The organism is Collinsella phocaeensis, from assembly GCF_900119895.1.
GTDB classification, from domain to species: Bacteria; Actinomycetota; Coriobacteriia; order Coriobacteriales; family Coriobacteriaceae; genus Collinsella; species Collinsella phocaeensis.
Window position 1 is genome coordinate 288,358 of sequence record NZ_FQLR01000003.1, and the last position, 57,671, is coordinate 346,028.

A 57,671-nucleotide genomic window follows, 5' to 3' on the forward strand; every position below is an offset into this window, starting at 1 on the left:
CGACTCCCGCCCGAAGGCGCCGGAGGGAGAGGGCGCCCCGCACGCCGCGGTCGTGACCGTCGATGTGGGCGGCGGCGCGCCCGTCCCGGTGCTCGTTCCGGAATCCGGCCAGTTCGCCGCGCGCCTGAGGAAGGTCGCCCGGCAGCGCCGCAAGTGGGCCAAGCGCGAAGGCGTCAGCTGCTACCGCATATACGATGCGGACCTCCCCGACTACGCCGCCTCGATCGACCTCTACGAGGGCGCGGGTGACGCGACCGACCACTGGCTCGTCATCTCCGAATACGCGGCGCCCAAGTCCATCGACGCCTCGCTCGCCCAGGCGCGCTTCATGGACATCCTGACCCTCGCCCCGCGCGTGCTCGGCGTCGACGCCGAGCACGTCGCCGCGCGCGCACGGACCCGCTCCCGCGGCGGGTCCCAGTACGCACAGGGTGGCAAGGCCGCAGCGGGCGGCGTTCGCGAAGCAGGAGGCGGCAAGCGGTCGGGCAAGCGGGGCGGCGGCAACCCGTCCCAGCCCTTCCTGATCGAGGAGGGCGGACTCACCTTCGAGGTCAACTTCGACGATTACCTGGACACCGGCATCTTCCTCGACCACCGCGTCACGCGCGGGCTTGTGCGCGAGCACGCCAAGCAGGCGCGCTACTTCCTCAACCTCTTCGCCTACACCGGGACGGCGACCTGCTACGCGGCGGATGCGGGCGTCGAGGAGACCGTGACCGTCGACCTCTCCAACACCTACCTCGACTGGGCTGAGCGCAACATGGAGCGCAACGGCTTCACGGGTCACAACCACTACTTCGTGCGCGACGACGTCCTCGCCTGGATCCGCGATCAGCGCCAGACCCGCAACCGGTGGGATCTCATCTTCTGCGACCCTCCCACCTTCTCCAACTCCTCGAAGATGGGCCGGCGCACCTGGGACGTCCAGCGCGACCACGTCGACCTACTCGTCGGGGTCTCGCGCCTGCTCACGCGCGACGGCGAGGCCATCTTCAGCTGCAACCTGCGCACTTTCCGCCCCGACACCGCCGAGCTCGCGCGGGCGGGCGTGGTGCTGACCGACATCACCGCCGAGACCATCCCCGAGGACTTCGCGCGGAACCCGCGCATCCACAAGTGCTACCTGGTGCGCCGCTACGAGATCGAGGAGGCGATGCGACTCGCCGGCTTCACCGACGCCGAGATCGCCGCGCGCCGCGCGGAGCTCGCGACGCGTCAGCCCCGCGCGCGCGAACCCCGGCGCCAGGAGCGCTCCCGCAGCTGACCGAGCGTTCGGGCGGCCAGCCCGCCAACTCGCCGCAGCCCCATAATAATACCTGTTCAAACGCCATGTCCTTCGCTTCTTCGAAGACATGGCGTTTACCGTGCGCAGCATCTATAATGTCTTGCAATCACGGCGGCGCGCCGCGCCGCCCGCATCGTCAAGGAGCACCAACGACAATGTCACAAGCAATCGAATCGACCAGCGAGGCCCCGTCGTCCAAGACCGGGTCGCACGCCATCCCCGTGAGCATCGGAGCGATGCTCGTCACGCTCGGCGTCGTGTACGGCGACATCGGCACGTCGCCCATGTACGTCACCAAGGCGCTGCTCGCCGGCCAAGGTGGCATCATGACGGTGACCGAGGAGTTCATCCTCGGCGCCCTCTCGCTCGTCATCTGGACGGTGACCCTGCTCACCACCGTGAAGTACGTCCTCATCTCGCTGAAAGCCGACAACCACGGCGAGGGCGGCATCTTCGCCCTCTACAGCATCGTGCGCAAGTACGGCAAATGGCTCATCATCCCGGCGATGCTCGGCGGCGCCGCGCTGCTCGCCGACGGCGTGCTCACCCCCGCGGTCACCATCACGACGGCGATCGAGGGCCTGCGCACCATCCCCGCCGTCCATCACATCATGGGCGACAACCAGATGAACGTGGTCATCATCACGCTCATCATCGTGTGCCTGCTGTTCGCCGTCCAGCGCGCCGGCACCTCCAAGATCGGCCGCGCCTTCGGCCCCGTCATGACCTTCTGGTTCCTGTTCCTCGGCGGCGCCGGCCTCGTCCACATCTTGGACAACCCCATCGTCCTCGCAGCCTTCAACCCGCTGCGCGGCATCGCGTTCCTGCTGAGCCCCAACAACCATGCGGGCATCATGATCTTGGGCAGCTGCTTCCTCGCCACCACCGGCGCCGAGGCCCTCTACTCCGACCTCGGTCATGTGGGACGCGGCAACATCTACGCCACCTGGCCGTTCGTCAAGGTCTGCCTCATCCTGTCCTATCTCGGCCAGGGCGCGTGGCTCCTGGCCAACGCCGGTAACGCCGACCTTCTCGCCATCGAGGACCTCAACCCGTTCTTCCAGATGCTCCCCGAGATGGTCCGCCCGTTCGGCGTCCTGCTCTCCACCTGCGCCGCCATCATCGCCAGCCAGGCGCTCGTCACCGGCGCGTTCTCGCTCGTGTCCGAGGCGAGCCGCCTCGACCTCATGCCGCACATGCAGATCTTCTACCCCGCCGAGACCAAGGGCCAGCTCTACATCCCCATGGTCAACAACGTCATGTGGGTCGGCTGCGTCATCGTCGTCCTGCTGTTCCAGAGCTCCGCGCACATGGAGGCCGCTTACGGCCTCGCCATCACCATCACGATGATCTGCACCTCGCTGCTGCTCTTCTTCTACCTGCACGGCGTGCGCAAGATGAAGGCGTTCCCCTGGGTGTTCGTCATCTTCTTCGTCGCGCTCGAGAGCTTCTTCTTCGTGTCCTCGCTCACCAAGTTCTTCCATGGCGGCTACTTCACGATCCTCATGGCCGCCCTCATCATGGGCATCATGGTCAGCTGGTACAACGGCAGCCGCGTCGAGCGCCGCCAGTACACGATGCTGCCCGTGCGCAACTACCTCGACCAGCTCGACCGCCTGCGCGCCGACACGCACTACGAGACCATCTGCGACAACCTGGTCTACCTCACCAACAGCACGTCGACCGACATGCTCGACCGCGACATCCTGTACTCCATCTTCGACAAGCACCCCAAGCGCGCTAACGCCTACTGGGTCCTCAACGTCGAGGTCACCGATCAGCCGCACACCTTCGAGTACTCCGTCGAGAACTACGGGACCGACTACTTCTTCCGCGTGCACCTGCACCTGGGCTACAAGGTCAACCAGCGCGTGAACGCCTACCTGCGCCAGATCGTCTCCGACCTGTCCGCGTCCGGCGAGCTGCCGCCGCAGGTGCACGATTACTCCGTGTACGACAAGCCCGGCGTGATCGGCTCCTTCCGCTTCTGCCTGATCCGCAAGACGCTTGCGCCCGAGTCCGACGTCGAGCAGCGTGAGCGCCATGCCATCGCCCTCAAGTACGCGATCCGACGCTTCGCCGGCTCGCCGGTGCAGTGGTTCGGCCTCGAAAACTCCAGCGTGTTCTATGAGTACGTGCCCCTGTTCACCAAGTTCAAGCCCGTCAACCGCATCAAACGCGTGGAGGTCGAGCGGTAGCGCGCAACCCCGCCCGCTTCTCCCGTATATACGACCGGCGCCCCCGCCTCCCTCGATGTGGAGACGGGGGCGCCGCCGTGTCGTCACCTCGGGCCATCGCCGTGCCCGAAAGGGCGCTGACGCCCAATAGGCGATCGAAGCGGGTGGGCGGCCCGGCGCGGCCCGCTCACCCGAAGGCGGCGGACGGGTGGCGGAACGCCGATCGCCCGGATTCGTCGCGCGCGACGGCTACCAGTCCTCACCGACCCAGTTCTTGATCCACAGCTCCATCGAGCGGGACATCTCCGCCATGAACGGGCTCGTGTGCTTCCGCGTGTAGATGTCCACCACGCGCTCGCCCGCCTCGCGCGCATGCGGGCGGAACATCGCGTCCATCTCCGCCACCTGGGCATCCAGAGTCGCCGCGTCGGCGCGGCGATAGCGCTCGGGCATCACGAGGTTCTCGCGCGGATGCGGGGTCTGCGGGCGAGCCTTCGCGGGGACGCCGAGGATCAGCATCGAGAGCGGAAAGGTGTGCTCCGGCAAGCCGAGCAGATCGCGGACCTCCTCCGCCTGCTCCACCACGTCGCCGATATAGCAGCTTCCGAGACCCACCGCCTCCGCGGCGATCACCGCGTTCTGAGCCGCGATCACGGCGTCCTGGGAAGCGATGGCGAGATCGCCGAGACCCGGATGCCGCTTCGGCGTGCACCCGTGGCGTTCGCAGAACGCGTCCTCGAAGCATCCCACGTGCTCGAACAGGTCGATCCACTTGCAGTAGTCGACCACGAACACGAGCGCCCACGGCGCATGGGCGATCATGGGCTGGTCGTCGCAGAGCACGGCGAGCCGGTCGAGCGTGGCCTGCTCGCGGATGTCGATGATCGAGTACATCATCATCGCCCCCGCGGACGGGGCACGGCTCGCGGCGTGCAGGACCGCGGCGCGCTGTGCGTCTGTGACCCCTGCCGGCTCATCGAACTTGCGGGTCGACGTTCGACGGTCGATAAGCTCGAGTGCATCGCGCACGGGCGTCGTTTCCCCCATGGCGTCATCAGGTTGCATAAGGCCTCCCCTTTCGTGGATTTATGCATATTTTAAGCTGGTAGAAGGCAGTGCTGACAGAATATCGACAAACGCAAGGTACCATGGTGCGTTGCTTCTGCGGGCAGACAGCCCGCGGCCTCCATACACCTCATCGCGCACACGCCCCAAAGGAGCCTTCATGCCCGTCGCCCTCCTGACCTCCCTCTGCCTGGTCCTCAACATAGCCGGCCTGGCCCTCGTCATTCGCCGCGCCGAAAGCATGCGCGCGATCGGCGGCATCGCCATCGCATGGACCTGCCCCTTCATGGCCCTCCAGCTCTTCATCGCGATCTGGTCCGGCATCGGACTCGTCGAGCAGGATGTCCTGGGCGCCGTCGCCTTCAACGCGGCGGCGATCGCGGCATGCCAGCTCTCCGTGCGTCGAAACGAGATGCGCTCCCGTATCGAAGCCTGGCTCGCCGCGCCCCAGCGTCGCGCCGCGCGCCTCACGTTCCGCCCCGACTGCTCCGCGTGCGACAAGGCGGAGCGCTGCGCGCTCCATCCCGATGCGAACAAGCCCAGGGCCGTCGCGCGCCTCGTCGCAGCCATCGGGACGGCGCTGAGGCGGCCCGCGGTCGCGCGCACGCTCGCCATCATGCTCGCGGGCGTCTTCGCCACCCTTGCGCTCGAGATCCCCTCGAACCACAACCTCGGCTGGATGTACCCGCTCTGCCTTCTGCTCGAATGGTCCCTCGTCAGCGCGCTGCTCGGCGGGCTGTTCTTCCTGTTTCAGCGCCGCGGCGCCGCGCCCGCCGTCCTCTCCTTCACCCTCTTCGGTATCGGCATCGCCGAGTACTTCGTCGTCACCTTCAAGTCCATGCCCATCGCGCCGGGCGACCTCTCCGCGCTCTCCACGGCCGCCGCGGTCGCCGGGACCGGGTACACCTACACGCTCTCGGCCTGGTGCCTCTATGCGATGGGCTTCCTGTGCCTCGGCCTTCTGACCTGCGAGGCTTGCTCCCTCATCCGCGACGATCGCGACGCGACCGGGCGCCGGGCCCTCATCGTCAACCTTTTGGTCGCGCTGTGCTGCCTGGGCGGCGTCGCGGGCCACGTCACGCTCATCGACTACTACCACACCCTGCAGATCCAGGTGTACACGTGGCGCCCGCTCGAGAGCTACTACCGCCAGGGCTTCCTCCCGAGCTTCATCTCCGGAGCCCAGACGATCAAGCCGCCCAAGCCCGAGGACTACTCCGTCGAAGCGGCCGAGAACCTGCTCTCCGAGTACGCCGACGCCTACGACGACAGTGAGCAGGCGACAAGCACCGCGCGCGCGGAAGCCGCCGCCCAGTTTGACGCCGAGAAGCCCACGGTCATCGCCATCATGAACGAGACGTTTGCGGACCTCTCCATCTACCAGCAGCTTCACGCCGGGTATACGGGGCCCGAATACTTCAACGGCCTCGCCGACTGCCTGCAGCGCGGCGCCCTTTACGTCTCCGCGTACGGCGGCGGAACCTGCAACACCGAGTTCGAGTTCCTCACCGGCAACTCCATGGCGAACCTCGGCACCGGCGTGTACCCCTACACGATCTACAACCTCACGGACACCGAGGACCTCGCCGCGCAATTCAAGGAGCTCGGTTACGACACGACGGCCATCCACCCCAACCACGCCACCAACTGGAACCGCGAGAACGTCTACAGCGACTTCGGCTTCGACCGATTCCTGTCCATTGCCGACTACCAGGGGGCGGAGACCCTGCGCGGCATGGTGACGGACGCCGCCACCTACGACTCGATCCTCACCATGCTGGATGAGAACGAGAACCCGCAGTTCATCTTCGATGTGACCATGCAGAACCATTCCGGCTACAACACCGGGCTCATCCCTGCGGACAAGCAGGTCAACCTCTCCATCGACGGCATGAGCGATCCCGAGGTCAACGAATACGTCTCCCTTATCCAGGAGTCCGACCGCGCGCTCAAGGACTTTCTCACGAGCCTCCGCTCCCTCGATCGCAAGGTCGTGGTCGTGTTCTTCGGCGACCATCAGCCGTTCTTCCCCGACACCTTCAACGACCAGTGGTTCGCCGGCGAGGACGAGGCGGCGCATCAGGAGCGCCTGTGGCAGACGAGCTACATCATCTGGGCAAACTACGACGTCGACGGCATGATGCAATCCAGCGAGCGCGACGACCTCTCCGTCAACTACCTCGGCGCCGAGCTCATGCAGCTCATCGGCGCGCCGCTGAGCGACTACCAGAAGTCCCAGCTCACGCTGCGCGAGGCCCTGCCCGCCATCAACACGACCGGCTTCGAGGACTCCGCGATGCGCTGGTACCTCGCGACCACCGAAACCGACGACCAGCAGGACGACGCCGCACTCGCCGCCGCCGAGAAGGCGCGGCAGGATTACGCGATGATGCAATATTACGAGATGTTCGGGGACGGCTCGCAGATCTACACCGAGCACGCGCAGACCGCAGCGAACGAGACCAACCCCAACCTCGACCCGGGCACGACGAAGATCAAGTAATCCGCAGCGCACTGCCGACGCAGCCGCAACGCGAGGCCCGCCGACCGCCCCTCGGCAGTCAGCGGGCCCACTCAATACAGAGGCGCATGCTTGAATAGATGGCGGGGGATGCGGGCGACGGGCTTCCTACATGCCGCGCAGACGTCCTGCCAGGCGATCAAGCACCTGGGGAGAGATGCCTGCATGGCCCTCGAGATACGCCCGCGCCGTTCCGTACCGCTCATGGAGATGCACGAGCGTCAACTCCATCTCGGACGGTACGGCCTCGAACAGGCAGCGCGGGGCGCGGCGGCGCAGGGCGATCGACACGGCGACGCGCTGCGCGCGCAGCCCGCGACCGAGATAGCGCTGGGTGGCAGCGTAGTCCGCCACGATGTCGCCATCGGATACGCCCGCAAGACCGAGGAGCAGCATCGCGATGACGCCCGTGCGGTCCTTGCCCGCCCGGCAGTGGAACAGCGCGCACCCCGATGCCCCATCTGAATCGAGGGCCGTCATGACCTGGGCGATGCTGGCACCGTCGTTATCGAGTAGGCTCTTGTACACCGTGAGCATGCGGTCCGGAAGCGCATCGCGAAACCCGTTTGAATTCAGCTGGTCGAGCATGGGGACGTGCGTGTAGACCACGCCATCGCGACCGCCGGCGTACGGATCCGGCCAATGGGACACCTCGAATCCGCTGCGCAAGTCCACCACGCGCGCCAGGCCGCCGTCTCCATACGAGCGCAGGAACGCGAAGTCGGCCTCGCGGAGACGCCGAAGCGACGGAGCGCGTAGGAAGACGCCTGCGGCCGTGGTGCCGCACCCGCCGTCCTCATCCGTAAACGCCAGGCCGCCGAGATCGCGCACGTTGTGGACGTGCCCGAGAGGGAGCTCGCCGCGATCGGGCGCGGCCGACGGCGCATGCGAGTCGCAGGCACCGGCAGCCCGGATCCCTTCTGACTCCGTTTTCATTCCCGCCTCCTTCGCGACGCGATCGGGGCGCCCCGGCCATCGCCGAAGCGCCTCTTCGTAGCCTACATGGTAGCGCCTCCCTCGACGCGATTTCTTACAGAGTGCTTACGTCTAGCAGAAGGTCGATGCGAACGATGGGCACGGACCGCAACGGCGTAGGTCACCGTTTTCGCTGGAGGGCATGCGGGTGCCAGGCGACACGGATTAGAGGGAATCCTCACCTCGATCGTGCGCGAACTTCTGCCCGAGGACGCCGGCCACGAGCGCGCCGAGGCCCAGAATTCCGACGGCTGTCGAAGGGTTGGCATCGCCCGTCTGAGGCAACCCGCCGTTCGTCTTGCCCGGGGTCCCCGAACCCGAGCCAGTGCTTCCGTTCGAGCCGGAGCCGGACCCCGCTCCGCTGCCGGAGCCGATGCCACCGGCACCGCCCGCCGCCCAGTTGGGGTCGGTGAGCGTCGCGCCCAGCGCGAGCTTGCGATCGGTCGTCGTATTGGAGTCGTGGGTCAAGGTGCAGAGCGCACCGTAGGCCAGCTCGGCGACCGACGGGATGTTGGGGATCATGTTCGCGGGGTTATCGCCCAGAAAGCCCAGGACGGAGCCGACGTTGCTCGCGACCAGGCCGATCAGCATGATGGGGCCCGTCCCCTGATCCTTCACGCACAGGTCGGACAGCTTCAGGCTCACCTTCTTCAGCAGCTTGGTCAGCGCGGCGAGATTGTTCTCCTCGTTCAGCGCGGCGCGCAGGAAGCTGATAAGCGAGCCGTCGGCAGCCGCCGCGCCCGCCTCGTCGGAGCCCGTGAGCTTGATGTTCGCCGTAGCCGCCTCCACCCAGGCGGGGCAGGCCTCATCGCCGAAGAGATGGTCGCCGTATGCGAACTTGACGAGGTCGAACAGGGTCTTCCCCTCGGCATCAACCTGCTGGGCCAGCAGCGTCTCGACCAGCGCGCGCAACAGCGCGAGGGTATCCGACTTGCCGTTCTGCAGGATCCCCGTATCGATCTTGGAATAGATCGTCGCCATGAACTTCGCGAAGGACGCGTCATCGATGTAGCAGGACTAGTACTTCCCGGCAGCGTACGTCATGGGAGTCGCCGCCACCACCGCCTCCAGCTCGGCGACCGCCTCGGGCGTGGGATCGAGCGCGAACGTCTGCACGCCCTGGGCCTGAACATCCATGCGCTCGAGAATGATGCGGGAGGCGGCGGCATCGGCCCAGATGCCCGGCGTGCCGTAGCTCTTGATGAGCATGCTCAGGTCGCCCAGGTCCATCGTGATTGCCGCATCTTTCGACTGAGGCAGCGCCGTGCACAGCAATCCGAATAGCGATGCATCGAGCGTATCGACCGTCACGCCCTCGACACCGAAGCTGCCCATGAGGCCGGCGAGCGCGGGCTTCACGCCGCCGTTCGCGACCATCTCGTCGATCATCGGGGAGACCAGCGTATCGGCGATCATCGTCTTCACCACGTCGACCGTGAGCAGACGCTCGTCGCCGTAGGCGGTGATGTCCTCGATGGCCTGCGGCTCGTTCGTGGCGAAATCCCGATAGTCGACCGCGCCCAGCGCGTGGTTCTCCACGGCGAGCGTCGCGTTCACCGTCGCCGTACCGGCCTCGCGCTCCCACGAAAGCGTAGCGAAGCGGATGCCGCTCGGATAGGTGGCAGTCGCGCAGGTCTCGATGTCGTAGAGCACGTTGCCCGCATCCGTCTTGATGCTCGCGATGTCGTTCGCGTGCATATGGCCGGTGAACACCGCGGAGATGCCCGCATCGGCGTAGCGGCGCTGGCACTCCTCGTAGTTATCCGCCAGGTACTCACCCATGGGCCGGGGCTCCATGTCGAAATGGGGCACGATGCCGTGGTGCTGCATCGCGATAACGATGTCGCCGGCGGCGCGGGCCTGCTTCGCCTGGCTCTCGACCTAGGCGAGCAGCTTCTCTCCCACCACGCCCGAGGTGACGTGCTCGTCGCGATCGAGGCCGTTCTGATCGCTGGAATACTTGCCGGAGTCGACCACGATCAGCGTGATGCCCTTGACGGGGCGCACCGCGTAGGAGAGGCTTCCGCCGCGCGTGCCGCCCTCATCGAACTTCGCGATGGCGGCATCGTAGCCGCAATCGGCCCACAGGTCCTTGAACGCGAGGGGATCGACCAGGTCGGTATGCTCTGCGGCACCGCTGGAGAAGTCGCGGCCGTTGTCGTCGTTGTTGATATCGTGGTTGCCGTTGATGACACAGAAGAGCGTCTGCTTGCCGGCCGCCGCGAGCTCCTTGCGGGCAGCGACGATCTTGTCGTGCACCTCGGTATGGCAGATCAGCTCGCCGTCCTTGGTAAGGTCGCCGGAAACGAGCACCAGATCGGGCTGGTACACCACGATTTCCGCCAGAGCCTTGTCGATGATCGCGCCGGAATCCTTGAACATCTTGCGGTCGGAATTCTCCGCGATCGTGAAGTCCTCGCAATCCGACCACAGGCTCTTCGAGAAGTAATGGAGGTCGGAGATATGGGCGATCTTGATCTGCTAGGGATAGTCGGCACCGGACCCGGCCGTCTCGGCGGCCGCCTCGGCTGGGCTCATCGAGCACGCGGCAGCAGCGACACCCGCGCCCACGACGGAGAAACGAACGAAATTGCGACGGCTTATCGTCTGCTGTGGCATAACACTGGCTCCCATCACGTATGTGCATAGAAAAGACCGCGATGCGGTCCGCACCCAAGTATGGGGAGCGCGTGTTAGCGCAAGAGCGAATCGATGTCAGCCAATCGGCATGATCGTGCAAGAACTATCATGCGCGTACCCGAATAGTAAGCGATTTGCAAAGACCTCAAATTGGGGCCTCAGATTGGGGACAGGCACCAATTTGAGACCTACAGATTGGCGCCTGTCCCCAGGCAGGGCCTCAGGTCGGCGCCCGTCCCCTTAGGCCGGGCCGGGCCTCAGATTGGTGCCTGTCCCCTATTTGAGAGGCGCCAATCCGAGGTTGCGGCTTATAGGTCGCGCGCGGAATAGATGCGCAGGGAGATCGCACAGCTCACCGCGTAGCACACCAGACCGAACGCGCACGCACCCGCGGCGAACGCCGCCAGGCCCTCCGGCGTCTGTGCAAAAGCAAACGCGCGCTGCGCCGCCATCATGGCCTCCCCGCCCATGAAACCGACAATCATGAACGGCGCGACGCCCAAAAACATCATAATGAAGGGTAGCCACTGCGTCGCCTTGGTCTGTCCGAACTTGAAGAACACCGGCATGGACACCGACGCGATGACGAACCCCACGGCGCTGCAGAATGCCAGCGTGAACAGCCCCGCCTGCATCGCGTCCGCATCGAGCCGGACCACGCGCGCGACCACCTCGGGCAGCATGGAGGCCTGGCCGAGCATCGACAGGACGAGCGCCGCGGCGGCGACGAGCAGCGATACGGACAGCGCCCCGGCGAGCACGAACAGATACCGCCCGAGGACGACCTCCCTACGCGAGACGGGCATGGTCAGGCGGAACGCCGCCCAGCCGTTGTGTTCGTCATAGTTGCTCGCGCTGCTGGACAGGCTGAACATCCCCATCATGAAGATGATTCCCGGCAGCGCCGACGTGTTGCCCGTTCCTGCCGCGAAGCACACCGCCATGAACAAGATACTGAAGGACAGCTGCTTGAGGTACTGACCGAACACGACAAGCTCCATCTTGGCCATACGCATCATCGCGCATCGCCTCCTTTCGCAGCCGCTCCGCGCGGATGCAGCACCGAGCCCTTGAGCATGAGCGCCATGTAATCGTCGATGGTCACACGGTCGCACGGAATCCGTGGGAACACGCGGGCGAACTCGAAGCGGTCCGGCACCAGCACGTCCACACCGTAGTCGTGGTGCAGCACGCGCAGCTCGTCCGGCGCGGACGGGCTCGCCAGCACATGCTCGGCCTCCGCCGCGCGACAGCGCGCCACGCCCATGAGGTCGCAGATCTCGTCCTTGGAACAAGCGAACACGATGCGGCCCTCGTCGATGCACACCACCTCGTCGGCGATCTTGTCCAGGTCGCTCGTGATGTGGCTGCTCATGAGGATCGCGTGGCACGGCTCACCCGACGCGTCCTCAACAGCGACGAATTCGCGCAGCATGTCGAGCACCTCGTCGCGCGCCATCGGGTCGAGTCCCGCCGTGGCCTCGTCCAAAATAAGCACCTGGGGGTCGTGCGCCAATGCGCACGCCAGGCTCAGCTTCATCCCCATGCCGCGGGAAAGCTCCTTGATGGCCTTGGCGTCGTCCAGTTTGAGCTGGACGAGGTTGCGCTCGAACGCCGATGCGTCCCAGGTTGCATACACACGGGACATCAGCTTGCCGACCTCGCGCACCCTCATGTGCGGAGGCATCGAGACGGTGTCGAACACCACGCCGATGCGCTCCTTTACCGCGGCCGACGATGCGGACAGCTCGCGCGGCGAGGCACCCAGCACCCGGACCTCTCCCCCGTCGAGTTCGATCAGCCCCAGCAGCGCCTTGATGGTGGTGGACTTTCCGGCGCCGTTCTGGCCGATGAAGCCCACGATCTGACCAGGCTCCACCGCAAAGCTGACCTGCTGCAACGCAAATCCGTCATAGCGTTTGATGACGCCATGCGCCTCGATAAGCGGCGCGCCCGCAAACGATGTCGTCATAGTTAGTCGTCACTCTCCAAAAGGGTGCTTATCATCTCGATGAGCTCGCCATCGCCCAACCCGAGCGCGCGACCCGCCTCGATCGCCTGGCCAAGACGCTCCTCGATCTCGCGAAGGCGCTCCTCGCGAAGCAGATCGGCGTTGCCACCCGCCACGAAGCTGCCTTTGCCCTGCACGGTCTCGATGAACCCTTGGGATTCCAGGTCGGTATAGGCGCGCTTGGTGGTGATCGCGCTCACCCGCAAGCTGTTGGCGAGCGCGCGAATCGAGGGGAGCTGCTCGCCCGCCGCGAGTTCGCCCGCCATGATCTGATCTTTGATCTGGCTGGTTATCTGCTCGTAGATGGGTTTCGAGCTTGAGTTCGAGATGATGATTTCCACGAAATAGATTCCTTCCCTGCCATGCCGACGAGGCGTCCCCCGGCGGCTCGCACGGGGTCCCGACGTCTCGAGAACCCCGCCTGTGAGTATATATGTATATACTCACTAACTACAGTATATACACACCTATACACAGTGCAAGCGTTTTTCTTCCCCAATGCGATCTCTCAAATTGGGGACAGGCACCTTTTTGAGACTGTTGCAGAACGGAGCCGTGTTTTGGTGCACATGAAGGCAGCGATCGGCGCGGGGTGCGCGAGGCACCAAATTGAGAGGAGCCGCGCCCCACGCGCCCCTCAAAAAGGGGACAGGCACCGAATTGAGAGGCAGATGAAGCGGAAGACGCTGACAGAACGCCATGCAGACCGGTCCCGTGGCGACCCCGTCACGAGCCACCCGCAGCACAATTTGGCGCCGCCTGCCCCTTGCACAATTTAGTGCCTGTCCCCTTTTTGAGTGCCTGTCCCCTTTTTGAGGTACCACGGGCCGGACTGGGGAGCCTTACGGACACGGTAGCGAGACGGGACAGGACCTCAGTAGCCGAGCGCCTGCAGGCCGAACATCACGACGGTGAGCACGGTGATCAGCGCGATCGTGCCCCAGGTGAGGACGTTCCATGCGCGACCGTTACGGTACTTGCCCATGATGTGCTTGTCCTGGGCGATGAACACCAGGAACACCAAGAGCACGGGCAGCAGAACGCCGTTGATGACCTGCGCGCTCATCATGATCTGGAACAGGTCGACGCCAGGCATGATGACCAGCAGGGCGGACGCGACGATGACCGCGGTGATGATGCCGCGGTACACGGGCGCCTCATCCCAGCTGCGATCGGCACCGCGCTCCCACCCGAACGCCTCGCAGATGGCACTCGAGGTCACGCCGGGCAGCACGCAGGCGGCCAAGAAGCTCGCAGCGACCAGGCCCGAGGCGAACAGGATCGTAGAGAACTCGCCGGCGATGGGCTCGAGCGCGAGCGCCGCGTCGGCCGCGTCGGCGACCTCGATGCCCGCAGGATGCAGGACGGCGCCGGTGGTCACGATGATGAACCAGGCGATGGCGCAGGCGATGATGGAGCCGGTGGCGGTATCGATGCGCTGCAGCACGATACCGTCCTCGCTGACGTTCTTGTCGACCACGTTGTTCTGCGCGAGGAAGATCATCCACGGCGCGATGGTGGTGCCGATGGTCGCGACGAGCAGCGAGACGTACTGCGGCTCGTTCACCAGACGCGGCGTGACCGTGGCCAAGGCGACCTCGCCCCAATTGGGGCCGACGAGGAACGCCGCCACGATATAGGTGACGAACACGCAGCTCACGAGCAGCAGGATCTTCTCGATGCGGCGGAAGCTCCCGGACATGGTGAGCATCCACACGAGCAGCGCCACCAACGGGACGGACACGGTCTTGGGCACGCCGAACAGCGCCAAGCCGCTCGCGATGCCCGCGAACTCGGAGATGGTCACGGCGGTGTTCGCGATGAGCAGCGCACCCATCGCCAGGGCGCTCTTGCGCACGCCGAACTTCTCGCGAATGAGCGAGGCGAAGCCCTTGCCCGTGACGCAGCCGCAGCGCGCCGCGGTCTCCTGCACCACGATGAGCAGCAGCGCCATCACGGGCAACATCCACAGCGTGCCGTAGCCGTAGCTCGCGCCCGCGCTGGAATACGTGGCGATGCCGCCGGCGTCGTTGCCCGAGAGCGCCGCGAGCAGGCCGGGGCCCATGGCGCCCAGCACGGCGGCTACGGTAAGCTTCTGCTTGTCCTGTGTCTCCACATGCATCCCCGCCCTACAGCAGCGGCACGGCGCCGAGCACCGTGTACGCGAGAGCCGACAGAAGCACCGCGGCGAACGTGAGCGAGGTTCCCGAGGTCCCCCGATCGCGCTCCTCGCCCCGCACCAGGACGGCGAAGTAGGCGACGGCGCTCGCATAGGTCGCCGCGATCACGATGGCCGCGGCGCGGAAGCACGCGAGGTACGTCGAGATCGCCAGAGGATCGCCCCCGGCGAAGATGGTGGTCGCCATGAGCTCGCCGCACAGATAGACCACGGCGGCAAGCACCACGCCGATGAACGTTGACTTGAGGAAGAACCCCAGGTAGGGCTTGGACTCGTCATCGCGCTCATCGTACTCGAGGAAGGTGTTCTTCACGAACGCCGTCATGCGCATGGCGGCGAGCAGCACCACCGGCATGATCGAGATGGGCATGAGCGCGTAGAGGCCCTCGCTGGTGATGACGCGCGAGGCGTCCATGCCGGCACCGATGGCGTCCGGGGACGTGACCGCGATCGCGGCGATGGCGCACGCGGCGATGGCCCAGACGGCGATCCAGTACTGACGCTGCGCGAACCACACGAAGGAGTGCGCGGACTCGCCCGTGGTGGACTCACCGGTGGAGAGGCCGGCGATCTGCAGGTCCTCCTGATGCTCCTCGGCGATGACGTCCATGGCGTCATCGAAGGTGACGATACCCAGGATGTGGCGGCTCTCGTCGCAAACGGGGATGGCGACCAGGTCGTACTTGGTCATCTCCTCGGTCACCTGCTCCTGGTCAAGGTCGGGCTCGACCCATACCACGTCGCGGTAGGCAAGATCGGACAGGCGGTCCTCGCGCTCCGCCACGATCAGGGTGCGCAGGGACAGAACGCCGGTGAGGACGCCCGCGGGATCGGTGGTATAGACGTAGTAGACGCTCTCGAAATCCTCATCGAGCTTGCGGATGGCGTCGATCGCGTCCTGCACGGTCGCGGTGGAGGGCAGCGCGACGAACTCGCTCGTCATGATGCGACCCGCGGTGTCCTCCTCGTACCCGAGCAGGTTGCGGATGGCCTTCTCCTCCTTCACGCCCATGAGGCGCAAGAGCTTCTCGGCCTTCTCGTTGCCGAGCTCCTCGATGAGCTCGACGGCGTCGTCGGGATCCATGAGGGCGAGCATCGAGGACGCGTCGCGGTCGGTCATGCCCTCGATCATCTCGGCCACGAGCTCGTCGTCGTCGAGCTCGGCGATGGCCTCGGCGGCCTGGGCGGTGTCGAGCTGGGCAAACACCTGGCTGCGCAGGCGCGGATCGAGCTGCTCGATGATGTCGGCGATATCGGCCGGGTGCAGTTCGTCGAGCGTCTTATGGGAGACGGAGAGCTTGATGTCCTGCGTGGAGCGCTCGAGCAGGTCCATATAGGACCAGGCGATGATGTCTTCGCCGAGCGGCTTGCCGATCGCCTTCGCGACGCGTTCGACGCCGTGCTCGAGCGCGGGGTGAATCGCGCGCAGCAGGCCGCGGGCGCCCACCTCGGCACCGAGCAGGCGGAGCTGCAGCCGGTTCTCCCCCGAGACGGAGAACTTGATGTCGTTCACGCGCACGACCTTCATGCCCTGCGTGTCCACGATCTGCTTGTTCAGGATGTCGCGCGCCAGCAGCACCTCGTCGGGCTGCAGGTAGGAGAAGCGAATATCGGTATCCGGGCAGTTGAGGTAGACGCCGGAGTCGTCGACATGGTCGACGTACTTGCGCCAGCTGATCATGAAGGGCGTCTTGCCCGGCCCCTGGAATGCCAAAGACGTCACATGCGGGAAGACCTCGCCCGTAGCGATGCCGAAATCGTTCACGATACCGAGCTTCTCGCCGTTCACATCCAGAACGGGCAGCCTGAGCATCTCGGAAAGATAGTTCATGGTGCTCCTTCGCCTTTCGATGGAGGTTATGGACACGCTCGACCGCGCGCCCCGGCAAAGGAGGCTCGCAGGTCAGCAGCTACTGTGTGGTCGGGGTTTGGATTTCACCTGTCGCCCTTCTCGTGACCCTGCGTAAAACAAAGAACGTCTGCCGCCCTAAAGCCGCAGACGCTCTTTACTATAGCATCCCCTGTGCGCCCTGCACGCACGGTCGCGTAATCCCTGCGCAAAGACACGGTCAAGCCGGACGGACCGAGCCCGTCAGACCTCTTGCGAAAGCATGGCCTGCGCGACCGCACGATGACGGCGCCCGCAGGAAGACATCCCCCCATGCCGCACGGGCGCGCTCCGCTACGCCGCGGGCAGGACGGCGCCTTCGGGCATCTTCACCGCTCCCTCGACGACCTCGCGCGGAAACCTGCTGTCCGTGGCCATAAGCTCGGACACCGTGACCAGCTCGTAGCCCTGGGCGCGCAAGCCGTCGATGATCGCCGGAAGCGCCTCGATATCCTGGTCGCGATTGCCGCCGCCGTCGTGCATGAGCGCGATGGCCCCGTTGTAGGCGCCGGACAGGACGCCGTCGACGATGGCCTGCGCCCCGGGGCGCTTCCAGTCCAGCGTGTCGATGTTCCACAGCACGTTGCACGAGATGAGGTCCCCGGCGCGCGCCCACTCCACGTCCGTGAACGCACCGTACGGCGCGCGGATCATCTGCGGACGGGACCCGACAGCCGCCTCGATCGCGTCGAAGGAAGTCGAGATCTCGGAGCGCAGCGTATCGCGATCGCAGTCGGGCAGATTCATGTGCTGATTGGTATGGCTTGCCAGCTCGTTGCCGCCGTCGAGCACCGCCTTGGCAAGGGCCGGCCGGCCGACGACCTGGGACCCCAGGTTGAAGAAGGTCGCCTTGGCGCCCTTCTCCGCCAAGATGTCGAGGATGCGCTGCGTATAGCCGCTCGGCCCGTCGTCGAAGGTCAGGGCGATGTACTTGCCCTCACCCTCCGGGTGCACGTTGAGCGATGACACGACCATGTTCTGCGCCGGCTCGAGCACCTCGCGGTCGACCTGCTCGCCCGAGACCTCACCGGTCCACACCGTCTTCTTGCCGGCGCGCCCCCACTGCGAGACGAACTGGATCGCCCCGCCCGCCTGCTTCTCGATCTGCGGGGCGACCTCGACGGTCTCCTCCGTATGGCCCTCTTCAACATCGGCGCCGGGGCCGACCTCGATGCTCGACCCGTCGCCGAGATGCTCGGACGTCCAGGCATCCGCCGCCACGGACCGGCCGTCGAAGGTCACCGTCGCGCGCGTTCCGCCGTCCTCGGTGATGACGTTGCCGCCGATCGAAAGCAGGTGCCCCGGGGCGACGCCGAAGTAGCCGTTGTCCTCCAAGAAGCTGTCGAGCGGCGTGCCGATGCGGACGCTCGTGCTCGCTCCATTCACCGTGACCTGGACATCTCGCCAGAAGAACGCGTACCCCGCGCCAAGGCCGAAAACGAGCAGGAAGCCGAAAGCGATCAGCGCTGCGCGCAGGCCCGAAGCCGAGGTACGGTGACGGGGAGCCGACTGCCCGACCGCAGCCGGGCGTGCAACCCGAACGCGGACGGGCTGCTTGGCGGGATGCGCGCCCGAAGGCCCGCCCTGCACCGCCCGTGCGTGCGGTTTCGCGCCCGGACGCGCACCGGACGCGCCGTTCGGGCGAGCCGCCGTCTTCCGGGGCACGCTCCGCTGCCGCCGATCGGAAGGCTCCGTCTTGTGCGTCCCCGCAGAGTCCGAAGGCCGAGAGCCGCTCGCGCGCCGCTCCGGACGCGCGCCCGAGGGCGCCGTCCCCCCATCGTTCGATTCATCCACCATTCGCTGCACCAACCCGTTCTTCCAACGCGCATGCGGCGCGCATCGCGTCGAGCTGAATCTACCAACTTCGCCCGGCCTCGAATCCGACGGTCGGCACTATGACTGAACCGTCATGTGATGCCGGGTGCCACCGGCTATTCCCCGGCATCGTCCCCGTCGCTCGCGAGCTCCGGAAGCACGGCCCCATCGGGCATCTTGACCTTCGAAAGGCTGACCTCTTCCGCAAGGTCGGGATCGCTTGCGACCAGCTCTCCCACCGAGACCACGCGGTACCCCTCTTCCCTCAACCGACTCAAAAGCTCGGGCAATGCGGAAAGCGCCTGCTCGCCCACCGCGTCGCTGTCGGTCAGAAGGATGACGTCCCCGTTGCCCACTGAGCCCATGACGTTTTCGACCACGGTGTCGGCGCCTTGGAGCTGGTAGTCGCCCGAATCGATGTTCCACGTCACCACGGCGCTCACCAGATCCATGGCCTCGGCCCAATCGGTGTCGGAAAACAGCCCGAACGGCGGGCGAAGCAACGCGGTTGCGGAGCCGGACACCTCCTTGACCGTGCTGAAGCCCTTCTCGATCTGATCGCGCAACGAGGAGCCCGCGAGCTCGGTCATATCCGTATCGGCGTACCCGTTCGCGCCGAGCTCGAAACCGGCCTCGGCGATCGCAGCGACCGCGTCCTCGTGTCCTGCGACATGGTCGCCCTGCACGAAGAACGTCGCGCCCGCCCCCGCTTTGCGCAGAATGTCGACGATGCGCTTCGTGTACGTGCTCGGCGCCTCATCGAAGGTGAGCGCGACGACCTTGCCGTCCTCAGGATTCACGTTGGATGCGCGCACGACGCAATCCTGAACCTCGGTCACCACGCCGCGGTCCTGCGTCTTGCCCGAGACCTTGCCGACCCAGATCTCCGAACGCCCGGGAACGCCCCAGGTCTCCACGTATTTGATCGGGCCGGAGCCCTTTACGGTCAGGGTCGGGGCGATCTCGGTCGCCTGCACCTCGTGCTCTTCGTAGATGTCGCCGCCCGCACCGATCTCCAGCTTCTCGCCGCCGAGAAGTTCGGTCGAGGCAAGGTCGCCCTCCGAGACGCTCTTGCCGTCCAGCTTCACGGAATACCGCTCGCCGCCGCGCTTCTCGAGCACGGAGTCATCGACTGCCAACAGGTCGCCGGCACGATAGTCGAGCTCTTGATCGGCGATGAGCTGCTCGACCGTGGCATGGATGCGCACCGAGACCTCGGAGCCGTTGAGCTCGACGGTCACGCTGCGGTTGATGTACCACACGACGCTCGCAAGAAAGAGCAGCAGCGCGCACCCCACGGCGATCATCGCGTAGGGCCGACGCGAATCGCGCCGGCGGGGAGCGCGGTTCGGGCGCCCGGGCATCCTGCGGCCGAAGCCTTGGGAGTGACGCAGGTACTGCACGCCCGGCCTGTGCACGCGCCGACGCTGCGCCGAGGGCAGATGCGTCGTGTCGCGGCGGCAGTGCGGCTTGTTGGGTTTTGGCGTAAAGGAGGTGGTGTAGTTCAGCAATGGGTCTCCCTTGATCCGGAACAATCACCCGGCTAGGGAGACTGTACCATCACTTCTTCTTGCGCACCGAGGCGGACTTCGCCGTGCCGGCGGCTTTGCGGTATTCGCTCGCGAACGACTTGAACATGCCCTTGGTCTTGCCGAGCTGCCTACCGAGCGCGCGGGAGCCCTTGTCGAGGGCCTTCGAGCCCTTGTCGTCAAGAACCGCCGCGCCCTTCTTGACCTTCTCGGTGGCGACGACGGTCACCTCCGCGGCTTTGGCGGCGGCTCCGCCCGTGAACTGCAGCCCTTTCGTCTCGTCCGAGACAACCATCGCGCCGTTGCGGTAGCCGCGCAAATACGCCACGGGCATCTCGAGATTGCCCACCAGCGCCGAGCTGGCGCTGCTCGCCGTGAGCACGAAATGGTCGACCGCTCCGGTCTTGCCGTTGAACGAGGCGTCGACGCACCAGCCGATCTTTTCGCCCGACTCGGTGAGCACGTCCATGCCCGTCCAGATGAGGCAGCGGTCGAGGTCGATGCCGAGGCGCTTCGCCGCGGGCGCGTCGAAGTTCTCGCGGACGTCCGTCACCGCGAACGTCCCTTCGTAGACCGTGAGGGCGTCGAGGGCGACGAACCGGTCCTTCTGCTTGATCATACCGGCGACGTCGGGAAGCTTGACCATGAAGCCCACGACACGCGTCCCATCGGGGATGAAGACAGGGAAGTGCACCCTACCGAGGCGCTTGGGCTCTCGCGGGGCGCCGTCCTTGTCGACCGCCTTGTCCTTGGCGGGCGCGCGGTATACCCGCACGCCCATGAGATCCCGTGCGAGCATCTAGGCCTCGGGAGCTGCCTCGGGGGCGACGGACTCGACCACGACGTCGGCGGCGGGGGTGACCGAGCCGGTGGCGATGGCGTCGTTCAGCTGCTCGCGCAGCTGGTCCATGCGCTCGCGGGCCAGATCGACCTTGGCGCGGAGCTCGTCGGTCTTGGCGTCCATCATCGGGCCGAAATCGCTCGCGGCGGCGCGGGCCTGGTCGACCCCCTGCTCGTACATGTCGCGGGCGGAATCCCAGGCGTCATTGGCCATATCCGCGGCCATGGCGCGGGTCTCGGCGCCGGAGCGCGGGGCCACCAGGATGCCGATGATCGTGCCTGCGGCTGCACCGAGCGCGGCACCTGCGACGAAACTGAATCCCTTGCCCATACTGCTCCTCCTTGAGAGTCTTGGTACGCATAAGTTGGTTCATTATACCCACCGTGGCGCACGGGCGCACCGCGGGGCGAAAAGGCCGGCCGCCGCAGACGCGCGGCCCGCCCGGGCTAATCGGAGATGGCCTCCATCCGCACGGTCGCATCCGGATCGAGTGAAGCCGGCTCGAATGCGGCCTGCACGCCCTCGGCGGCCGCTCCCCCAAACACGGGAGCGACGTCCGCGACGCGCTTCGCGGGAGGATTGCCCGGCAGCGGGGCGCGCGGGCGGACTCCCTCGGTGTCGATGCGCGCGGACGGCTCGAATGCCGGCTCGACCTGATCGACGGCCTGCTCGGGCGCATCGGTGGCAACGGGGGCCTCCTCGCCCTCTCCGCGCAAGGTGAGCACGAGATGGCGCAGGGCGGTAACGGTGCCGGGGAAATCAGGCGCCGGTGCGTCGGCGTGCAGATAGGCCCAATCCATCATGAACGCGGCAGAGGAAAGCGCCCCCACGGTCAGCGCGTCATCGGGACAGGAGAGCTCGATGTCGAAGAGCCGCTCGTCGCCGGGAACGGAACGGGTTCGCCCGCACGTAACGTCATCGGCCAGGCCGGTCTCGTTCATGATCTCGACGGAAAGGTGCTCCAGCAGATGGGCGAGCTCCGTGTCGCTCATGCATTCCTGGAAACGCGAGCCGGCGTCGCCCAGGCACAGGTGGTCCGCGATGGCGGGGGCCAGGTAATAGACGCGCGCGGTCGCCTCGATGTCCTCAGAGGTCCGCACGGGCATATTCGGGTTGACCAGGACGCGAGCGCGCAGCTTGTCGGCCCCGATCGAGATTTTCATGATATTGAACAGCTCTGCCATGTCACTCCTATCTTCACGGCACGGGCGCCGTCTCGCGGCGAAACGCCTGCGGGCGGCGACGAGGGCGCGCTACGCCTGCTCCTCAGCCTCGCGGTCCGTCGGACGCAGGAACACGAGGCGGGGCTTGTCCGAACGATCGTCGTCCTCGCCCTCGCCCGCCTCCGCCATGGCCGCGAGCTCCTCCTCCGACGGCGCCGTCACGCGGACGAGCGAGATGCGCTGCCCGCGCATGGACTGCACCTTGAACTTGTACCCGTCCTTCGCGAACACCTCGCCGATATCCGGAACCGAATCGCAGGTATCCATGATCCAGCCGGCAAGCGTCTCGTAATCGTCGCTCTCTTCGATGGGCCAGCCCATCTCCTGCGCGTCGTCGCAGCTGAAGCGACCGTCGACGAGCCATTCCCGGCGCGACAGCCGGGTGAGGTACTTGTTGTCGGGATCGAACTCGTCCTCGATCTCGCCCACGAACTCCTCGACGATGTCCTCGATGGTGATGATGCCGGCCGTTCCGCCGTACTCGTCCACCACCACGACGATCTGCTCGTGCGCGGTCTGCATCTCGGAGAGCAGCGGCAGGATGTCCTTGGTATCGGGCACGAAGGTGGCGTCGCGCATGTGCTCGCCCACCGGCGTGACGCCCGCCCCGTCGAGCATGGGCTCGATCAGATCCTTGATATGCGCGATGCCCACGATGCAATCTTGGTCGTCGCGGTAGATGGGCACGCGCGAATAGCCGGTCTCGCGCATGGTGGCGAGAACGTCGGAGATCGGCTCGGTGTCCTCGCACATCGTCACGTCCACGCGGGGGACCATCACCTCGCGGGCGACCGCATCGCCCAGATCGAAGACCTCATGGATGATGCGCTTCTCCTCATCGAGCAGGGTCTCCTGCTCGGAGATCATGTACTTGATCTCCTCTTCGGACACGTTCTGGCGCTCGTCGCCGCTCTTGATGCGCAGCAGGCGCGCGAGGCCGTTGGCCGACGCCTGCGTGAGCCACACGAGGGGGCGGGCGACGTGGCGAAACACATCAAGCGAGCCCGCGACCTGCTTGGCCACGCCCTCTGCGTTCGCGAGCGCGATGCGCTTGGGCACCAGCTCGCCCACCACGATGGACAGATAGGAGACGATCAGGGTGATGAGGACCGGAGCCAGGCCCGGAGCGATCGCCGTGAGCGGGGCGATCCCGAATCCGGACAGCCACGAGGCGAGCGGGTCGGAGAGGTTCGTCGAGGCGACGGCGGACGAGGCGAATCCGACCAAGGTGATAGCGACCTGGATCGTGGCGAGGAAGTTGCCGGAATCCGCAGCCAGCGCGGCCGCCTTCGCAGCCCTCCGGTCGCCCTCCTCGGCGTCACGCTCGAGCATGGCGCGCTTGGCCGTGGTGAGGGCCATCTCCGACATGGAGAAGAAGCCGTTGACGACCGTAAGAACAAGGGTCGTGATGATGCTGATGGTTATGTCCATGGGGACGGTTTCGAACCTCCAGATACGAAACGATGAGACGGAAGGGCGGGACGGACGGCGTCACGGGAACCGCACCCTTTTGGCACGCCGACCGCTTCACGCCAAGGAGGCATTCCCCATGGCGCGACCGCAACGGCTTACGAGACCTAGATCACGAAGAGGACCACCGCCAAGAACTGCAGGACGCTGCCGGCAAGCACCCACACATGGAAGATGCCGTGCATGTAGCGGATCTTCTTGAGGACATAGAAGACGGTTCCCACGGTGTAGCACACGCCGCCCGCGGCGAGCAGGATGAGCGCGGTGGGGTGCAGCAGCTCCAGGAGCTGGGGCAGGCGGAACACCACGAGCCAACCCATGACGAGATAGATGGCGACCGTGACCCAGCGGGGCTGGCGCTCGCGCATGAACGCTTCGAACAGGATCCCCGCGACGGCGATGGCCCACACGGCGATGCAGAGGGGAACGCCGCCGGCGTCAGCGAGCGTCACCAGGCAGAACGGCGTGTAAGAGCCCGCGATGAGCACGTAGATGCAGCTATGGTCGATGATGCGAAAGATGCGCTTGGCACCCTGGGGCGCAATGGCGTGGTAGAGCGTCGACGCAAGGTATTCCAAGATGAGCGAGATGCCGAACACCAGCGCACTCGCGAGCGACGCCGGATGCGAGCCGTCGACGGCGGCCTTCACGATCATGATGACGAGGGCGGCGACAGCGAGGGCCGCACCGATTCCATGCGTCACGGAGTTGACGATCTCTTCGCCCAGGGTGTATTGGGGGATCGCATGCTTGCGCACCGCGTCGGCGGCGCGCCTCGCCGTTGAACCGGCAGCCTGAACAACGCGCTGCGCCCGCGATGCCGCGTCGGCGCGCGCTATGGGCGCAGGGGCAGCCGCGACATCGGGTCGCGGCGTGAGACTGTCACTGGCGTCAGGCATGGCTTTCGGTTCATCCTCCAAAAAAAAGATTAGACTGTCCGGAACTATAGCAGAACCCGCGCGAGCGCGCATGTGCGCGGAGCACGCGGGTTCGTGAATTAATCAATCGGCGATGCCAAGAACTTAACGGTATGCAGACTGCCGGCGCCTGGCCCAGCCGCATTTTGGGGACCGTCTCCAAATCGGGGCGGGCTCGGGGGAAAGCGCGGTTTTCCAGGTACCCCAGGTTGCCGCAAAGAGGAGGACGCGCGCCTTGCGTGCAGCGCCCGGCGTTTGAGCGGCAAGGCGGGCTACCTGGAAGCCGCAGCTATTTGACCTCGATCAGCTCGTATGAGCCCGTGCCCAGCCCGATCTTCTCGGCGTGCTCGATCATCGAGCGCCAGTTGGTGTCCGGATGCGTCATGTTGAAGTGATCGTGCTCGCAGCGCTCCGGCACGCCGTCGCCCGCCTCGAGCTTGGCGCGCATCTCGGTGAGCTCGGTGTTCGGCATCGCCGGCATGGCCAGCGCCGCATCGATGCACGCCTGGTCGATGGCGACCGGGTCGAAGCTCGCGAACATGCCGATATCGGGCACGATGGGCGTGTCGTTCTCCGCGTGGCAGTCGCAGTTGGGGCTCACGTCGATGGCGAGCGAGATGTGGAAGCTCGGGCGGTCCTGCACGATCGCCTGCGTGTACTCGGCGATCTTGTAGTTGAGCACGTCGGCGGCGGCATCGTAATCGGGCTCGATGGCGTCTTGGTTGCACGCGCCGATGCAGCGGCCGCAGCCCAGGCACCGATCGTGGTCGATGCGCGCCACGGGCGACTCGACCACGCGGCCGTTCTTGAGCGTGCGCTCGCGCGTGCTCGGGAAGCTCACCGCACCGTGCGCGCAGATGCGCTCGCAAGCGCGGCATCCGATGCATTTCGCCTCGTCGACGCTCGGCTTGCCTGCCGCATGCTGTTCCATCTTGCCCGCACGGCTGCCGCCGCCCATGCCGAGGTTCTTCATGCAGCCACCGAAGCCGGCCTGCTCATGCCCCTTGAAATGGGTGAGCGAGATCACGATGTCAGCATCCATGAGCGCGTGGCCGATCTTGGCCTCCTGCACGTACTCGCCATTCTTCACCGGGACGAGCGTCTCGTCCGTGCCCTTGAGGCCGTCGGCGATGATGACCTGGCAGCCGGTCGCATAGGGCGTGAAGCCGTTCTGGTAGGCGCAGTCGATGTGCTCGAGCGCGTTCTTGCGGCTGCCCACGTACAGCGTGTTGCAGTCGGTGAGAAAGGGCATGCCGCCCAGCTCCTTCACCACGTCGGCGACGGTGCGCGCGTAATTGGGACGCAGGAAGGATAGATTGCCCAGCTCGCCGAAGTGAATCTTGATGGCGACGAACTTGTTCTCGAAATCGATCTGCTCGATGCCGGCGCGCTTGATGAGGCGGCGCAGCTTGTCGAGCTGGCTCTCACGACCGTACGTGCGCAGGTTGGTGTAGTACACCTTCGAAGGTGCGGCGGTGGGTTCGGCAGACATGGCCCCTCTTCTCTCATAGGTCATCAGGCGATAACCGTATGGTAAGCCCTGGCGCAGCCCTCAAAACAGGCAACGCGGCGCGCTCGATAAGAAACATCCCACATACCCCCCTCCCGCCACGCGCACAGCCACATGTCCGCGGGTAACGAGCGAGACCCGCTCGTCCGGGCAACCCAGGAGAGCAGGCCTCGTATGCAACATGCGGCGGAACCATGCGGCCGACGCTGCCGCCCGGCGCGTCAGGAGAGCTCGGCGAGCGCGCGCTCGAGCACCGGCCCGTCGGCCTCGCAGGGCTCGGCGCCATGACGACGCAGCATCCGGGTCTCACGGCCCTTGCCCGTAACGATGACGAGAGCACGGCCGGCCGTCTCGCGCACGGCGGTTCGGATCGCCTCGGTACGATCCATCTCGATCCGCCAGTTCGTATTGCCCTCGGCCTCGACGAAGCGCGCGATGGTGGCACAGATATCCTTCGGGTCCTCCGGACCGGGATCGTCCTCGGTAATAACGATCCGGTCGGCGAACTTGCCAGCAGCCGCGCCCATGGTCTCGCGACGGTCGACGCCCTTGCCGCCCGTCGCCCCGAACACCACGGCGAGCTCGCGGTCGGGATAGTTCTCGCGGAGGTCTCGCAACATCGTCTCAAGACTCATGCCGTTGTGGGCGAAGTCCACGACGCCCAGAATGCGACCGTCGGCGCTGGGATACAGCTCCATGCGCCCGGGAACGCGCAACCGCTCGAAACCGTGAACGATCGCCTCCCGCTCGATGCCCAGGCCCTCCGCGCAGGCGATCGCCCCAAGAGCATTGGACACGTTGAATTTGACCGGCGTCGCCACAAGGATGTCCTCGGTGAAGCGCGGGGTGCGCACGCAGGCGACGATGCCCCGGTCGGTGTGCCTCAATCCCCCGGCGAACACGTCGGCTGCGTCATCGGAAAGCGAATAGGTGATCACGCGCTCGCATCCCGCCGCATGGGCGGCGGCGAGAACCTCGTCGACCCGGTCCATATCAAGGTTGACCACGGCGACGCGACTCTGCGCGAAGATCTTCAACTTGCTCGCGAAGTAATCCTCAAACGTCGGGTGTTCAATGGGCGAGATGTGGTCCTCGCCGATATTGGTGAACGCGCCTACGGCGAACTCGACGCCGAGGGTGCGGTCGTACTTGAGCGCCTGGCTCGACGCCTCCATCACCACATGCTCCATGCCGCTGGCGGCGGCGTTCGCAAGCTGCTGCTCGAGGACGAACGCCTCGGGCGTCGTGAGCTTCGATGTGCCCCAGTTCTCCCCGTCATCGAACTCGATGCTCGAGAACAATCCTGCCGTGCGCCCGCCGACGAGACGGGCATGCGCATCGAGCACGCTCTTAAGGTAGTACGCGCTCGTGGTCTTCCCCTTGGTGCCGGTGAAGGCGCACACCTTGACGCGACCGGAGGGGTGATCGTACGCGGCATCGGCCAGCAGGCCGAGCGCGCGGCGCACGTCGTTCACGAGCAGGCAGGGCACGGGACGGCCCGCGTCACGGCTCACCTCGTAATCGACTTCGGAAACATAGGCGACGGCGCCCGCCTCGATGGCGCCCAGCAGGTACTCGCGCTTGAACGCGGCGCCCTTGCACACGAACAGCGTGCCCGGGCGGGCCATGCGAGAGTCATCGGTCGCGAATGAGACGTCGATGGCGCCGGCGGGGGTGTCGGGGGACGACGACGTCAGCACGCCGCCGGCGCGCAGCACGTCGATGTAGTGCGACAGCCGGCAGGCTATCTGGGATGCGAGGGCCATGATGCTCCTTGTCCTTGACGCGGGCGGCGGGCGCCCGCGACCTTGCAGCGACGATGGCACGACGGCGCGGCGCGGAGCCCAAACTTGGCTCCATGATAGATTCTCAAACGGAGCGCGAAGCCCAGAAGACCCTCCTGCCATGCCTTCCACACCGGACGCCCGCGGTGCGAGGCCGAACGGCAGCGCGCGCCAAAGGGGACGTACCCTTTTGGCGCGCGCCGACCCGCATCGAAAACGGCCTCCGGCCGCGGAATCACGCGCAGCGAGCGGCACGGGCTCGTATACCTTATACATGGAAACCCGAGAGAAGCGAGACGTTCATGCAGACAGCAGGCGAAGACAAGAAGAGCAAGCCGCATCGCAAGGCACCCAACGCCTTCGTCGTTCTCGCAGTCATCTTCTTGGTCGTCTTCGCCGTTCGCCCCCTAGGCCTCATCGCGGACCTTCACCCCCTGGAAGCGTACACGGACACGGGCGTGCACAGCTTCGTCCCCTACGACATCGAGAGCGAAACGCGACGCGAACATTTCCGCTATAGCGGACGCACGCGCACCTTTACCAAGTACATGGTGGTCTATAAATCTGATGACGGGCACGAGTACAGATGGACTGACGACCATGAATACTCGTCTCATACCGAAGCGGAAGAAATCGTTCTCAGGGGCACCCCCGTTGACAAAAAGGTCTTCACCGTGGCCGACGGCTCATACGTCGTCGACGATACCGACCAAACCCCCGCAGACTACATCGAGCACGCCATCGTGACCAACGGCGCGATCTCTCTTGCGGCCTTCGTGCTCCTGCTCGTCATTTTGCGGCCATGGATCAAGCGCAACTTCCTCGCCCCGGACGCGCCGGTCTGGACAGCCGATCGGGTCAAGCAAGGTGTCGCCACGCCGCTCATGATGGCGGGCATCATAGTCGCAGCATTCGGCATCCTCGACTTGACCTATGCCTTCGATGCGCTTCTTGGGCCGTTTTTGCCGTCGCGCCTGAGCCATGTGCTGTTTGACTCGCCTGCGGCCAGGCCGCTCGTCATCGCTGCGGGAATCGGCCTGTTCGCCCTCGGCGTGCGGTGGGGCAACCGATATGGATCCAGCGAGGACGCCGAAGACGCCTAGAGCGCGTCCTGTTTTTCAGATGAATCCTCGTCCAGGGACTCCGCGGCGGCATCCGAGGGATCTCCTTGGCCGAACAGCCAGCCGGTGAGCAGCCCCACAAGCGGCATGAGCCATCTGGCGAGCATCGGATAGGCTGCCGCCAACACCAAGAACGCGAGGAGGTTGCCGCTCAGCAGGACAAAGACCATGGGCAGGGTGAAGATGAAGATGGCGGCACGGCCTGCAGTGCTTTTCCACATATGACGCAGATAGATGACGCCGGAGTGCCAAAGAAACGCGAGCATAAACATCGCCCATCCGCTAAAGAGCGATAGACCGATCGCAGCGAGCAGACCGTCCGTCTCGATGAACGGTGGGGTCACGTTACCCCAATCGTCGACACGGGGCTCCATGCAAAACGACCAGCCCCAGGCAAAACCCATGACGCCGGACGCGACATCGATGAGGCACCCGATCTTGCCGGCGCCGCGCCGCAACGACCTGCCGAAAGAGAAGTCAAACTTCGTCGGTATTCCCATGCTCATCCCCCGATCGCCTCCGTTCGCGTCCGGGCCCCTGGCCGGAGGGCCACTATCAAACGATACGGTATGGAGAGAAGCATATTGCTGCGACCCCGTCGCGAGTAGATTGAGGCCAAACGGTCCAAAAGCCGCACTTGAACGGGATGCGCCAGAAAAAATGCGCCGGCCCGAATCCGGACCGGCGCGCAAAGCAGTCGCGATGAGAAACCCTTCGGGCAGCCGCGGGTGCCGGGCGGCACGTTAAGCGCGGGCGTCCTCGATGACCTGCTTGACCGTGGCCTGCAGCTCGGCGAGGTCCTCCTCGGAGGGAATCCACTGCTGGGTGATCACAGGGACGGGGAGGTTGAACTTGGCCTTCTCCATCTCCTCGTACACCTGCTTGGGACCGAGCGGGGCCCAGCCGTAGGAACCGAACGCCAGGCCGATGCGCTGGTCGTTCTTGGGCGACAGGCCGCGCATGTAGGTGAGGAAGCTCGCCACGGTGGGCAGCATGTTGGAGTTGAGCGTGGGCGAGCCGATGGCGACGTAGCGGGCGTCGCACATGTCGGTCATGATGTCGGAGATGTGGGTCGCCTTGACGTCGACGAGCTGGGCGGAGATGCCCTCGGCGATGAAGGCGTCGCAGATCTCGCGCGCCATCATCTCGGTGGAGTGCCACATGGAGTCGAAGACGACGACAGCCTTCTCCTCGGTCTTGTAGGCGGTCCAATCCTCGTAGCAGGCGAGGATCTTGTCGATGTGGGAGCGCCAGATGCAGCCATGGCTGGGAGCGATCATCTTGAGGTCGAGGCCCTTCACCGCGGCAAGCGCCTTGCCCGCCTGCATGCCGTACGGCCACACGATGTTGGCGTAGTACTTCTTGGCCTGCTTCATGATCTCGCATAGGTCGTTCTCGTCATCGAAGCGCTTGGTGGTGGCGAAGTGCTGGCCGAACGCGTCGTTGGAGAACAGGATCTGATCGACATCGGAGTAGGTGACCATGTTGTCGGGCCAGTGGACCATGGGCGTGGTCACGAACGTGAGCGTACGCTCGCCGATGCAGAGGGTGTCGCCGCTCTTCACGGGCGTCGCCTCGATGCCGAAGTGGGCGTAGACCTCCTTCACGCCAGCGCCGGCGGAAGCGTAGATCTGGGCGTTGGGGGCGATCTTGTGGATCACGGGCAGGGAACCGGAATGGTCCATCTCCACGTGGTTGGTGATGACGACATCGATCTTGGAGGGGTCGACCACCTGGGAGATGCGCTGAACGAGCTCGTTGGAGAACGTGGCCTTGCAGGTGTCGATGAGGGTGATCTTCTCGTCCATGATGAGGTAGGCGTTGTAGGTGATGCCGGCCTCGGTGGTGTAGCCGTGGAACAGGCGCTCGTTCCAGTCGATGCCGCCGACCCACCAAACCTTGGGCGAGATCTCGATCGCGTTGAGCATGTTGAATCCTCTCTCACAAGTTCATGCTGCTCAGTACCTGCAAAAACAGGTGTTTTTCGCGTCACATGATAGCACGCGGCGCATGCCGTGCGGAAAGCATCGACGGCAGAACACCGGCAACACAGCGTCCAGGACGGCATGGACACGCGGCTTCAACCTCCTGCGCGCCAGAAGAAAGGAAAGGCGCCTGCTCCCGCGCTTTTGATAACTAAAAGGCAACTAAAGACGTGGCGCCGAAATCACAAAGATGCAGGTACAAGGCATACCGCTTTTCCAGTTCATCCCGATTTGTGATTCTGGTGCAACTAAGGCGGGTGGCTTATGAGGCGGCCCACGGCAGTCCTAGCTCCCTTCCACCCCATGGGCAAACGACCCCGTCGCACCCTCAGAATTCGACAGGTTGGCCTTAGATTTGGGTGCGCGTATTTCGATGCGGGGACGCGTCCCGAAAATTGGTGTAGCCGGCATCCCGGCCGGCGCCCGAAAGGGCGCGGCCGTTCCCTAGAATCGTAGTCACCACAACAGACGGTTCTGGAGAAAGGAACGACCGCTATGGACACTGTACACGAGGAGGCGCTCGCCGCCGCCGGCGTCCGCGCCGACGGCACGATCGACATCAACGCCGCGCTGAGGTCCCTGCTGGAGGGGCTGCTGAACGCGGTCATGGACGAGCAGGCGTCCGAGCTCGGGGTGCCGCGCAACGGCTACCGCGAGCGCTCGCTCGACACCTGCGTCGGGCGGGTGACGCTCAGGATCCCCAAGCTCAGGGAGGGGACGTACTTCCCCGAGGACGTGGTCGCGCGCTGGTCGCGGACGGACACGGCCCTCGCCTCGGCCGTGTGCGACATGTGGGCGGCGGGCATCTCGACCAGGAAGGTCGAGGCCGTCGCCTCCGACCTGGGCCTCGAGTCGATGGGCCGGTCCCGCGTGTCGCGGCTGTGCGAGGGGCTCGACGGCGAGGTGGCGGAGCTGCGGGGCGCGGACCTCTCCTCCGAGGAGTGGCCGTACCTGTGGCTCGACGCCACCTACGTGCCGTGCCGCGAGGCCGGCGCGCCGAGGTCGGTGGCGCTCGTCACCGCGGTGGCCTGCTCGGGCTCGGCGCGCAGGCGCGTCGTGGGCATAGAGTGCATCGACACCGAGTCCTACCTCTCCTGGCGCGGCTTCCTGCTGTCGCTCAGGTCCCGCGGGCTCTCGGGCGTGCGCCTCGTCGTCTCGGACGCCCACGAGGGCCTCGTCCGGGCCGTCCGCGAGTCCCTGCCCGGCGCCGCCTGGCAGCGCTGCATCGCGCACCTCGAGCGCAACGTGCTGGAGCGCTGCCGCAGGAAGGGCGACGGCTCGGCCGCCGTCGCGGCCCTCAAGGCCGCCTTCGCCGAGGCGGACCCGGCGCTCGTGAGGGCGGGCTACCGCCGCGCCGTCGACCTGCTCGCCGCCGTGGACGAGCGCGGCGCCGAGCTCCTCGAGGAGGCCGCGCCCGCGGCCCTCGCCTACCTCGCGTTCCCCCGGGAGCACCGGCACTGGGTGAGGACGAACAACGTCCAGGAGCGCATGAACTGCGAGATCAAGCGGCGCACGAGGGTGGTCCAGGTGTTCCCGTCGGCGGAGTCCCTCGTGCGCCTGGTCGGGGCGGTGTGCTGCGACCAGAACGACGCCTGGGCGTGCGAGCGCAACTTCATCGACAGGAGGAGCCTGGAGCCCGGCTACGAGCGCGAACCCCTGCCCGAGGAACCCGGCGGCGAGGAGAGGGTGCTCAGGCTGGTGGAGGAGGCGTTCGACAGGAAGAGGAGGGCGGCGTAGCATACGGGGCGGGGCTGCGACCCCGGGGGAACGGCCCTACACCACTTTTCGTGACGCGATACGATGCGGGGCGGCCCGGATGTCCTCCAGCCCTGCAAACGGGGCATCCACTTCGCGAAAAGACGCTGAGCTATGTCGCGAAAGGCCTCCAAGCAATGAATTGGAGCGATTTGCGCCCGCGCAGCCCGGACCATAGTCGATGAAAACCAAACGCGCCGCCACCCGATGGATGACGGCGCGTCATTGCCTCGATCTTCGATCTGATGCTCCCGGACCGTGAGAGGCGGAGGCGAGCTACTCTTCGGCGCGGTTGCGCGGCTTGCGGCCACGCGGCTTATTGACGAGCGCCTCGGGGCCGTTGGCCCGATACTGACGGCACCAGGTCTTGACGGATGACTCGCTGGGAACCCCATGCTTGACCATGACCTCGCGTACGGACATGCCGTTCTCAAGGCGGTCCTTGACCACGGAGAGCTTGAGCTCATACGGGTAGACGCGATGCTTCGCCCCGGCATTCATGATAGCGGATTGGCCTCCGACGGCATAGGAACGCGCCCACTGGCGGGCCGTCGCTTCGGGAATTCCGAGCTCGACGGCGAGCGCGCGATGTCCGACACCCGTGGACAAGATCTTCACGGCGCGACGACGAATCTTCGCGTCATACTTGGCACCCTGCTTCTTTTCGGCCACGTTCCACCCCAACCTCTCATCTTGCGGAGCCGCGCGCTCCGAGCGGCGACGCGCTAACCCCACCTTTGTATATCGATGTCAACCAATAGCAATTGTTGGTAGCAATAATGCTGTTATACCATATCCTTTTTCTTGCCCATATACTGCAAGTTCGTTAGTGACCCACGCCTGCTACACATATTGCACATATACGTATACGCAGAAGCGTATTGTATCGTCGAGGATTGTTTTCTCGGTCCACGCTCCGCAAAGCATCACCCTCTGACCAGCGCATTGATGTAAACGAGAAACTACATTCCGTTCGATTTGCTTCCATCAGAATAACTATAATTTATACCCGTATCCTGATGGCCGTTCCGTGTCCGCCCTTCCTTATGTCTACATATACATAAACAAGTTAGCATAATACGATATCATATTATTGACCCAGTTGCTTACGGGTCTTTTCTGGGGACGTATCGGTTTCAGATGTTTCCTAAACAACGCATGTAACCCATGTATCACGTCGAAACGGATGCGGCGCGCACCCCCGGTGTCGCTCAAATCCCTCACGAGCGCGGATGCGACGCCCCCTCGGCATCATCGCCTGCGACCGCGCCCATCCGATCCCTCCGCGCCGTCCCCGCCGCCGTGCTGCGCGCGCCACGCATCAAGCCCCTCATCGCGGTCTCGGGCACCGCCACGATTTCGTATGAACGCGTAGGCGGCGAATGTCGCGCCGAGCACCAGCGCCCCGGCCCCTATCCCTGCGCCGTTTGGGAGCACGACGCCGGCAAGGGAGCGCCCGACGGTATCGAGGCCCTCGTGTCCGCCCACATCCATCGCGACGGCGCGGGACGCGTCGGCCTCGAGCGCCACGATGTCTCCGGACGCTCCCACGAGAACCAGCGTTCCGTCGCGGTCGACGAGCGGCGCGATGGTCGCACCCGACGTCGGGGCGCCACCGATCGTTGCGGCGTCGCACACCGTGCGCACGCTCAGCCCGCCGTCCGCCGACCGTTCGACAGCCCGCAGCCCGTCCTCCGCCGCCGCGTAGACCGTCACCTCGGCCGTCGAGGCGTCGAGGCCTCGGCACACCGCGACGCCGCACGACGGAACCGGACCCGCAGCCGACACCTCCCCGACCATGTCGAGACAGGCGCTGTCGCCCGAAAGCCGCATGTCAAGGGCGATAAACGCGCCGTCGGCAGCCCATGCGCCTCCGCGGGAGGCCGCAACCGGCGCGCGATCCGCCAGCGCGCGGCCCACGTCGACGCGCGCGTCCTCCGCCAGCGCGCCGCGATCGCGCAGAAGGGACACGCGCCCCGCCTCGGTCCCCACAAGCACGGCGTCGGCAAAGCGGGGAGCGGGTTCCTCGGCGCCGTCATCGCGGCCGCCATACACCGGGGCGACCCTGGCCCCCACCGCGCACCCCGCATCGAAGCTCGAGAGCTCCGAGCCGTCATCGGCGGAAAGCAGCCGCACGATAGCGCCCCCGTCGGCGACCAGAACGCCCCGGGACAGCGCGACCAGAGTCGGAGAAGCCTCGTCGAGCGCCTCGCCGCAGTCCACGGACCAGAGCTCCTGCGCATCGTAGGCCGAGAAGCCGGCTACGCGCACGCGGCCGGCGCAGGGAAAGGCCGCGTACAGCACCGCGCCGTCCGTTGCGACCGACGCGCCGTCCCCCGCCGCGCCCCCAAGGGTCGACGGCGAGACCGCGATGCGCTCGAGGTCCTCCGTATACAGGGCGACCGAGCCGTCGGCGCACGGTACCGCAAGAGCGCTGTCGATGAACAGCATTGCGGAGCGGGAGGGCGTCGGAGCGGGCAGTTCCGCCTGGGCAAGCCGTTCGCCCGTCGCCATATCGACCGCGACGATCGATCCTGCGGCCAGCGCGTAGAGACGCGCCGAGGACCCGACCTGTCGCAGCGCCAGGGGGCCATCTGCGGCAGCGGCGACGCGCCACGCGACGCGCCCCGAAAGCGGGGCCGATACCGGCACGCATCCCGGAACGACGCTGACCGGGGCCGTCGACGCGTACCCCGGCCACGCCGTGTACGGCTCGTCGGGCAGCCCTTCCGCCGCCGTCGCCGGAAAGCCCGCGATCGCGGCGCCCGCGAGCAGCGCCGTGCCCGCGAGGGCACCCCGCCTCGAGATGCATCGTTGTTCCACCGCGACCGCCCTTCCCATCAGACCTCGTCGTCTTTTCACGCAATTATAGAAGCGGAGCTCAATAAGAGGGCCGATTCCACCGTGAAGGTAAAACGAGTTAGCACCCGAAATGCCACCCTTGAACACCCTCAAATCCGTGCTGTTTGCGAACAAACGCCAGCAGCAGTCCGAGCGATGCGCGCCTGCGCTACCATCGAAGGGCACTGGAAACCAACCCATAGGAGCACCTCCATGGACGTCACCGCCATCATCATGGCCGCGGGTCAGGGCACCCGCATGAAGTCGAACCACGCCAAGGTCTCGCACAAGATCCTCGGCAAGCCGATGATCCGCTGGGTCGTCGACGCAGCGATCGCATCGGGCGCCGGACGCGTCGTCGTAGTGGTGGGCAGCCACAGCGACGAGGTGCGCGCCATCCTTGCAGACGCCTACTCCGGCGAGCACGCCGCCGCCATCGAGTGCGTCGAGCAGACGGAGCGCCTGGGCACCGGCCATGCGGTGCGCGTCGCCCTCGAGGCGGCCGGCATCGATGCCGGCCCCGTCGTCGTGCTCAACGGCGACCTCCCCCTCATCCAGGCGTCGACGATCCGCAGCTTCGCCGAGACCGTCGCCGACGGATCGCACGCCGCGGCCGTCCTCACCTTCACCCCTCCCGAGCCCTTCGGCTACGGGCGCATCCAGCTGGCCGCCGACGGATCCGTCGAGCGCATCGTCGAGCAGAAGGACTGCACGCCCGAGCAGGCGGCCCAGCTGCTTGAGTGCAACGCCGGCTGCTACGCCTTCGATGGCGCCCTGCTGGCCGCCCATATCGGCGAGGTCACCTGCGACAACGCGCAGTCCGAATACTACCTACCCGACATGGTCGAGATCCTCAAGTCCCATGGGCACGCCGTCACCATCTCGCATTGCAACGATTACCGCGACGGCCTGGGCGTCAACTCGCGCATGCAGCTCGCCGAGGTCACCGACATCGCACGCGGCCGCATCAACGACCGCCTCATGACGGAGGGCGTCACCTTCATCGATCCCGCCCAGGCGTGGATCGGGCCCGATGCGCAGATCGGACGCGACACCGTCGTCTGGCCCCAAACCCATCTTATCGGCCGCTGCCACGTGGGCGAGGATTGCCAGCTCGGCCCCAACACCCGCCTTACCGATACCGTTGCGGGCGACCGGTGCGTGATCGACGAGACCGTTGCCGTCGAAGCCGTGCTCGCCGACGACGTGGAATGCGGCCCGCGCGCCTACCTGCGCCCCGGCACGCACATGCTCGACGGATCCAAGGCGGGCACGCACGTCGAGATCAAGAAGTCCACGATCGGCAAGGGCTCCAAGGTTCCCCACCTGTCCTACATCGGCGACACCCAGATGGGCGCCGGCGTCAACGTCGGGGCAGGCTCCATCACCTGCAACTACGACGGCAAGAACAAGCACGCCACGACCATCGGCGACCGCACGTTCATCGGGTCCGACACCATGATGGTGGCGCCCGTGAACATCGGCGCGGACGCCATTACCGGAGCAAGCAGCTGCATCACCCACGACGTGCCCGCGGGCGCGCTCGCCATCGAGCGCAGCGATCAGCGCATCGTCAAGCATTACACCGAGCTCAGGCGCGCGCGCCTGTAGCGCCCGCCACGCCCCGGGCGCACGGCGCGAGGAAGCCTCTCGTCGCATCCGCTCGGGGCGTTCACGCATGCGATACGGGACCGTGCCCTTTGTCATGCTTTGGTCAAGCCTTTATGGCTAATATATAAAGACATGGATGTTGTGGCGTATAAAGGAGAAGACATGCCGACAACCGATCCCAAGAAGACTGTGGATATGAACAAGATCCTCCGCGTCTATTCGGGCTCTTCCAACCGTCCGCTCGCAGAGAAGATTGCCGGCCAGCTGGGTGTCGAGCTTTCGGGGCTCACGCTCAAGCAGTTCGCGAACGGCGAGATCTACGCTCGCTACGACGAGACCGTCCGCGGTGCCGACGTGTTCCTGATCCAGTCCGTTGCCGGCGCGAACGTCAACGACATGCTGATGGAGCTGCTAATCGCCACGGATGCCGCCAAGCGCGCGTCCGCCCGCTCCATCACCGCCGTCATCACGCACTACGGCTACGCCCGCCAGGACCGCAAGGCCGGCCCGCGCGAGCCCATCACCGCGCGTCTCGTGGCCAACCTGCTCGAAACCGCCGGCGTCGACCGCATCATCACCCTCGACCTGCACCAGGGTCAGATCCAGGGCTTCTTCGATATCCCGGTCAACCACCTCTCCGCGCTGCCGCTGTTCGCCGACTACTACAACGCGATGAACTTCGACACCGACAACCTGGTCGTCGTCTCCCCCGATGTGGGACGCGCCAAGGCCGCCAAGAAGCTCTCCGACATGCTCGGCTGCAGCCTGGCCATCGCCCACAAGGGCCGTCCACGTCACAACGCCGCCGAGGTCATGGGCATCATCGGTGACATCAAGGGCAAGACCTGCATCATCAACGACGACATGATCGACACCGCAGGCACTCTGTGCGCCAACGTCAAGGAGCTCAAGATCCTGGGCGCCGGCGACATCTACGTGTGCGCCACCCACGGCATCTTCTCCGGCCCCGCCGTCGAGCGCCTGAACGACGCCCCTATCGTCGAGTGCGTCGTCACCGACGCGATCCCCGTCGAGGTCGGCGGCAAGATCAAGACCATTTCGGTTGCGGGCGAGTTCGCCGAGACCATCGCCGCCGTATACCACGAGCGCTCCGTCTCCACCTTGGTGGGCGGCGACTTCGCGCTCTAGGGCACCGCACGGCATCAGCCCTACGCAACGGGGGCCGCGGCATCAACGCTGCGGCCCCCGTTTTCCATGCACTCCAGCCCCTCCCGCGTACCAAAAGGATGTCGAGGATGTGCATTGCGTGCCGGCGCAACTGAACGTGCGCTCCCCCATGTAACCATCGGCCGGCGTGCCGGGCACCCAGCAAAACAGCGCCGCCCGGAAACCCCATGCCATCTCAATGAACGAGATGGCACAGAGGGCCGAGTGGCGCCGATGGGGGTGGCAATCTGATCGGAGCGCCGGCTATTCGTCCTCGTCGTCGACAGGCACGGCCTGGGCGTTCACGAACATCAGCTGGGATCGAGCGGCATCGATAACAGCGGCGACGCCCTCGCCGGTAAGCGGGGAGGCGGACAACGCGAGCTCGAGCGCGCACGGGACGTTGACGCCGGTCACCAGGAACACATTCGGACCGATATAGGGAATGAATGCCTGGTTGACGCTGCCCTGCATCATATCCGTGAACACGAGGACCTCGTCTTCCGGCGCAAACGAATCAAACGTGGTGCGCACCTGATCCTCGAGCGGCGTGTCGTCGATATAGGCATTGATATCGACGATGCCGAGATCCCCGCCGATGAACTCGAGGGTATCCCTCAGGCCGGAGGCGAATCGATGGTGCGACGCGATAACGACATGTCTCATAGCTGGTCCTCAAATTCATCAAGCACGGACTCTATGCCGCCCGCGGGCAGCTTCGTGACGAACGATTCGTACCCGAGCCCAAAATCGCCAGCAGGGACGAAGTAGCCCTGCCCGTCATTTGCATAACCTATCACGAACACCCTTTTTCCGGGAAACATCGACTTGATTCGCATGCCGAGCACGCTGCCGAGTTCTCCCGGGAAGGTCACGATAACAAGCTGACTGAAGTCATATATCCGCATCTCCATGGGGAAGGCAATCCGGTCGAGCTCCAAGCGCTCTCCGAGACGCATGACCTCGGTGCGCGCGAGTTTCTTCGCATCAAACGAAGCCGACGGATCGTCGAGGACCGCCTGGGCCTGCGCGAGCTGCTGGTGATAGCGATCGAAGTGCACCGTGTTGTCGTAGTCGATGTCCTTGCGGAAGACGCGAACCGAGGGGGCGGACAGCTCAATCGGCTCAAACGAGCCCTTCATGAGCTCCCCCGCGATTCCGCACGAGACGCGCGCGAGCTCTGCGAAGTCATTTCCCTGGCGGAACTGCCTGTTGCCCAGATCTCCCGATGCGCCCGTGAAAGCATACGGGGTAACGCCAAGCCAGTCGGCGATGTGCGCGCGCACGCCGCCCTGCACATCCGTGGTGAGATAGCGGTTCTTGGGCCCGACGACGGTCGCGTGGCAGTTGAAGTTGAGCATGCCGGCAACGGTCGACCCGTCTTCGCCGACGAACCGCACGACAAACGCCTCATCATCGAACGGCTTGTCCTTGGAGTTGCGGTTTGAATACCAGCCCCGGACGCGCGTCTCCATCAGCTCGGCGCGCACCTCGACAAGCCGGTCGACAAGACCGGTCGCAGCCTGGACGACCAGCCCACACACCATCTCGGGCCATCCGTACGACTCCTTGCCCGTGATGGTCCCCTCGCGCAGGCCCGTCGGGCACGAGTGCGAGTGGATCGTGCTGATCACCAGGCGCTCGTCTTCGAGATCGAGGACCTCGCAGAGAAGGGACCGCATCCGGGCGGTGCGGGAAAGGGAGATGTTGCACGCGTCGATGGAGACGAACAGAGTTCGAACGCCCCCATGTTCGAGCAGCAAAAGCACCGAGTACGCATCGTCATGTACGCCTAGAGCCGGCAGGCGCCGCTCATCGCTCGCATAGCCATCCATGTAGAAGGTTCCGCTCGGCGTGATGCACACGCGCAATGTGGCCGCTTTCACATCGACCTCCTCTGGTCGGAATTACGTATCGACCCGGCGATGCGGGACGCTGGGCCCTGGTCTGACGGCGGGCGGACACCGGTGGCGGGCCCGCCCGCAAAGGGGGAAAGCTACACCAGGATGCCGAAGGCGGCGAGGACCATGGAGAGGACGATGATGCCCACGATGATCGCGATCAGGTTGACCTTCTTCTTGATGAGCAGGTACACGAGGGCCGTTGCGGCGCAGGGCAGAAGGCCCAGCATGATCTTGTCGAGGATGCCCTCCTGCAGACCGAGCGAGACCTCTCCCATCGCGAACGTAAGACCGACATTGATCTTGACGACCGAGGGGATCAGGGCGCCGACGACCGTCAGGCCCAGGATGCTCATGGCCTCGGTGAACACGGGGATCTTGTCCGCAAGCGACGTAATGAGCGACGTGCCGAACTTATAGCCCGTCTTCCAGTTGTTGAGCGACCACCAGAAGATGACGAGACCGACCGCGAGCCACAGGAAAATACCCACGGGGTTGCCGTCTTGGGCCATATAGGCGGCGATAGAGCCGAAGACGGTAGGGATGAGGGTCCAAAGAATCGAGTCGCCGATACCGGAGAGGGAGCCCATCAGGCCGACCTTGAGGTCCTGGACGGCATCGAGGCCTTGGTTATGCTGCTTGTCCTCGATGGCAAGGGCGGCGCCGAGCAAAAGACCAGAGACCGGCGGGGTCGCGTTGAAGTAGCGGCCGGCGTTCTCGAGCGAGCGCTTGTAGCCCTCCTCGTCATCCGCGTAGATCTTGCGCAGCGCGTCGGCCTCGGCGAAGACGACGGACGGCGCGAGCTGGGTCTCGTAGTTGAATCCATGGACGGCCATCTTCCAGCGCCGACCGCATTTCTCAAGATCCTTGTCGGTCAGGATGGGCTCGAATGAGCCGTCGGACAACGGGCCGACCTTGACGGGCGCATCCTCAAGATCCTGCTTGACATCCATAGTCGTGTTACTCATCCTCAAGCACTCCCTCCGAAGAAAGCTGGGCGGTGGCGGCAGAAGCGACGCTATGAGCCTTGTAATACTCGTACGCAGCGGCGCCAGCGAGCAGGGCGATGGGCAGGATGCCCAGGCCGAGGTAGGCGGACAGCACGAAGCCGACGACCAGGTAGCTGAAGAACTGCTTGGCGGGCATGTAGTTCAGCAGCATGGCCATGCCGACGACGGGCAGGATCCCGCCGGCAACGGACAGGCCCTTGGTGAACCAAGCGGGCATGGCCTCGAGCACGGCGTTGACCGCATCGCCACCGATGAGCATGACGATCAGGACCGGGATCATCTCGCCGAGGCAGAACATGATGGGACCCATGAAGGTGACGGCCTTCATCTTGCCGTACTCGCCGCGGGCGGCAAACTCCTGCTGCTTGTGCGCCATGAAGATATTGAGCGTCTTGACGATGACGTCGATCTGAACCCAAAGCAGGCCGACGGCGATGCCGATAGCGAGGCCGACGCTCATATCCTGACCGGTGGTGACCGTCACGACGGTGCCCACGATGGCGGCCATGATGTAGTCGGGCACGGACGAGCCTCCGATGGCCGCGACACCGAGCGACATGAGCATGCACGTCGCACCGATCTGCATGCCGGCCAACGGATCGCCGATGACCAGACCGGCAAGCGTTGCCCACAGCACGCAGTTATGTCCGTTGATCTGCGTACCGATTCGGTCGAAGCGGTACAGGCCTGCGATCAGGGCGACCAGGACGATCTGAATGACGGAAAGCGTCATCTAACCCATCTCCTCTCACTACCCGATGAGCGCGCCGAGCGCCTCGGGCTTGTCTGCCGGAATGTACTGCGAGAACACCTTGCAGCCGGTCGCCGCGATGGCGCGGTAGCACGCGAGGTCATCGTCGGCGATGAACGCACGGCGGCTCACCTGGGTTCCCGCCTGGCCTTCAGCAGGCGCAACGGTGCCGCCCACCACGAGCTCGGGCACCGGGTGCCCGGTCTCGATCACGTTCTGGATGGTCTGCGGAGCGCGGGCGACCACGAAAACGGTGTGGTCGTCGTACTTGCCCGCCGTGAAGTTGGCTAGCGCGGTCTCCTCGGAGATGATGGAGAGCGCGACGCCGGACGGCTTGGCCATACGCATGGCGGCCTTTTTCGTCGGGTCGTTGGCATACTCGTCATCGATCACCATGAGGCGCTGGGGGCGGTACTGCGGGACCCATTGGTTCGCAACGATGCCGTGCAGCAGGCGGTTGTCGATGCGCGCTGCGACGATGCTCATAGTCTCACCTTGTCTTTCTTGCCTTGGAGGCGGGCAGAGCGCTCCGCCTACTCGTCTTGCTGGTCTATGGATCCGTCGGAAGGTATCGCACGCTTGCGCAGGGCGTGCTCGGGATAGATGTAGTCGTATGCGTACACGATCTCGGCCACGGGGACCTCGACGTGGTAGTGGGTGGAGATGTCCCCGAAGCTCTCGCGGAACGCCTCGACGAAATCCGCGTGGGACGAGAGGAACCCCTCCTCGTCCACGCAGTTCTCGATCGGCGTGCGCGTCACCAGGCGCTCGACGAGACAACACAGGTGAACGTAGAGGCCGACCATGCGGCCCTCGATCGAGGTCCCCGTAAGGCGCTGGAGCATGAGGACGGAGCGCTCGATCTCGGAGAAGAGCTTGCTGGGGTTGAGGATCGTGATGGACTCGACGACGTTGCGGAGCGTGAGGTTCTTGATCAAGCTGCGATGGAAGCCGTCGAGGGCGTCTGCGGAGAGAAAGCGCGAGAACACGCGGTCGATGCGCGCCCCGTCGCTTCCTGCGATTAAGTCCTCCAGCGAGATGAACGGAACGCCCTCGATCTGAGGATCGCTCGTCCCGATGGCTCCGCGGACGGCATACTGGCTGAAGACGGCGTCGTCTTCACCGTTATCCATCAGCTGCCTGAACCCACAGGTGACCAGCCGCACACCGGCGTCGGCGCCCAAGCTCTGAGCAACGAGCGTGCGGATCTTCTCAGCGGCCTCGATGCCGCCCTCCTCGCAGAAGATGATGGCGTCCGGCCTGGTCGAGCGCTCGATCACGCGATAGCTCGAGACGCACGAGTCCACCGCGGAAGCCATCAGCTCCTCCATACCGCGTCCGGCGAGAAGCCCCGCCCCTACTTCAACTGCCAAACCGGTCGAGACGTTGTTCATCACGCCGATGGTCTTGCCGGAAATCGCCCCAAGATCTTTGTAGATGGAGCGCAGCGATCCGGTATCCACCAGGATGGCCAGCTCATCGCAGAAAGAAAACTGGTCGACAAGCTGCCGCAACGGACGCACGACATCCCTCACCTGCAAGTCATACGGCATGTCGATGGCCTCGAACACGCGGTCGCCCAAAAAGCGGTTGGCGGCGTCGGCGATGCTCGTGGCAGTCGAGTAGCCGTGAGCGAGAATCACACCGAGACGGCGACGGCCCGTCTGGACCTGGGAGCCGCATGCATGCAGGGTGACGAGCAGATGCGTGAGGGCATCGAGCTCAATGCCGAGAGCGTCGAAAATCCCGGATGCGATGCGGTCGGCGACCGATGCGGCGAGGCGCTCTCGTGTCCCGACCAGCGCGTCAAGCGCCACGACGCTTTCAAAATGCTCGCCCTTCCAACGAGAAAGGCGGGCCGTCGGCCATACCTGACTGCAAACCTCGCGCGTGATGACAAGCGAGCTTTTTCGGGAAAGCATCGTGGAGTAGAGGCTGTTCACCGAATCGATGACGTCCTCGATGACCCGCGCGCATGCGTCCGACCTGCCGCTCAGCCGCTGGTCCTCGAACATGAGATAGTCTTCCAGACCGATTACGCCCTGAGACACGGCACACATCAGGCCGTCCGCATCGATCTCGCCCGCGACGTAGCGCTCGTATTCGGAGACGATGCCGGACAGCAAGGTCGCCTCCTTGTCGCCATCGAATGCAAACGAGGCGCGGGTCGTATCGATCATGGACGAGTCGTCGTCCATGCGCGCCTGACGCGACGGGTCGACGAGCTTGGACGGAAGCTGGAACGTTCGGATATCGAGACGCCCGCCTTCGCTGCTCAAAAACGCAGAGGCGCAGCAGGATGTGATGCACGAACTCAGCCCGCGCACGTTCTCCCCGAACTCCCCTTCGGCGAGGCGGCGAAACGCTCCCCTGCTGATGTAGATATCGGTACCCAGGCGGCGCCCCTCGCGCTTGAGAAAATAAAGGCAGAGCTCAGAGCGCTCCTCGGGCGTACGGTCGTGGAGCGCCGGAACGCTCGCCATCAACGGCACCCGACGAGACAGCTCGCGGGCCTCCGGAGAATCCGGGGCGCACGATGACGACAGGATGACGCGGGCGGTCGAAGCCACCGAGGAGTTGCGCCCCGCCTCGGCGAACGAATCGAAACGGGTGCCTTCGGGGACGATGCGGGCAAGCAGGGACTCAACGGTTGTGACGGGGATCTGATCGACATTCTTTACATAGAACATGCCCACGTCTCCGATGGCCACGCCGGATGCGAGGGAATCCATCAGAATCCGCTCCGATGAGGGCGTCGCCTCGCTGCGGTACCGGGAGCAATCGATGCAGACAAACTTCGCCTTCGCGGGAACAAGGCCCTCGGTGCGCGCACACTCGAACCCCAGGCGAGCGAGCAGCGACTTTCCGGTGCCGTGCGGGCCGACAAGCATGAGGGGAATCCCGCAAGGCGGATAGGCCATGGCAGCGCGAAGGCGCTCGATGGTGACGGAAAGGCTCAGATCGTGGCCGATGGCGCATTCAAATCCGTCCGTCTGGCCCTGAGCCGGGATGAACAGGTCCTCCAAAGATCCGTAAGCGCTGCGCGACAGGCTCGTCTGAAGGAAGCGTTCGAGACCGCGACGATGAAAATAGTAAACGGGTCGGCTGCCGACCTTGACCGCAACCTTGGCGCGAACCAGATCGTTCAGATACTGACTGGCCAGATTTCGCGAAATGGCCAAAGCCGAAGCGATGGAAGCGGTCGTGAATCGATCGACCGCGCCACGATCGAGATCGCGCGTCAGGCCGTCGAGATACGCCAATACATCTTTTTGCGTCTCGGGGATGTTCACGTCTGCCTCCTTCTCTGCGACTAAGAGTATTATTTTGCCTGTTGAACTAAGGTTTATTAATCCCTTTTCGCCACAAGGTGGGATCTTTCGCCACGACATCGGTCGCCGTGACAACGCAAGCAGACGCATCGACGCTTGCACGCGACACATGCGCTCGCGACTCTTGCGGCCGGGCGGTCAGCATGAGCGCGGGGCCGCACGACACCGTTACGCGCGAGCAAGCCCCTCCTCGCGCGCCCGCTCCGCCACGGCAGCGGCAACCGCCGGAACCACGCGCGAGTCGAAGGGATCGGGGATGATATTGCAAGCAGAACGGTCGCCGGGGGCAATCAGCCCAGCGATCGCATCCACCGCCGCCAGCAGCATGCCCTCGCTGATATCGCGCGCCCGCACCTCAAGAGCACCCTTGAAGATTCCCGGGAACGCCAGTAGGTTGTTGATTTGGTTCGGAAAATCGGATCGGCCCGTCGCAGCAACGGCCGCGCCCGCGGCCAATGCCGCGTCGGGCATGATCTCCGGATCGGGATTGGCCATCGCGAAGACGATCGGCGAAGGGGCCATCGAACGCACCATGTCCTGAGAAACGATTCCAGCGACAGAGACGCCAATCAGGACATCGGCATCGACGAGAGCGTCGGCAAGGGACCCCCGGATATCGCGCGGGTTCGTCGCCTGCGCCATCGCAGCAAGATCATCCGAAAGGCCCGGCCTTCCCGCATAAACGACACCATCGACATCGCACAACGTCACATCGCGAGCCCCCATGCGCATGAGCAGGCGGGCGATAGAGAGCCCCGCCGCCCCTGCGCCGGAAAAGACCACGCGAGCGGTCTCGAGGTTCTTGCCGACAAGCGCGCAGGCGTTCTTGAGCGCCGCGCACACCACGACCGCGGTGCCGTGCTGATCATCATGAAAGACGGGGATGTCGCACGACGCCTTCAGGCGGCGCTCAATCTCGAAGCACCGCGGCGCCGCGATGTCTTCGAGATTGATGCCGCCGAAGCTGCCGGCGAGCAGCTCCACGGTGCGAACGATCTCATCGACATCCTGAGATCGAATGCACAAGGGGAACGCATCGACGTCGGCGAACGTCTTGAAGAGGGCGCACTTGCCCTCCATGACCGGCATGCCGGCCTCAGGCCCGATGTTTCCCAGGCCGAGCACGGCGCTGCCGTCGGTCACCACCGCCACCAGGTTTCCGCGGCGCGTATAGCGCCACGACGCCTCCGGGTCCGCCGCGATGGCGCGGCAGGGTTCCGCAACACCCGGGGTATACGCGACGGCCAGGTCCTCGGGGGTCTCGATAGATGCACGGGATACGACTTCGACCTTCCCCTGCCAGCGCTCATGCTGATCCAGCGACGTCTTGACCATATCCGTGTTGTCCATCGTGTCCTCCTTGGGAATGCGGCGCACAGGCGGCGCCCTCACCTGACGTCACCACCATACGGATCGGTCACCTTCGTGCGGACTCAGGAAGAATCGATTCGACACTTCGACGGGGTTTTCGCCCCTTCGGGCGCTCCCGCAACACGCGCGCGCCGGTTATCGACAGAACGGGCGGCGCTCCCTTTGGCAGCAAATCACAATGTAATGACGGCGGCGCCACCAATCGAGGGATTTCGGGTCGGATTATCATGATTTGCTGACGGGCTTCCCGTGCCCCTAGTAAGACTCGTCCCCTTGGGCGCCCTTGATGGGTGGGGCCCGAACACGTCGCGGCGACCGATTCGGCCCCATATGAACGCACCCCCTGCACCTGCCGTGCAAACAGGTGAAGGGGGCACGGAAAGCCGCCCGTATCCTCGAAATCTCTCGCTGCCCTACAGGCCCCCGCCTCCCAGGAGCCCACGCAGGACCTGCTCGGGATTCGCGCTGCCGTCGCGCGGAGCCAGGGCCGTGATGCGCTTCTGCATCTTGAGCTCGTGAAGCTCATCCTCCAGCTGACGAACGCGGGCGCGCAGCCTCTCGCTCTCGCACTCCCGTTCCTCGGCGCGCTCTTTCATGTCCAGGATGCGCACGACGCCGGCGAGGTTGATGCCCTCGTCGGTGAGCTGGTTGATCAGCTCGAGCCGCTCGATGTCGGCGCGCGAGTAGAGCCGCGTGTTGCCGCCCGAGCGCTGCGGGTTCACCAGGCCCTTCGACTCGTACACACGCAGCGTCTGCGGATGCATCCCCGTGAGCTCGGCAGCCACCGAGATCATATAGAGCGGCTTATTGCGCGCGTCCTCAGCCATAACGTTTCGCTCCTTCTCCCTGACATACGCTACATGGTAGCGCGATAGCGGTCCACGCCCGCACGGTAGTCGCGGCGATCGTCTTCCGCAAGCTTCTCAAGGGCCGTCCGCTCCTTATCCGTCAGCTTCGACGGCACCTGGACGGCGACCTTCACCAGCAGGGCCCCGTTCTTGCCCCGATGCTTCACATCCGGCGCCCCCATATCCTTGAAGCGGAAGGTCTTTCCGCTCTGGGTTCCAGCGGGAACCTTGAGCCGCACCGTGGCGCCGCCGGGCGTCGGAACGTCGACGGCGCAACCGAGCGCGGCCTCGTACATCGAGATCGGCAGCTCCATCGTCACGTCGGCCCCCTTGCGCTTGAACAGGGGATGCTCGGCGACGTTCGTCGTCACCACAAGATCGCCGCGCTCGCCGCCGTTGGCGCCGTACTCGCCGCGGCGCTTGTAGCGCAGCTTGCCGCCGTCCACCGCGCCTGCCGGCACCGAGACCGTGATGGTCTGCTGCTCGCCCGTCGAGGGAATGCGGTAGGTGACCTTATGCGTCACGCCGCGGAACGCGTCCTCGGCGCTCACATCGACCGACAGCGAGAGGTCGCTGCCCTTGCGCGGACGCGCGCTCCGCGCGCCGCCGAATCCGCCGAAACCCTGGGCCCAGTCCGAGCCCCCGACGCCTTCGCCCCGAAAGATGCTGTCGAAGATGTCCCCCCAGGGTGCCGCGCCTCCAGCGTAGCCCCCGCCTGCGCCCGGCATGCCGCCGAACATAAGCATCTGGTCGTACTCCTTGCGCTTCTCCGGATTGGAGAGCGTGTCGTACGCCTCGGATATCTCCTTGAACTTGGCCTCGTCGCCGCCCGCGTCGGGGTGATACTTCTGCGCGAGCTTGCGAAATGCCGTCTTGATCTCTTTGTCGGAGGCGTCTTTCGATACGCCAAGGACATCGTAGAACGTCTTACCCTGGGGCATAGCTGCCTCCCTTCTCGTCAAAAAGGCCCCGAGCGCGCGCTCGGGGCCCGTCATCTACTCCTCCGCGGCACCTTCGGCGGCGCCTGCGTCCTCATCGGGCGCGGGGCGCTTCGCGCCTCCGTAGGTCACGGTGACCATCGCCGCGCGCAGGATGTGGTCGGCGATGCGGTAGCCCTTTTGATATACGTCGTTGACCGTCTCGTCATACTGATCGGGATCCTCGACGCGTCCCACGGCCTGGTGCTCGAGCGGGTCGAACGCGCAGCCCTTCGGATCGATAGGCTCGACCCCTTCATGCGCGAAGATGTCGAGCAGCTTGGTGTGGACCGCATCGACGCCGTCCACGAACTGCTTGAAATCGTCCGCGAGGTCCTGGGTGCGAGCGTGGTCGATGGCGCGCTCGATATCGTCCACAACGGGCAGCAGCGCGGAGACGAGCTTCTCCGTCGCGCGCTCCTGCTCCGCCAGGCGCTCCGCCGCGGTGCGTCGACGGAAGTTCTCCCAGTCCGCCTGCAGGCGGCAGCAGCGATCCGACGCCTCGGCGGCCTTCGCCTCGGCGGCCTCGAGCTCGCCGCGCAGGTCTGCGGCCTCCTGCTGGGCCTGCTCGAACTTCACTTTGAAATCGTCGTTGGCAGCATCCTCGCCAGCGCGAATCGCGGCCTCGACCATCTCCTCTTCGGTCATGGCGCAAGCCTCGGCGTCCTCAACCGCCTCATCGGCCTGCACGCTGGTCTCGGCGGTCTCGCATGCCTCGTCGGCCGCCTCTACGGGAATCTTCACGTCCCTCTCCTCGGAGTCAGCGGAGGCGGCGGCAGCGGCCGCCTCCGTGCGAGCAACATCAGCGGACATGATTACTTGTCCTCGTCGACGACCTCGTAGTCGGCATCGACCACGTCGTCGTCGGGCGCGGCGGAGCCCTCAGAAGCCTGCTGGGCATCCGCGTACACGATCTGAGCGAGCTCGTAGGCAACGGACTGCAGGGACTCGCCAGCAGCCTTGATGGCCTCGACATCGGAGCCCTCGAGAGCCTTCTTGGCCTCGTCGATAGCGGACTGAGCCTTGCCCTTGAGGTCGGCGTTCACCTTATCGCCGAGCTCGGAGAGGGTCTGCTCGGTGGAGTAGCAGAGGCTGTCGGTCTGGTTGCGGACCTCGACCTCCTCCTTCTGCTTCTTGTCCTCCTCGGCGTGCGCCTCGGCGTCCTTCACCATGCGATCGACCTCGTCGTCGGAAAGCGCCGTGGAGCCGGAGATGGTGATCTGCTGCTCCTTGCCGGTGCCCTTGTCCTTGGCGGAGACCTTCACGATGCCGTTGGCGTCGATGTCGAAGGTGACCTCGATCTGCGGGACGCCGCGACGGGCGGCCGGGATGCCGGTCAGCTGGAACTTGCCCAGGGACTTGTTGTCGCGAGCCAGCTCGCGCTCGCCCTGCAGGACGTTGATCTCGACGCTCGTCTGGTTGTCGGCGGCGGTGGAGTAGATCTCGGTCTTGGACGTCGGGATCGTGGTGTTGCGGTCGATCATCTTGGTCATGATGCCGCCCATGGTCTCGACACCGAGGGACAGCGGGGTCACGTCGAGCAGCAGGATGTCGCTCGGGCCGTCACCGGAGAGGATGGCGCCCTGGACCGCGGCGCCGCACGCGACGACCTCGTCCGGGTTGACCGACATGTTCGGCTGCTTGCCGGTCATCGCCTTGACCAGATCCTGGACGGCGGGCATACGGGTCGAGCCGCCGACGAGGATGACCTCGGTGAGGTCAGAGAGCTTGAGGTTGGCGTCGCGGAGCGCGTTGGTGACCGGGGCCTTGCAGCGCTCGAGGAGGTCACGGGTGATCTTCTCGAACTCGGCGCGGGTGAGGTCGTAGTTGAGGTGCTTGGGGCCGGTGGCGTCCGCGGTGATGAAGGGCAGGTTGATGGTGGTCTGCTGGGCGGCGGAAAGCTCCTTCTTGGCGTTCTCCGCAGCCTCCTTCAGGCGCTGAAGCGCCATCGAGTCCTGACGCAGGTCGATGCCGTTCTCCTGCTGGAACTTATCGGCCATCCAGTCGATGACGCGCTGGTCCCAGTCGTCACCGCCAAGGTGGTTGTCGCCGTTGGTGGCGAGAACCTCGAAGACACCGTCGGCGAGGTCGAGGATGGAGACGTCGAAGGTGCCGCCGCCGAGGTCGAACACGAGGATGCGCTGATCGCTGTCCTGCTTTTCCAGACCGTAGGCGAGCGCCGCGGCCGTCGGCTCGTTGACGATGCGCTTGACGTTGAGGCCGGCGATCTTGCCGGCGTCCTTGGTGGCCTGGCGCTGGGCGTCGTTGAAGTAGGCGGGGACGGTGATGACGGCGTCGGTGACGGTCTCGCCCAGGTACTTCTCGGCATCGGCCTTCATCTTGGAGAGGATCATGGCGCTGATCTGCTCGGCGGTGTAATCGGTGCCGTCGATCTCGGCGACGGCGCGACCGCCCTGACCGGACGTGACGGTATAGGGGACGGTCTTCATCTCGGAAGAAACCTCGTCGAACTTGCGGCCCATGAAGCGCTTGATGGAGAAAACGGTGTTCTTGGGGTTGGTGACCGCCTGGTTCTTGGCGGCCTTGCCCACCACGCGGTCGCCGTCGGCGCGGAAACCGACCACGGACGGGGTGGTGCGGTCGCCCTCGGCGTTGACGATGATGGTGGGGTCGCCGCCCTCGAAAACGGCCATCGCGGAGTTGGTGGTACCCAGGTCGATACCGAGAATCTTGCTCATGGAATCCCTCTTCTTTCGGTTGCCGGGCGCCGCGCCCTGGTGTTCGGCACGGCGCGCGTTGTTCTATCGAGGACTACTATATCCCCTTATGGCTCCCGTTATACAAAATCTAAGTCATTCCATATAAGATTTTTTGATTTCAGGATGTTAGGTCGGATGCGGGCACCCCGGCTGCGATGACATGCGTCAAAAGACTGCATTTGCGTTCCAAGTTTGCATATCGGATGCGAGCCGCCGAAGCGGGCCGTGAAGCACAATAAAAATACTCCGGGGATCCCGCAGTCCACGAGATCGGCGCTCCCCCTCCTCGAAAGAAGGCCGCCTATGATGGTCATCGTCACGTTCCTCGTCGCCGTCGTCGGTTGGCGTCTCGCCCGGCGCCTCGGGCTCATGGCGCCCTCGATGCTTGGCCCCATGATCGCCGTAGGAGCCACCAACGTTATCTTCGGCTACGCCCAGATGCCCACCTGGGTGCGCGTGTTCGCGCAGGGCATATCCGGAGCGTTCATCGCCATGAGCATCACGAAGGCCGATATCCGCAACATGCGGCGTCTCGCCGCTCCCGGCGCGCTGCTGCTGGCCATGCTCACCCTGAACACGCTTGCCATGGGCGTCGTCATCCACGAGCTGTGCGGCATCGACCTCATGACCTCGCTCTTTTCCTGTATCGCCGGAGGCGTCACCGACACCACGCTCATATCTATGGACTACGGCACCAACGTCGGCACCGTCGCGCTCATGCAGACGTCGCGCCTCGTCATGGTGCTGCTCATCTTCCCGTACTGGATCCGGTTCATGTGCCGCAACGAAGCCGAGGAGCCCGCCGGCCATCTCGATGGACTCGACACGAACGGCGGCCTGACGCGCTCCGAGGGCATCTTCGGCCGCCTGACGGAGAGCCGCGCGGCCAAGACCGTCCTCACCGTCATCCTCGCTCTCGTCCTCGCCCTCCTCGGCAAGGCGAGCGGGATTCCCGCCGCGTCCATGGTGCTCCCCCTGGTCGCGGTCACGGCGCTTAACATCACCAAGGGCGTCTGCGCCATGCCCGTCCCCGTCAAGGACGCGGCGCGCCTGCTCGCGGGGTCGCTTGTTGGCACCGACATCACCGCCTCCACGTTCTCAAGCCTCCAAACCACCCTCGTCCCGGTGCTCCTGCTGTTCGCGAGCTACTGGGTGCTGAACCTCACCTTCGGGCTCATCTGCTCCCGCACGGGCCTACTCGACCTCAAGAGCGCGCTCTTCGTCTCCTCCCCCGGCGGGGCGAGCGACATGGCGCTGATCGCCGCCGACCTCGATGCCGATCTTGCGAAGATCGCCGTCCTCCAGGTGCTGCGCGCCGTCTACGCCGTCGCCATCATGCCGACCGTGGTGGTCCTGTTCGCCGGATACCTCAACGGCGTGTAGCGAAGACGCGGCCGACGGCCGCGAGAAACGATGCCACCGGCCGCAAGCGGTGATCACATCGAGTCAACCGCAGTTGACTCGGCGAACGGCAGCGAAAATGCACACGAAACGCTTGCATTGCGGGTCTTGCGTGGTATGTTTACGCTCAGTCATTCCCGATGCCGCATCGCCTGGAGCATCGGGCACGCAAAAGAGAGGAACCATCATGGCTAAACCTATCATTGATGCCGACGAGTGCATCGCCTGCGGCGTCTGCGTCGACTCCTGCCCCCAGGGCGTTCTCGAGCTCAACGATGTCGCCACCGTGACCGACGAGGACTCCTGCGTCGCCTGCGGTGCCTGCCAGGACGCCTGCCCCGCCGGCGCCATCACCGAGATCGAGGAGTAACCGCTCTCCGCTCAACGCGCATATCGGCAAGCGGCGATGCACCGCTGCACCAAAAGGCCCCCGCTTTGCGCGGAGGCCTTTTTGCGTTCACCCTCCAGGCGCACGGGTTGCGAGGACGCAGCGCTAGGACATTCCCTCGCGCTCATAGGGCATGACCTCCGCAAGGAAGCCCAGATCGGCGAGGGCCGCCTCGATGTCGTCAAGCTCCTCCTCGCTTTCCGCCGCGATGCGGTGGAAGTGGTAGCCACTCGTCACGGTCATCAGCGGCACGCTCTTGCCGGACCGGATCCCATCAAGGTAGCGCTCGATATCGCGGCGATTCCGGATATCGAGGTCGGCGGTTATCTTGCCGTACACGCGATGGTTGACCATGACGCTCAGCACGGCCCCTCCGCGATCGACTACGGCGGCCAACTCGTCGAACAGCTGGTCCTCACCGTGGTGCACCTTGACCAGCCGCGTGGGGACGCCGCACGAGCCGGGCTCGCGGAGCACGTACCCGCGGTTCGTCGCCACGATGTCGTGTCCGTCCGCGCGCAGCAGCGCGATGTCCCCCACGACGACCTGCCTGCTCACCCCCACCTCGCGGGCCAACGCGCCCCCGCTCACCGGATCGGATGCGCCGGCGAGCGCATCCAGTATCGTGCGCCTGCGCTCTCGTGCATCCATGCTACGAGTGCCTTTCATCGAGCATCTTGAGATGTTTGAGGGAGAGGTCGAGGATCGGCGCCGAATGCGTGAGGGCCCCGGAAGAAATGTAGTCGACGCCCAGGTCGGCGAGGGAGCGGATGTTCTCCGCGGTCACGTTTCCCGAAACCTCGGTCTTGGCGCGGCCGGAGATGAGCTCGAGCGCCTCAGTCATCTGCCGGGCGTCCATGTTGTCGAGCATGATGATGTCGGCTCCGGCCTCCACGGCCTCCCGCACCATGTCGAGATTCTCGCACTCGACCTCCACCGTGCAGGTGAACGACGCGTGCGCGCGCGCCGCCGCGACCGCCGCCCGGACCCCGCCCGCGGCATCGATGTGGTTGTCCTTGAGCATGACGGCGCTCGACAGGTTGAAGCGATGGCTGTGCCCGCCGCCGATGCGCACCGCTTCGCGCTCGAAGACCCGAAGGCCGGGCGTCGTCTTCCTGGTGTCGACGAGCTGCGTCCCCGTGCCCTCCAGCTCGCGCGCCATCTTACGGGTGTACGTCGCGATGCCGCTCATGCGCTGCAGGAAATTGAGCGCCACGCGCTCGCCCGTCAACAGCACGCGCGCGTCCCCGCGCACATGGGCGATCTGCTGGCCGGCCGAGACCTCGTCGCCGTCGGCGACGTCCGAGATGACATGCGTATCGGGATCCAGCAGCTGGAACGTGCGCTGAAACACGTCGAGGCCCGCGATCACGCCCGTGTCCTTGGCGATGAGCTCGACGCGGGCGGCGCGCGGACGGGGGCACACCGCCGCCGTGCTCACGTCTTCGAACGTTATGTCCTCGCGCAGAGCGCGCATGATCGCATCGTCGCCGGCAAGCTTCATGGTGATAGGGTTCATTCGGACTTCCTTTCGACGGAGGGGGATTCGATGAGGGCGTCGAGGGCGGTGCGCAAGCCGGCGAGGGGGCGATGGATCCCGTCGAGCGCGGGCTCGCCCGCCGGCTCCACGGCCAGGCTCTCGCCGACGGCGATGGCGTAGGCCGCGCGCCGCGCGAACACCAGGGACTCGAGCAACGAGTTGGACGCAAGGCGGTTCTTGCCGTGCACGCCGTTGCACGCCGCCTCGCCGGCAACGTACAGGCCCTCCAGATCGGTAGCCGAGTCCCGGTCGACGCGGACGCCGCCCATGAAATAGTGCTGGGTGGGCACGACGGGAATCGGCCCCTCGAGGATGTCGCGCCCCTCGGAGAGGCAGTGCTCGCGTATGTTCGCGAAATGGCCGCAAACGACCTCGCGATCCACCGGGTCAAATGACAGCCATACGTGCTCCGCGCCGTCGCGGCGCATCTGCTCGCGAATCGCCGCCGCGACGACGTCGCGCGGCTGGAGCTCGTCGCAGAACCGCTCGCCCGCGGCATCCAGCAGGATCGCGCCTTCCCCGCGGCAGCTCTCGGAGATCAGGAAGGTCCTCCCCGGGGCCTCGGAATACAGGCCGGTCGGATGAATCTGGACGCAATCGAGATCCTCCATCTCGACGCCATGCTCCGCGGCGAACAGGCAGGCGTCCCCCGTCAGCTGCGGATAGTTAGTCGAGTGCTCGTACACCCCGCCGATACCGCCCGTGGCGAGCAGCGTGTGCCCGGCACGTACCTCGAATGCGGGACCAACGCCCTCCGCATCGGTCCGCAGCTCCTCTGCGGTGCAAGCCGACAGCCCCTCCGGCACGGAGCGGCACAGCAGCCCGAGGCAGCGGTCCTTCCCACCTTCGGAATCGACGATAAGGTCAACCGCCGCCACGTGCTCGTATATCCGCACATTCGGAAGCGCGCGAACGGCATCGAGGAGCCTGGTCGTAATCGCCCTGCCCGTGATGTCCGCCTTGAAGGCGATGCGCGGCCGGGAGTGCGCGCCCTCCCGGGTGAACGCGAGCGACCCGTCGCCGGCGCGCTGGAACTCCACGCCGAGGGCGAGCAGGTCGTTCACAATCGCCCTGCTCGAACGGATCATGATGTCGACGCTCTCGCGGCGGTTCGCGCCATGGCCGGCACGCATCGTGTCCTCGAAGAACGAATCGTAGTCTCCCGCCTCGGGAAGCACGCAGATCCCGCCCTGGGCGAGCATCGAGTCGCACTCCTCGACGGCTCCTTTCGAGAGCATCACCACCTGGCAAGTCGCGGGCAGGTTGAGCGCCGCGTACAGCCCTGCGACACCGCAGCCCGCAATGACCACGTCGCAGACCGCGCTCTCCCCTGCCGGGGCGGCACGGCGAGCATCCCGTGTTTCCACGATCTCCACCCCCCTAGACGCGCGCCGCGCACTCGAGCATGCGGTCAAGCGTCCGTTGCGCCGACGCAGCCGCTTCTCCACGGGCGATCTCGACCGCACCCGAGGCGGTCTCCAGGCACGAGACGACCTTCGCGAGCGTCACGGATTCCATACCTTCGCAGGTGGGACGGGTGCGGGTGAAGTGGAACCGCTTGCCCATGCGGGCGCATCTCCGTTCGAGCTCGTAGGCGACCCCGTCCACGGTGACAACGATGAACTCCCCGGCATCCGATGCCTCCGCGAAATCGATGATCTCCGCCGTCGACCCGATGAAATCGGCCTCCGCGAGCACGCGCGCGGTGCACTCGGGATGCGCAAGCACGAGCGCGGCCGGATGCGCAGCCTTCGCCTCCAGCAGCTCCTCGAGGGAGACATCCTGGTGTCGCGGGCAGAAACCGGGGTTCAAGATGATGTGCTTATCGGGGCACTGCTCCGCCACGAACCTGCCCAGGTTTCGATCGGGGATGAACAGGATGTGCCGCTGCGGCAGGCCCGAGACGATCTTGACGGCATTGGACGACGTCACGCACACATCGCTCCAGCTTTTGATCTCCACCGTCGAGTTGACGTAGCAGACGACGGAGAGGTCGTCGCCGTACGCCTCGCGCGCGGCCGCCACCGCAGCCTTCTCCACCATATGCGCCATGGGGCAATCGGCCTGAGGCTCCGGCAACAAGACGGTCTTTTCCGGATTGAGCAGCTTCGCGCTCTCCCCCATGAACTCGACGCCCGCAAGAACAATCGTTGTCTGGGGAAGACTTTTGGCGAGCTTGGCCAGATAGAACGAATCCCCCACGTAATCGGCCACGGCCTGCACCTCGGGGGCAACGTAATAATGCGCGAGAATAACCGCGTCACGCTCGCGTTTCAGGCGTTCGATGTGATTTCTCAGGTCCTCCGGGACCGAGGCGGCGCGCGCGAGCGCCGGAGTCGCCGATGAGGCGGCGATGTCGTTGGCAGCCATATCTCCCCTTACGTTGAGCGTGTGCTGCCGGCAAGTATGGCATGTGTCTTGTCAGCTGACAAGACAGCTGACAAGACAGCACGAAATCATCCTCATGCGCTCATCAATACGGTTCGCCAGCCGGACCGATGCGCTTGATATACGACCACATGCGCCGCTTCTCCTGCGGGTCGGACAGCGCGGCCTCGAAACCGTCGAGCACCATGAGGCGTCGCCCCAGGACCGGGGCAACGAGGCCAGGGGCGAGCATGGCGGTCTCGAAATCCTCAATGACCACGAGCGCATCGGCATATGCCTCGCGCACGACGTCGGCCGCGGTCTCGTCGAGCACGAGGACGGCCTCGGGGTCGAGCGCCTCGAGCGCCTCCCGGAACAGATCGGGGTCGAGCGGGGATGCCAGCCCCTCCCGGACCGACACCGCGGCGAGGGCGCAGAAGTCCTCCGGGGCGTACCCGATCGCATCGAGCGCGGAGCGCAGGGCGCGTCCGTCAGGACCAGAAAGAAGCTCGGAGCCGGCGAGCTCGGCCGCGTTCAGATCGCCCTTCACCATCACGATGGGCGCGAACGCATTGCCCACCATGCAGACGCCCCGCCCCTCAAGGGAGCGCAGCTCCTCCTCCGTGGCCCGGACGAACGCCTCCTTGCGCTCTACCGCCGAAATCGCCATATGCCCCTCCATCCTCATCTGCTCCTGCCATCATACCGCTCGAGGGTCGGCGCGCGGGGGCATGCGGAGAGATTGCCCCATGCGA

Annotated in this window: 48 protein-coding genes and 1 pseudogene (1 of these 49 running past the window's edge); 9 read left to right on the forward strand and 40 right to left on the reverse strand. The window is 65.3% G+C overall.

Annotated features, from left to right (window positions below; all coding sequences use genetic code 11):
* A protein-coding gene (locus BQ7355_RS01890) for a THUMP domain-containing protein (protein ID WP_072414666.1) crosses the window boundary here: on the forward strand, window positions 1-1,264 show its 3' portion. The gene continues 1,196 nt to the left of window position 1, outside the view; only the last 1,264 of its 2,460 coding nucleotides appear in the window; the start codon falls outside the window, past its left edge; its stop codon occupies window positions 1,262-1,264.
* Window positions 1,265-1,440: 176 nt separating this feature from the next.
* The gene (locus BQ7355_RS01895) at window positions 1,441-3,483 is read left to right on the forward strand and encodes a KUP/HAK/KT family potassium transporter (RefSeq protein WP_240307286.1); all 2,043 of its coding nucleotides are present in this window, start codon (window positions 1,441-1,443) and stop codon (window positions 3,481-3,483) included.
* Window positions 3,484-3,711: 228 nt separating this feature from the next.
* Here BQ7355_RS01895 and BQ7355_RS01900 read toward each other — a convergent pair whose 3' ends face one another.
* Window positions 3,712-4,527: a nitroreductase family protein gene (locus BQ7355_RS01900; RefSeq protein ID WP_240307287.1), complete on the reverse strand. Its 816-nt coding sequence runs from the start codon at window positions 4,525-4,527 to the stop codon at window positions 3,712-3,714.
* Between the two features lie 160 nt (window positions 4,528-4,687).
* Here BQ7355_RS01900 and BQ7355_RS01905 point away from each other — a divergent pair, with 160 nt between their 5' ends.
* The gene (locus BQ7355_RS01905; RefSeq protein ID WP_072414667.1) at window positions 4,688-7,030 is read left to right on the forward strand and encodes an LTA synthase family protein; all 2,343 of its coding nucleotides are present in this window, start codon (window positions 4,688-4,690) and stop codon (window positions 7,028-7,030) included.
* Between the two features lie 126 nt (window positions 7,031-7,156).
* Here BQ7355_RS01905 and BQ7355_RS01910 read toward each other — a convergent pair whose 3' ends face one another.
* The 19 genes from BQ7355_RS01910 to BQ7355_RS01995 all read right to left on the reverse strand — a co-directional run bounded on the left by BQ7355_RS01910 (window position 7,157) and on the right by BQ7355_RS01995 (window position 27,812).
* The gene (locus tag BQ7355_RS01910) at window positions 7,157-7,984 is read right to left on the reverse strand and encodes a tyrosine-protein phosphatase (protein WP_083581416.1); all 828 of its coding nucleotides are present in this window, start codon (window positions 7,982-7,984) and stop codon (window positions 7,157-7,159) included.
* Window positions 7,985-8,188: 204 nt separating this feature from the next.
* On the reverse strand, window positions 8,189-9,004 hold the full coding sequence (locus BQ7355_RS01915) for a hypothetical protein (protein WP_072414668.1): 816 nt from the start codon (window positions 9,002-9,004) through the stop codon (window positions 8,189-8,191).
* Window positions 9,005-9,040: 36 nt separating this feature from the next.
* Window positions 9,041-9,805: a hypothetical protein gene (locus tag BQ7355_RS01920; RefSeq protein ID WP_072414669.1), complete on the reverse strand. Its 765-nt coding sequence runs from the start codon at window positions 9,803-9,805 to the stop codon at window positions 9,041-9,043.
* Between the two features lie 99 nt (window positions 9,806-9,904).
* Window positions 9,905-10,501, reverse strand: coding sequence for a metallophosphoesterase (locus tag BQ7355_RS01925; RefSeq protein ID WP_083581419.1), 597 nt, complete (start codon window positions 10,499-10,501; stop codon window positions 9,905-9,907).
* A 3-nt stretch (window positions 10,502-10,504) separates the two neighbouring features.
* A complete protein-coding gene (locus BQ7355_RS08935) occupies window positions 10,505-10,642 on the reverse strand; it encodes a twin-arginine translocation signal domain-containing protein (RefSeq protein ID WP_159430430.1) in 138 nt (45 codons plus the stop codon).
* 329 nt (window positions 10,643-10,971) lie between these two features.
* Window positions 10,972-11,682 carry an ABC-2 transporter permease gene (locus BQ7355_RS01930; protein WP_072414671.1) on the reverse strand — a complete coding sequence of 237 codons (711 nt, stop codon included), beginning with the start codon at window positions 11,680-11,682 and terminating at the stop codon, window positions 10,972-10,974.
* Window positions 11,679-12,635: an ABC transporter ATP-binding protein gene (locus BQ7355_RS01935; protein ID WP_072414672.1), complete on the reverse strand. Its 957-nt coding sequence runs from the start codon at window positions 12,633-12,635 to the stop codon at window positions 11,679-11,681. Before BQ7355_RS01935 ends, BQ7355_RS01930 begins: the two co-directional genes overlap by 4 nt.
* A 2-nt stretch (window positions 12,636-12,637) precedes the next feature.
* Window positions 12,638-13,015, reverse strand: coding sequence for a GntR family transcriptional regulator (locus BQ7355_RS01940; protein WP_072414673.1), 378 nt, complete (start codon window positions 13,013-13,015; stop codon window positions 12,638-12,640).
* A gap of 533 nt (window positions 13,016-13,548) precedes the next feature.
* Entirely contained in the window at window positions 13,549-14,739 is a 1,191-nt protein-coding gene (locus tag BQ7355_RS01945; RefSeq protein ID WP_420806543.1) for an NRAMP family divalent metal transporter, read from the reverse strand.
* A 64-nt stretch (window positions 14,740-14,803) separates the two neighbouring features.
* Entirely contained in the window at window positions 14,804-16,684 is a 1,881-nt protein-coding gene (locus BQ7355_RS01950; protein ID WP_072414675.1) for a magnesium transporter, read from the reverse strand.
* A gap of 351 nt (window positions 16,685-17,035) precedes the next feature.
* Entirely contained in the window at window positions 17,036-18,127 is a 1,092-nt protein-coding gene (locus BQ7355_RS01955; protein ID WP_143761665.1) for a polysaccharide deacetylase family protein, read from the reverse strand.
* Window positions 18,128-18,672: 545 nt separating this feature from the next.
* Window positions 18,673-20,067, reverse strand: coding sequence for a polysaccharide deacetylase family protein (locus BQ7355_RS01960; RefSeq protein ID WP_072414677.1), 1,395 nt, complete (start codon window positions 20,065-20,067; stop codon window positions 18,673-18,675).
* 49 nt (window positions 20,068-20,116) lie between these two features.
* Entirely contained in the window at window positions 20,117-20,884 is a 768-nt protein-coding gene (locus BQ7355_RS01965; protein ID WP_072414678.1) for a hypothetical protein, read from the reverse strand.
* Window positions 20,885-21,256: a YtxH domain-containing protein gene (locus BQ7355_RS01970; protein WP_072414679.1), complete on the reverse strand. Its 372-nt coding sequence runs from the start codon at window positions 21,254-21,256 to the stop codon at window positions 20,885-20,887. It abuts the gene before it with no gap.
* Window positions 21,257-21,372: 116 nt separating this feature from the next.
* Window positions 21,373-22,110, reverse strand: coding sequence for a cyanophycin synthetase family protein (locus tag BQ7355_RS01975; protein ID WP_240307289.1), 738 nt, complete (start codon window positions 22,108-22,110; stop codon window positions 21,373-21,375).
* A 69-nt stretch (window positions 22,111-22,179) separates the two neighbouring features.
* Complete coding sequence (locus tag BQ7355_RS01980; protein WP_083581429.1) at window positions 22,180-23,580, reverse strand: hemolysin family protein; 1,401 nt, start codon at window positions 23,578-23,580, stop codon at window positions 22,180-22,182.
* Window positions 23,581-23,726: 146 nt separating this feature from the next.
* Entirely contained in the window at window positions 23,727-24,518 is a 792-nt protein-coding gene (gene trhA, locus BQ7355_RS01985; protein ID WP_205407540.1) for a PAQR family membrane homeostasis protein TrhA, read from the reverse strand.
* A 307-nt stretch (window positions 24,519-24,825) separates the two neighbouring features.
* Window positions 24,826-26,028 carry a DUF362 domain-containing protein gene (locus BQ7355_RS01990; RefSeq protein ID WP_072414680.1) on the reverse strand — a complete coding sequence of 401 codons (1,203 nt, stop codon included), beginning with the start codon at window positions 26,026-26,028 and terminating at the stop codon, window positions 24,826-24,828.
* 239 nt (window positions 26,029-26,267) lie between these two features.
* Complete coding sequence (locus BQ7355_RS01995; protein ID WP_072414681.1) at window positions 26,268-27,812, reverse strand: Mur ligase family protein; 1,545 nt, start codon at window positions 27,810-27,812, stop codon at window positions 26,268-26,270.
* Window positions 27,813-28,288: 476 nt separating this feature from the next.
* Between BQ7355_RS01995 and BQ7355_RS02000 the strand changes: the two genes are divergently transcribed.
* Window positions 28,289-28,933: a hypothetical protein gene (locus BQ7355_RS02000; protein ID WP_143761667.1), complete on the forward strand. Its 645-nt coding sequence runs from the start codon at window positions 28,289-28,291 to the stop codon at window positions 28,931-28,933.
* Here the strand turns inward: BQ7355_RS02000 and BQ7355_RS02005 are convergent.
* Together BQ7355_RS02005 and BQ7355_RS02010 are read right to left on the reverse strand one after the other, a co-directional pair.
* Complete coding sequence (locus BQ7355_RS02005) at window positions 28,930-29,451, reverse strand: hypothetical protein (protein ID WP_143761669.1); 522 nt, start codon at window positions 29,449-29,451, stop codon at window positions 28,930-28,932. The genes BQ7355_RS02000 and BQ7355_RS02005 overlap by 4 nt on opposite strands.
* Before the next feature lie 243 nt (window positions 29,452-29,694).
* Window positions 29,695-30,879 carry an FprA family A-type flavoprotein gene (locus tag BQ7355_RS02010; RefSeq protein ID WP_072414684.1) on the reverse strand — a complete coding sequence of 395 codons (1,185 nt, stop codon included), beginning with the start codon at window positions 30,877-30,879 and terminating at the stop codon, window positions 29,695-29,697.
* Between the two features lie 552 nt (window positions 30,880-31,431).
* On the opposite strand from BQ7355_RS02010, the gene BQ7355_RS02015 reads away from it, so the two are divergent.
* Window positions 31,432-32,673, forward strand: coding sequence for an IS256 family transposase (locus BQ7355_RS02015; protein WP_072414685.1), 1,242 nt, complete (start codon window positions 31,432-31,434; stop codon window positions 32,671-32,673).
* Between the two features lie 294 nt (window positions 32,674-32,967).
* Here the strand turns inward: BQ7355_RS02015 and BQ7355_RS02020 are convergent, their stop codons facing one another.
* Both BQ7355_RS02020 and BQ7355_RS02025 read right to left on the reverse strand, forming a co-directional pair.
* Window positions 32,968-33,363, reverse strand: a complete 396-nt coding sequence (locus BQ7355_RS02020) for a helix-turn-helix domain-containing protein (protein WP_072414686.1) — start codon at window positions 33,361-33,363, stop codon at window positions 32,968-32,970.
* Window positions 33,364-33,942: 579 nt separating this feature from the next.
* Window positions 33,943-35,532 (reverse strand): outer membrane protein assembly factor BamB family protein, encoded by a 1,590-nt coding sequence (locus BQ7355_RS02025; protein WP_072414687.1) that lies wholly within the window; start codon window positions 35,530-35,532, stop codon window positions 33,943-33,945.
* A gap of 213 nt (window positions 35,533-35,745) precedes the next feature.
* Here BQ7355_RS02025 and glmU point away from each other — a divergent pair, with 213 nt between their 5' ends.
* Both glmU and BQ7355_RS02035 read left to right on the forward strand, forming a co-directional pair.
* The gene (gene glmU, locus BQ7355_RS02030) at window positions 35,746-37,143 is read left to right on the forward strand and encodes a bifunctional UDP-N-acetylglucosamine diphosphorylase/glucosamine-1-phosphate N-acetyltransferase GlmU (protein WP_072414688.1); all 1,398 of its coding nucleotides are present in this window, start codon (window positions 35,746-35,748) and stop codon (window positions 37,141-37,143) included.
* 162 nt (window positions 37,144-37,305) lie between these two features.
* Window positions 37,306-38,292 carry a ribose-phosphate diphosphokinase gene (locus tag BQ7355_RS02035; RefSeq protein WP_072414689.1) on the forward strand — a complete coding sequence of 329 codons (987 nt, stop codon included), beginning with the start codon at window positions 37,306-37,308 and terminating at the stop codon, window positions 38,290-38,292.
* A 282-nt stretch (window positions 38,293-38,574) separates the two neighbouring features.
* On the opposite strand, the gene BQ7355_RS02040 is transcribed toward BQ7355_RS02035, so the two are convergent.
* The 11 genes and pseudogenes from BQ7355_RS02040 to dnaK form a co-directional block, all read right to left on the reverse strand.
* A complete protein-coding gene (locus BQ7355_RS02040; RefSeq protein WP_072414690.1) occupies window positions 38,575-38,976 on the reverse strand; it encodes a PTS sugar transporter subunit IIA in 402 nt (133 codons plus the stop codon).
* Window positions 38,973-40,196, reverse strand: a complete 1,224-nt coding sequence (locus BQ7355_RS02045; protein ID WP_072414691.1) for a hypothetical protein — start codon at window positions 40,194-40,196, stop codon at window positions 38,973-38,975. The genes BQ7355_RS02040 and BQ7355_RS02045 overlap by 4 nt, the downstream gene beginning before the upstream one ends.
* Window positions 40,197-40,306: 110 nt before the next feature.
* Entirely contained in the window at window positions 40,307-41,179 is an 873-nt protein-coding gene (locus tag BQ7355_RS02050; RefSeq protein ID WP_205407541.1) for a PTS system mannose/fructose/sorbose family transporter subunit IID, read from the reverse strand.
* Complete coding sequence (locus tag BQ7355_RS02055) at window positions 41,172-41,954, reverse strand: PTS mannose/fructose/sorbose/N-acetylgalactosamine transporter subunit IIC (protein WP_072414692.1); 783 nt, start codon at window positions 41,952-41,954, stop codon at window positions 41,172-41,174. Before BQ7355_RS02055 ends, BQ7355_RS02050 begins: the two co-directional genes overlap by 8 nt.
* Window positions 41,955-41,972: 18 nt before the next feature.
* Window positions 41,973-42,458, reverse strand: a complete 486-nt coding sequence (locus BQ7355_RS02060) for a PTS sugar transporter subunit IIB (protein ID WP_072414693.1) — start codon at window positions 42,456-42,458, stop codon at window positions 41,973-41,975.
* A 47-nt stretch (window positions 42,459-42,505) separates the two neighbouring features.
* Window positions 42,506-45,265: a hypothetical protein gene (locus BQ7355_RS02065; protein ID WP_072414694.1), complete on the reverse strand. Its 2,760-nt coding sequence runs from the start codon at window positions 45,263-45,265 to the stop codon at window positions 42,506-42,508.
* Window positions 45,266-45,472: 207 nt separating this feature from the next.
* Window positions 45,473-46,654 carry an NAD(P)-dependent malic enzyme gene (locus tag BQ7355_RS02070; RefSeq protein WP_205407542.1) on the reverse strand — a complete coding sequence of 394 codons (1,182 nt, stop codon included), beginning with the start codon at window positions 46,652-46,654 and terminating at the stop codon, window positions 45,473-45,475.
* A 434-nt stretch (window positions 46,655-47,088) separates the two neighbouring features.
* Window positions 47,089-47,502 carry a heat shock protein transcriptional repressor HspR gene (locus tag BQ7355_RS02075; protein WP_072414695.1) on the reverse strand — a complete coding sequence of 138 codons (414 nt, stop codon included), beginning with the start codon at window positions 47,500-47,502 and terminating at the stop codon, window positions 47,089-47,091.
* A 29-nt stretch (window positions 47,503-47,531) separates the two neighbouring features.
* Window positions 47,532-48,464: a DnaJ C-terminal domain-containing protein gene (locus BQ7355_RS02080; protein WP_072414696.1), complete on the reverse strand. Its 933-nt coding sequence runs from the start codon at window positions 48,462-48,464 to the stop codon at window positions 47,532-47,534.
* 54 nt (window positions 48,465-48,518) lie between these two features.
* Complete coding sequence (locus tag BQ7355_RS02085; protein ID WP_072414697.1) at window positions 48,519-49,313, reverse strand: nucleotide exchange factor GrpE; 795 nt, start codon at window positions 49,311-49,313, stop codon at window positions 48,519-48,521.
* A 2-nt stretch (window positions 49,314-49,315) separates the two neighbouring features.
* Window positions 49,316-51,220, reverse strand: a pseudogene (gene dnaK / locus BQ7355_RS02090) (molecular chaperone DnaK); the annotation flags it as partial.
* Between the two features lie 225 nt (window positions 51,221-51,445).
* Here dnaK and BQ7355_RS02095 point away from each other — a divergent pair.
* On the forward strand, window positions 51,446-52,603 hold the full coding sequence (locus tag BQ7355_RS02095; RefSeq protein ID WP_072414699.1) for an AbrB family transcriptional regulator: 1,158 nt from the start codon (window positions 51,446-51,448) through the stop codon (window positions 52,601-52,603).
* Between the two features lie 205 nt (window positions 52,604-52,808).
* A complete protein-coding gene (locus BQ7355_RS02100) occupies window positions 52,809-52,991 on the forward strand; it encodes a DUF362 domain-containing protein (RefSeq protein ID WP_072414700.1) in 183 nt (60 codons plus the stop codon).
* Window positions 52,992-53,114: 123 nt separating this feature from the next.
* On the opposite strand, the gene BQ7355_RS02105 is transcribed toward BQ7355_RS02100, so the two are convergent.
* From BQ7355_RS02105 to BQ7355_RS02125, 5 genes are all read right to left on the reverse strand, one after another.
* Window positions 53,115-53,660 carry a transcription repressor NadR gene (locus BQ7355_RS02105; RefSeq protein WP_083581434.1) on the reverse strand — a complete coding sequence of 182 codons (546 nt, stop codon included), beginning with the start codon at window positions 53,658-53,660 and terminating at the stop codon, window positions 53,115-53,117.
* Between the two features lies 1 nt (window position 53,661).
* The gene (gene nadC / locus BQ7355_RS02110) at window positions 53,662-54,528 is read right to left on the reverse strand and encodes a carboxylating nicotinate-nucleotide diphosphorylase (RefSeq protein WP_072414702.1); all 867 of its coding nucleotides are present in this window, start codon (window positions 54,526-54,528) and stop codon (window positions 53,662-53,664) included.
* Window positions 54,525-55,916 (reverse strand): L-aspartate oxidase, encoded by a 1,392-nt coding sequence (locus BQ7355_RS02115; protein ID WP_072414742.1) that lies wholly within the window; start codon window positions 55,914-55,916, stop codon window positions 54,525-54,527. The genes nadC and BQ7355_RS02115 overlap by 4 nt, the downstream gene beginning before the upstream one ends.
* Before the next feature lie 13 nt (window positions 55,917-55,929).
* On the reverse strand, window positions 55,930-56,919 hold the full coding sequence (gene nadA / locus BQ7355_RS02120) for a quinolinate synthase NadA (protein ID WP_072414703.1): 990 nt from the start codon (window positions 56,917-56,919) through the stop codon (window positions 55,930-55,932).
* 103 nt (window positions 56,920-57,022) lie between these two features.
* Complete coding sequence (locus BQ7355_RS02125; RefSeq protein ID WP_072414704.1) at window positions 57,023-57,586, reverse strand: hypothetical protein; 564 nt, start codon at window positions 57,584-57,586, stop codon at window positions 57,023-57,025.
* Between the last annotated feature and the right edge of the window lie 85 nt (window positions 57,587-57,671).

Bases quoted from the DNA above. Each gene is read 5' to 3' on its own strand.
- BQ7355_RS01895 (WP_240307286.1), top strand. From the start codon at position 1,441: ATGTCACAAGCAATCGAATCGACCAGCGAGGCCCCGTCGTCCAAGACC.
- BQ7355_RS01900 (WP_240307287.1), bottom strand. From the start codon at position 4,527: ATGCAACCTGATGACGCCATGGGGGAAACGACGCCCGTGCGCGATGCA.
- BQ7355_RS01905 (WP_072414667.1), top strand. From the start codon at position 4,688: ATGCCCGTCGCCCTCCTGACCTCCCTCTGCCTGGTCCTCAACATAGCC.
- BQ7355_RS01910 (WP_083581416.1), bottom strand. From the start codon at position 7,984: ATGAAAACGGAGTCAGAAGGGATCCGGGCTGCCGGTGCCTGCGACTCG.
- BQ7355_RS01915 (WP_072414668.1), bottom strand. From the start codon at position 9,004: ATGGCGACGATCTATTCCAAGATCGATACGGGGATCCTGCAGAACGGC.
- BQ7355_RS01920 (WP_072414669.1), bottom strand. From the start codon at position 9,805: ATGGGTGAGTACCTGGCGGATAACTACGAGGAGTGCCAGCGCCGCTAC.
- BQ7355_RS08935 (WP_159430430.1), bottom strand. From the start codon at position 10,642: ATGCCACAGCAGACGATAAGCCGTCGCAATTTCGTTCGTTTCTCCGTC.
- BQ7355_RS01930 (WP_072414671.1), bottom strand. From the start codon at position 11,682: ATGATGCGTATGGCCAAGATGGAGCTTGTCGTGTTCGGTCAGTACCTC.
- BQ7355_RS01935 (WP_072414672.1), bottom strand. From the start codon at position 12,635: ATGACGACATCGTTTGCGGGCGCGCCGCTTATCGAGGCGCATGGCGTC.
- BQ7355_RS01945 (WP_420806543.1), bottom strand. From the start codon at position 14,739: ATGGGCCCCGGCCTGCTCGCGGCGCTCTCGGGCAACGACGCCGGCGGC.
- BQ7355_RS01950 (WP_072414675.1), bottom strand. From the start codon at position 16,684: ATGAACTATCTTTCCGAGATGCTCAGGCTGCCCGTTCTGGATGTGAAC.
- BQ7355_RS01965 (WP_072414678.1), bottom strand. From the start codon at position 20,884: ATGCTCGCACGGGATCTCATGGGCGTGCGGGTATACCGCGCGCCCGCC.
- BQ7355_RS01970 (WP_072414679.1), bottom strand. From the start codon at position 21,256: ATGGGCAAGGGATTCAGTTTCGTCGCAGGTGCCGCGCTCGGTGCAGCC.
- BQ7355_RS01975 (WP_240307289.1), bottom strand. From the start codon at position 22,110: ATGGCAGAGCTGTTCAATATCATGAAAATCTCGATCGGGGCCGACAAG.
- BQ7355_RS01980 (WP_083581429.1), bottom strand. From the start codon at position 23,580: ATGGACATAACCATCAGCATCATCACGACCCTTGTTCTTACGGTCGTC.
- trhA (WP_205407540.1), bottom strand. From the start codon at position 24,518: ATGCCTGACGCCAGTGACAGTCTCACGCCGCGACCCGATGTCGCGGCT.
- BQ7355_RS01990 (WP_072414680.1), bottom strand. From the start codon at position 26,028: ATGTCTGCCGAACCCACCGCCGCACCTTCGAAGGTGTACTACACCAAC.
- BQ7355_RS01995 (WP_072414681.1), bottom strand. From the start codon at position 27,812: ATGGCCCTCGCATCCCAGATAGCCTGCCGGCTGTCGCACTACATCGAC.
- BQ7355_RS02005 (WP_143761669.1), bottom strand. From the start codon at position 29,451: ATGGGAATACCGACGAAGTTTGACTTCTCTTTCGGCAGGTCGTTGCGG.
- BQ7355_RS02010 (WP_072414684.1), bottom strand. From the start codon at position 30,879: ATGCTCAACGCGATCGAGATCTCGCCCAAGGTTTGGTGGGTCGGCGGC.
- BQ7355_RS02015 (WP_072414685.1), top strand. From the start codon at position 31,432: ATGGACACTGTACACGAGGAGGCGCTCGCCGCCGCCGGCGTCCGCGCC.
- BQ7355_RS02025 (WP_072414687.1), bottom strand. From the start codon at position 35,532: ATGGGAAGGGCGGTCGCGGTGGAACAACGATGCATCTCGAGGCGGGGT.
- glmU (WP_072414688.1), top strand. From the start codon at position 35,746: ATGGACGTCACCGCCATCATCATGGCCGCGGGTCAGGGCACCCGCATG.
- BQ7355_RS02035 (WP_072414689.1), top strand. From the start codon at position 37,306: ATGCCGACAACCGATCCCAAGAAGACTGTGGATATGAACAAGATCCTC.
- BQ7355_RS02040 (WP_072414690.1), bottom strand. From the start codon at position 38,976: ATGAGACATGTCGTTATCGCGTCGCACCATCGATTCGCCTCCGGCCTG.
- BQ7355_RS02050 (WP_205407541.1), bottom strand. From the start codon at position 41,179: ATGAGTAACACGACTATGGATGTCAAGCAGGATCTTGAGGATGCGCCC.
- BQ7355_RS02055 (WP_072414692.1), bottom strand. From the start codon at position 41,954: ATGACGCTTTCCGTCATTCAGATCGTCCTGGTCGCCCTGATCGCAGGC.
- BQ7355_RS02060 (WP_072414693.1), bottom strand. From the start codon at position 42,458: ATGAGCATCGTCGCAGCGCGCATCGACAACCGCCTGCTGCACGGCATC.
- BQ7355_RS02070 (WP_205407542.1), bottom strand. From the start codon at position 46,654: ATGGACAACACGGATATGGTCAAGACGTCGCTGGATCAGCATGAGCGC.
- BQ7355_RS02075 (WP_072414695.1), bottom strand. From the start codon at position 47,502: ATGGCTGAGGACGCGCGCAATAAGCCGCTCTATATGATCTCGGTGGCT.
- BQ7355_RS02080 (WP_072414696.1), bottom strand. From the start codon at position 48,464: ATGCCCCAGGGTAAGACGTTCTACGATGTCCTTGGCGTATCGAAAGAC.
- BQ7355_RS02085 (WP_072414697.1), bottom strand. From the start codon at position 49,313: ATGTCCGCTGATGTTGCTCGCACGGAGGCGGCCGCTGCCGCCGCCTCC.
- BQ7355_RS02100 (WP_072414700.1), top strand. From the start codon at position 52,809: ATGGCTAAACCTATCATTGATGCCGACGAGTGCATCGCCTGCGGCGTC.
- BQ7355_RS02105 (WP_083581434.1), bottom strand. From the start codon at position 53,660: ATGGATGCACGAGAGCGCAGGCGCACGATACTGGATGCGCTCGCCGGC.
- nadC (WP_072414702.1), bottom strand. From the start codon at position 54,528: ATGAACCCTATCACCATGAAGCTTGCCGGCGACGATGCGATCATGCGC.
- nadA (WP_072414703.1), bottom strand. From the start codon at position 56,919: ATGGCTGCCAACGACATCGCCGCCTCATCGGCGACTCCGGCGCTCGCG.
- BQ7355_RS02125 (WP_072414704.1), bottom strand. From the start codon at position 57,586: ATGGCGATTTCGGCGGTAGAGCGCAAGGAGGCGTTCGTCCGGGCCACG.